52 protein-coding genes and 1 pseudogene (2 of these 53 cut by a window edge) are annotated in these 57,671 nt (G+C 27.2%); 45 read left to right on the top strand and 8 right to left on the bottom strand.

The window, feature by feature from the left end:
- A protein-coding gene (gene olsF / locus ACH5BF_RS04670; protein ID WP_423273033.1) for a bifunctional ornithine lipid synthase OlsF crosses the window boundary here: on the bottom strand, positions 1–776 show its 5' end (the start). The gene continues 937 nt to the left of window position 1, outside the view; only the first 776 of its 1,713 coding nucleotides appear in the window; it begins with the start codon at positions 774–776; the stop codon falls past the left edge of the window.
- A 140-nt stretch (positions 777–916) separates the two neighbouring features.
- Here olsF and ACH5BF_RS04665 point away from each other — a divergent pair, with 140 nt between their 5' ends.
- The 13 genes from ACH5BF_RS04665 to mfd all read left to right on the top strand — a co-directional run bounded on the left by ACH5BF_RS04665 (position 917) and on the right by mfd (position 21,634).
- Positions 917–2,665: an Aq_1262 family (lipo)protein gene (locus ACH5BF_RS04665; protein WP_423273031.1), complete on the top strand. Its 1,749-nt coding sequence runs from the start codon at positions 917–919 to the stop codon at positions 2,663–2,665.
- On the top strand, positions 2,662–3,393 hold the full coding sequence (locus tag ACH5BF_RS04660) for a nickel/cobalt transporter (RefSeq protein WP_423273029.1): 732 nt from the start codon (positions 2,662–2,664) through the stop codon (positions 3,391–3,393). The genes ACH5BF_RS04665 and ACH5BF_RS04660 overlap by 4 nt, the downstream gene beginning before the upstream one ends.
- Entirely contained in the window at positions 3,390–3,878 is a 489-nt protein-coding gene (locus tag ACH5BF_RS04655; protein ID WP_423273028.1) for a DUF1007 family protein, read from the top strand. Before ACH5BF_RS04660 ends, ACH5BF_RS04655 begins: the two co-directional genes overlap by 4 nt.
- On the top strand, positions 3,871–4,185 hold the full coding sequence (locus ACH5BF_RS04650; protein ID WP_423273027.1) for a hypothetical protein: 315 nt from the start codon (positions 3,871–3,873) through the stop codon (positions 4,183–4,185). The genes ACH5BF_RS04655 and ACH5BF_RS04650 overlap by 8 nt, the downstream gene beginning before the upstream one ends.
- Before the next feature lie 186 nt (positions 4,186–4,371).
- Entirely contained in the window at positions 4,372–8,112 is a 3,741-nt protein-coding gene (locus ACH5BF_RS04645; RefSeq protein ID WP_423273026.1) for a choice-of-anchor I family protein, read from the top strand.
- A 66-nt stretch (positions 8,113–8,178) separates the two neighbouring features.
- On the top strand, positions 8,179–8,883 hold the full coding sequence (locus ACH5BF_RS04640) for a DUF445 domain-containing protein (RefSeq protein WP_423273025.1): 705 nt from the start codon (positions 8,179–8,181) through the stop codon (positions 8,881–8,883).
- Between the two features lie 208 nt (positions 8,884–9,091).
- Positions 9,092–10,882 carry a TolC family outer membrane protein gene (locus ACH5BF_RS04635; RefSeq protein ID WP_423273024.1) on the top strand — a complete coding sequence of 597 codons (1,791 nt, stop codon included), beginning with the start codon at positions 9,092–9,094 and terminating at the stop codon, positions 10,880–10,882.
- Between the two features lie 36 nt (positions 10,883–10,918).
- The gene (locus ACH5BF_RS04630; RefSeq protein WP_423273023.1) at positions 10,919–13,084 is read left to right on the top strand and encodes a type I secretion system permease/ATPase; all 2,166 of its coding nucleotides are present in this window, start codon (positions 10,919–10,921) and stop codon (positions 13,082–13,084) included.
- A complete protein-coding gene (locus ACH5BF_RS04625; RefSeq protein ID WP_423273021.1) occupies positions 13,077–14,405 on the top strand; it encodes an HlyD family type I secretion periplasmic adaptor subunit in 1,329 nt (442 codons plus the stop codon). The genes ACH5BF_RS04630 and ACH5BF_RS04625 overlap by 8 nt, the downstream gene beginning before the upstream one ends.
- Before the next feature lies 1 nt (position 14,406).
- A complete protein-coding gene (locus ACH5BF_RS04620) occupies positions 14,407–15,009 on the top strand; it encodes a response regulator transcription factor (RefSeq protein ID WP_423273020.1) in 603 nt (200 codons plus the stop codon).
- A gap of 82 nt (positions 15,010–15,091) precedes the next feature.
- Complete coding sequence (locus ACH5BF_RS04615; protein WP_423273019.1) at positions 15,092–18,202, top strand: immunoglobulin-like domain-containing protein; 3,111 nt, start codon at positions 15,092–15,094, stop codon at positions 18,200–18,202.
- Between the two features lie 130 nt (positions 18,203–18,332).
- The gene (locus ACH5BF_RS04610; RefSeq protein ID WP_423273017.1) at positions 18,333–18,647 is read left to right on the top strand and encodes a hypothetical protein; all 315 of its coding nucleotides are present in this window, start codon (positions 18,333–18,335) and stop codon (positions 18,645–18,647) included.
- Positions 18,647–21,634: a transcription-repair coupling factor gene (mfd, locus tag ACH5BF_RS04605; protein WP_423273016.1), complete on the top strand. Its 2,988-nt coding sequence runs from the start codon at positions 18,647–18,649 to the stop codon at positions 21,632–21,634. The genes ACH5BF_RS04610 and mfd overlap by 1 nt, the downstream gene beginning before the upstream one ends.
- A gap of 30 nt (positions 21,635–21,664) precedes the next feature.
- On the opposite strand, the gene ACH5BF_RS04600 is transcribed toward mfd, so the two are convergent.
- Entirely contained in the window at positions 21,665–21,997 is a 333-nt protein-coding gene (locus ACH5BF_RS04600; RefSeq protein WP_423273015.1) for a hypothetical protein, read from the bottom strand.
- 298 nt (positions 21,998–22,295) lie between these two features.
- Positions 22,296–23,303: an endonuclease/exonuclease/phosphatase family protein gene (locus ACH5BF_RS04595; RefSeq protein ID WP_423273013.1), complete on the bottom strand. Its 1,008-nt coding sequence runs from the start codon at positions 23,301–23,303 to the stop codon at positions 22,296–22,298.
- Between the two features lie 48 nt (positions 23,304–23,351).
- Between ACH5BF_RS04595 and ACH5BF_RS04590 the strand changes: the two genes are divergently transcribed.
- The gene (locus ACH5BF_RS04590; RefSeq protein WP_423273012.1) at positions 23,352–24,590 is read left to right on the top strand and encodes a BaiN/RdsA family NAD(P)/FAD-dependent oxidoreductase; all 1,239 of its coding nucleotides are present in this window, start codon (positions 23,352–23,354) and stop codon (positions 24,588–24,590) included.
- 13 nt (positions 24,591–24,603) lie between these two features.
- On the opposite strand, the gene ACH5BF_RS04585 is transcribed toward ACH5BF_RS04590, so the two are convergent.
- Complete coding sequence (locus tag ACH5BF_RS04585) at positions 24,604–26,715, bottom strand: cache domain-containing protein (RefSeq protein WP_423273011.1); 2,112 nt, start codon at positions 26,713–26,715, stop codon at positions 24,604–24,606.
- A 147-nt stretch (positions 26,716–26,862) separates the two neighbouring features.
- Between ACH5BF_RS04585 and ACH5BF_RS04580 the strand changes: the two genes are divergently transcribed.
- The 22 genes and pseudogenes from ACH5BF_RS04580 to ACH5BF_RS04480 all read left to right on the top strand — a co-directional run bounded on the left by ACH5BF_RS04580 (position 26,863) and on the right by ACH5BF_RS04480 (position 46,927).
- Positions 26,863–27,360, top strand: a complete 498-nt coding sequence (locus ACH5BF_RS04580; RefSeq protein WP_423273009.1) for a copper chaperone PCu(A)C — start codon at positions 26,863–26,865, stop codon at positions 27,358–27,360.
- A 3-nt stretch (positions 27,361–27,363) separates the two neighbouring features.
- Entirely contained in the window at positions 27,364–27,831 is a 468-nt protein-coding gene (locus ACH5BF_RS04575; RefSeq protein WP_423273008.1) for a hypothetical protein, read from the top strand.
- Positions 27,832–27,834: 3 nt separating this feature from the next.
- A complete protein-coding gene (locus ACH5BF_RS04570; RefSeq protein WP_423273006.1) occupies positions 27,835–28,404 on the top strand; it encodes an SCO family protein in 570 nt (189 codons plus the stop codon).
- Between the two features lie 97 nt (positions 28,405–28,501).
- Entirely contained in the window at positions 28,502–28,975 is a 474-nt protein-coding gene (locus ACH5BF_RS04565) for a Spy/CpxP family protein refolding chaperone (RefSeq protein WP_423273004.1), read from the top strand.
- Positions 28,947–29,624, top strand: coding sequence for a response regulator transcription factor (locus ACH5BF_RS04560; protein ID WP_423273003.1), 678 nt, complete (start codon positions 28,947–28,949; stop codon positions 29,622–29,624). The genes ACH5BF_RS04565 and ACH5BF_RS04560 overlap by 29 nt, the downstream gene beginning before the upstream one ends.
- Positions 29,621–30,874 (top strand): ArsS family sensor histidine kinase, encoded by a 1,254-nt coding sequence (locus ACH5BF_RS04555; protein WP_423273002.1) that lies wholly within the window; start codon positions 29,621–29,623, stop codon positions 30,872–30,874. The genes ACH5BF_RS04560 and ACH5BF_RS04555 overlap by 4 nt, the downstream gene beginning before the upstream one ends.
- 29 nt (positions 30,875–30,903) lie before the next feature.
- Positions 30,904–32,010 carry an aminoacetone oxidase family FAD-binding enzyme gene (locus ACH5BF_RS04550; protein ID WP_423273001.1) on the top strand — a complete coding sequence of 369 codons (1,107 nt, stop codon included), beginning with the start codon at positions 30,904–30,906 and terminating at the stop codon, positions 32,008–32,010.
- Positions 32,011–32,081: 71 nt separating this feature from the next.
- Positions 32,082–33,071, top strand: a pseudogene (locus ACH5BF_RS04545) (methyl-accepting chemotaxis protein); the annotation flags it as partial.
- Positions 33,072–33,077: 6 nt separating this feature from the next.
- The gene (locus ACH5BF_RS14230; RefSeq protein WP_490372048.1) at positions 33,078–33,479 is read left to right on the top strand and encodes a CZB domain-containing protein; all 402 of its coding nucleotides are present in this window, start codon (positions 33,078–33,080) and stop codon (positions 33,477–33,479) included.
- Between the two features lie 11 nt (positions 33,480–33,490).
- Positions 33,491–33,865, top strand: coding sequence for a response regulator (locus ACH5BF_RS04540; RefSeq protein ID WP_423272999.1), 375 nt, complete (start codon positions 33,491–33,493; stop codon positions 33,863–33,865).
- 1 nt (position 33,866) lies between these two features.
- Complete coding sequence (locus ACH5BF_RS04535; RefSeq protein ID WP_423272997.1) at positions 33,867–35,975, top strand: PAS domain S-box protein; 2,109 nt, start codon at positions 33,867–33,869, stop codon at positions 35,973–35,975.
- Between the two features lie 4 nt (positions 35,976–35,979).
- On the top strand, positions 35,980–38,541 hold the full coding sequence (locus ACH5BF_RS04530; RefSeq protein WP_423272996.1) for a PAS domain S-box protein: 2,562 nt from the start codon (positions 35,980–35,982) through the stop codon (positions 38,539–38,541).
- 1 nt (position 38,542) lies between these two features.
- Entirely contained in the window at positions 38,543–39,979 is a 1,437-nt protein-coding gene (locus ACH5BF_RS04525; RefSeq protein WP_423272994.1) for a YdgA family protein, read from the top strand.
- Between the two features lie 48 nt (positions 39,980–40,027).
- Complete coding sequence (locus ACH5BF_RS04520; protein ID WP_423272993.1) at positions 40,028–40,852, top strand: TIGR00282 family metallophosphoesterase; 825 nt, start codon at positions 40,028–40,030, stop codon at positions 40,850–40,852.
- Positions 40,845–41,486, top strand: a complete 642-nt coding sequence (locus ACH5BF_RS04515) for a 3-methyladenine DNA glycosylase (protein WP_423272991.1) — start codon at positions 40,845–40,847, stop codon at positions 41,484–41,486. The genes ACH5BF_RS04520 and ACH5BF_RS04515 overlap by 8 nt, the downstream gene beginning before the upstream one ends.
- A gap of 3 nt (positions 41,487–41,489) precedes the next feature.
- Entirely contained in the window at positions 41,490–42,281 is a 792-nt protein-coding gene (locus ACH5BF_RS04510; RefSeq protein WP_423272990.1) for a nucleotide-binding protein, read from the top strand.
- A gap of 5 nt (positions 42,282–42,286) precedes the next feature.
- Positions 42,287–42,547, top strand: coding sequence for a hypothetical protein (locus ACH5BF_RS04505; protein WP_423272989.1), 261 nt, complete (start codon positions 42,287–42,289; stop codon positions 42,545–42,547).
- A gap of 23 nt (positions 42,548–42,570) precedes the next feature.
- Entirely contained in the window at positions 42,571–43,281 is a 711-nt protein-coding gene (ubiE, locus tag ACH5BF_RS04500; protein WP_423272987.1) for a bifunctional demethylmenaquinone methyltransferase/2-methoxy-6-polyprenyl-1,4-benzoquinol methylase UbiE, read from the top strand.
- A gap of 26 nt (positions 43,282–43,307) precedes the next feature.
- A complete protein-coding gene (gene xseA / locus ACH5BF_RS04495) occupies positions 43,308–44,561 on the top strand; it encodes an exodeoxyribonuclease VII large subunit (protein ID WP_423272985.1) in 1,254 nt (417 codons plus the stop codon).
- Positions 44,562–44,682: 121 nt separating this feature from the next.
- Complete coding sequence (locus ACH5BF_RS04490) at positions 44,683–45,174, top strand: chemotaxis protein CheW (protein ID WP_423272983.1); 492 nt, start codon at positions 44,683–44,685, stop codon at positions 45,172–45,174.
- 1 nt (position 45,175) lies between these two features.
- Positions 45,176–45,571, top strand: coding sequence for a response regulator (locus ACH5BF_RS04485; RefSeq protein WP_423272982.1), 396 nt, complete (start codon positions 45,176–45,178; stop codon positions 45,569–45,571).
- Positions 45,572–45,577: 6 nt separating this feature from the next.
- The gene (locus ACH5BF_RS04480) at positions 45,578–46,927 is read left to right on the top strand and encodes a response regulator (protein WP_423272981.1); all 1,350 of its coding nucleotides are present in this window, start codon (positions 45,578–45,580) and stop codon (positions 46,925–46,927) included.
- 10 nt (positions 46,928–46,937) lie between these two features.
- On the opposite strand, the gene ACH5BF_RS04475 is transcribed toward ACH5BF_RS04480, so the two are convergent.
- On the bottom strand, positions 46,938–47,459 hold the full coding sequence (locus tag ACH5BF_RS04475) for a peptidylprolyl isomerase (RefSeq protein ID WP_423272980.1): 522 nt from the start codon (positions 47,457–47,459) through the stop codon (positions 46,938–46,940).
- A gap of 149 nt (positions 47,460–47,608) precedes the next feature.
- On the opposite strand from ACH5BF_RS04475, the gene ACH5BF_RS04470 reads away from it, so the two are divergent.
- The 6 genes from ACH5BF_RS04470 to groL all read left to right on the top strand — a co-directional run bounded on the left by ACH5BF_RS04470 (position 47,609) and on the right by groL (position 51,585).
- Positions 47,609–47,971: a (2Fe-2S) ferredoxin domain-containing protein gene (locus ACH5BF_RS04470; RefSeq protein WP_423272978.1), complete on the top strand. Its 363-nt coding sequence runs from the start codon at positions 47,609–47,611 to the stop codon at positions 47,969–47,971.
- An 18-nt stretch (positions 47,972–47,989) separates the two neighbouring features.
- Positions 47,990–48,373: an aspartate 1-decarboxylase gene (panD, locus tag ACH5BF_RS04465; protein WP_423272977.1), complete on the top strand. Its 384-nt coding sequence runs from the start codon at positions 47,990–47,992 to the stop codon at positions 48,371–48,373.
- The gene (locus ACH5BF_RS04460) at positions 48,366–48,686 is read left to right on the top strand and encodes a YbaB/EbfC family nucleoid-associated protein (protein WP_423272975.1); all 321 of its coding nucleotides are present in this window, start codon (positions 48,366–48,368) and stop codon (positions 48,684–48,686) included. Before panD ends, ACH5BF_RS04460 begins: the two co-directional genes overlap by 8 nt.
- Positions 48,687–48,688: 2 nt before the next feature.
- Positions 48,689–49,549 carry a polyprenyl synthetase family protein gene (locus ACH5BF_RS04455; protein WP_423272973.1) on the top strand — a complete coding sequence of 287 codons (861 nt, stop codon included), beginning with the start codon at positions 48,689–48,691 and terminating at the stop codon, positions 49,547–49,549.
- A gap of 142 nt (positions 49,550–49,691) precedes the next feature.
- On the top strand, positions 49,692–49,949 hold the full coding sequence (gene groES / locus ACH5BF_RS04450) for a co-chaperone GroES (RefSeq protein ID WP_423272972.1): 258 nt from the start codon (positions 49,692–49,694) through the stop codon (positions 49,947–49,949).
- Position 49,950: 1 nt separating this feature from the next.
- Positions 49,951–51,585, top strand: coding sequence for a chaperonin GroEL (gene groL / locus ACH5BF_RS04445; RefSeq protein WP_423272970.1), 1,635 nt, complete (start codon positions 49,951–49,953; stop codon positions 51,583–51,585).
- 117 nt (positions 51,586–51,702) lie between these two features.
- Here groL and ACH5BF_RS04440 read toward each other — a convergent pair whose 3' ends face one another.
- Together ACH5BF_RS04440 and ACH5BF_RS04435 are read right to left on the bottom strand one after the other, a co-directional pair.
- On the bottom strand, positions 51,703–53,208 hold the full coding sequence (locus tag ACH5BF_RS04440) for a PAS domain-containing sensor histidine kinase (RefSeq protein ID WP_423272968.1): 1,506 nt from the start codon (positions 53,206–53,208) through the stop codon (positions 51,703–51,705).
- Between the two features lie 2 nt (positions 53,209–53,210).
- Positions 53,211–53,825, bottom strand: coding sequence for a chemotaxis protein CheC (locus ACH5BF_RS04435; protein WP_423272967.1), 615 nt, complete (start codon positions 53,823–53,825; stop codon positions 53,211–53,213).
- A gap of 256 nt (positions 53,826–54,081) precedes the next feature.
- Between ACH5BF_RS04435 and ACH5BF_RS04430 the strand changes: the two genes are divergently transcribed.
- Complete coding sequence (locus ACH5BF_RS04430; RefSeq protein ID WP_423272966.1) at positions 54,082–54,855, top strand: inositol monophosphatase family protein; 774 nt, start codon at positions 54,082–54,084, stop codon at positions 54,853–54,855.
- On the opposite strand, the gene ACH5BF_RS04425 is transcribed toward ACH5BF_RS04430, so the two are convergent.
- Complete coding sequence (locus ACH5BF_RS04425; RefSeq protein WP_423272965.1) at positions 54,836–55,447, bottom strand: YkgJ family cysteine cluster protein; 612 nt, start codon at positions 55,445–55,447, stop codon at positions 54,836–54,838. The genes ACH5BF_RS04430 and ACH5BF_RS04425 overlap by 20 nt on opposite strands.
- Positions 55,448–55,576: 129 nt before the next feature.
- Here ACH5BF_RS04425 and glmS point away from each other — a divergent pair, with 129 nt between their 5' ends.
- Positions 55,577–57,376, top strand: coding sequence for a glutamine--fructose-6-phosphate transaminase (isomerizing) (gene glmS, locus ACH5BF_RS04420; RefSeq protein ID WP_423272964.1), 1,800 nt, complete (start codon positions 55,577–55,579; stop codon positions 57,374–57,376).
- Positions 57,377–57,588: 212 nt separating this feature from the next.
- A protein-coding gene (gene metK / locus ACH5BF_RS04415; RefSeq protein ID WP_423272963.1) for a methionine adenosyltransferase crosses the window boundary here: on the top strand, positions 57,589–57,671 show its beginning. The gene runs 1,126 nt beyond the window's last position; the window shows 83 of its 1,209 coding nt (coding positions 1–83); it begins with the start codon at positions 57,589–57,591; its stop codon lies off the right edge, out of view.

The following is a 57,671-nucleotide window of genomic DNA, read 5'->3' as shown; positions in this document are numbered from 1 at the left end:
CTATAAAGATTTAATAAATACTTTTTATTAATACCCTTTGGCATAATATTTTCATTTGGAATGATTTCACCAATTTTGATATTAATTCTTTTTGATTTCTTTTTAAACATTTCATTTGATAAAAGAAGTGTTGAGAATGTCTTATTTAAAATAGATACAGTATAGAATGTTTTTGAGTTTTTAGCATCTAAAAATATTGGTAATATTGGCGCACTTGTATTTTGTGCAAAATTTAAAAAGCCTTTACTCCATAATGGATCTTTAATTCCTTTAGATGTTGCTCTACTAACTTCACCTGCTGGAAAGATTATTATTGCTTCTTCATTATCTAAAGCTTCATATATTTTCTTTATGTCGTTTTTTGATTGTCTAATTTTATAGTTATCTATTGGAATTAAAAGTGAATTTAAAGCATCAAAGCCAACTAAAAAATCATTTGCAACAATCTTAACATCTTTTCTTACTTGAGATATAAGTCTTAGTAAACAAAGTGCATCTAATCCACCTAATGGATGGTTTGCAATGATAACTACTTTTCCAGAACTTGGAATGTTTTGTAAGTCATTACTTGAAACAGTATAATCAAAGTCAAAATAGTCTAAAACTGCATCCACAAACTCAAACCCTTTTAAGTGTTCATTTTGAATTAAAAACTGGTTGATTGAGTCTTCATGCACTATTTTTCTAGCTATTTTAAATAAAGATTTTTTTAAAAAGTTTTGTTTTTTATTAATATTTGGAAACTTTTTTTCTATCTCTTTTTGTACATCTATCATATATTCTCCTTAATTGTAATTGTAGTTTTCTTTGATTACAAAAAGGTAACAGTAACCTCTTTTAGTGACCATAAGAAAAAATGTTACTAAATTGTAATTTTAAATTTTTATAATCTACAAATTTTCGATTAGGACAAATGATGAACAAAAAATATACTCTTTTTACAGCCTTGTTTTTGATGGGAAATATTGCATATTCACAAGATTTAAAAACTAAAAATTTATATAATAAAAGTGCATATATCTCAAGTCAATGTTATACAAAAACTGTAAATGATTTAAATGAAAATATCTTACATAACCCATGTTTTAGCTGTCATACAAAAAACAAAGAACCAAACTTTACTTTGGCAGATGAGGATTTACAAGAGGCTTATGATTTTCCACAAGAGGCATTAAAAAATCCTTGGTTAAATCTTTTTAAAGATAGAACAAAACAGATAGAAACTATTTTAGATGATGAGATTTTAGCTTATGTAAAAGAAGATAATTATAAAAATGAAGATGGAAAAATCATTTTAGAAAATAAGTTAAAAAATCTATCTAATAATTGGGATTTTAATGAAAATGGTAAATGGGATGGTTATATTCCTGATGTATCTTTTAATTTTGATGAAGAAGGTTTTGATAAAGATATAAATGGGGTTTATACAGGTTGGAGAGCTTTTGCTTATTATCCTTTTTTAGGTACTTTTTGGCCTACAAATGGAAGTTTTGATGATGTTTTTATTAGACTTCCTAAAAGTTTTTATATAAATGAAAAAGGTTTATTTGATAAGGAACTTTATTTAGTTAATCTAGCAATAGTTGAGTCTTTGATAAAACAAAAAACAGTAAAAATTAAAAAAGTAGATGAACGAAAATATGGTTTTGATTTAAATCAAAATAAAAAACTAGATTTTGCAAATGAAGTAGTTTTTCATTGGAAAACTCCAAAATTTGATGTTAAAACAAATAGATTAAAAGGCTTTTCTATGTCATATGTAGGAGAAGCAAAAAAACTTTTAGAAGAAGGAAAACTTAAAATAGCACCTGGTTTATATCCTATTGGAACAGAGTTTGCTCATACAGTTAGGTATCTTGATATAAAAGATGGTGAAGTAAAAATGGCTTCTAGAATGAAAGAGTTTAGATATGCAAAAAAACATCATTGGAATAACTATACTCAGCTTTTAAATGCAGGTTATGCTGAAATAAAAGAGAAACATGATTTTCCTGATAGACTTGATACATATTTAGGAAATATGGAAATAGGACTTAGCAATAAAAGAGGCTGGCTTTACCAAGGTTTTATAGAAGATAAAAAAGGTGATTTACGACCTCAAACTTATGAAGAAACACTTTATTGTATGGGCTGTCATAGTAATATTGGGGTTACTGCTGATTCAACTTTTGTGTTTCAAAGAAAATTTGAAGGTGAAGATATGTCTTATGGTTGGTATCACTGGAGTAAAAAAGATTTAAAAGGTGTAAAAGATAGAATTTTAGAAGATGGTCAAACAGAGTATGTAAGATATTTAAAACTTAATAATGCAGGGGATGAATTTAGAGCAAATGATGAGATTATGGAAAAGTTTTTTGTTCAAAATTGGCAAGAAGATAAAAAGAATATTGAAAAAGATTTAATCTCAAAACTTGAAGAACCAAACCTTATTTTAAAACAAGAATGGAAATTAAAAAAAGATGAGATTGAAAAGCTAAAAGAAGATATTACTCATTTAATAATTCCAAGCAAAAAAAGAGCACTACAGTTAAATAAGGCATATAAGATTATTGTTGATGAACAAAGTTATATATATGGAAGAGATACTAATATCAAGCCAGCTACAAATGTTCATAAAGTCATAAAAAAAGGTCAAATGACACATTTACAAAAGGTTGAAAGATGATTGAGTATTACGGGAATTTTTTAAGTTATATAGTTTCAAAACAGCAGGAGTTAAACTTACTTATATCAGACTATTTTGATAGATTAGAAAGTGGAGAGAGTATGGTGTTTTTCTCTATACTATTTGTATCTTTTGTTTATGGTTTAGTTCATGCTTTAGGTCCTGGTCATGGAAAAATGGTAATAGCGAGTTATTTTTTAGCAAAAGAAGCAAAAATAAAAGAGGCTTTTAAAGCAGGTTTTTTAACATCAGTTATTCATACTATATCAGCACTTTTAATAACAGGTGTTTTATATCTGTTCTTTCAAAGAGCAGTAACAAAATATTTCCAAGAAATAAATGCAAATATGTATAAAGTATCAGCTGTGTTTATTATTTTAATTGCTTTATATTTACTTTATGAGGCACTTAAAGATAGAAATGAAGAAGAAAAATTACAAAGATTAAAAAGTAAGAATCTTTTAGCTGTCAGTTTATCTATAGGAATTGTTCCTTGTCCTGGTGTTATGACAATTGTTCTTTTCTCTATGATTTTGGGATATATAAATTTAGGGGTATTAAGTGCTGTAACGATGAGTATTGGTATGGGAATTACTATATCTTTAGCAGCAATATTAGCAACACAAGTTAAAAATGAAAGATTTAGAAATTATAGAAGTTATATGAATATTTTAACTTATGGAGCAATTATTTTATTAATAGCTTTAGGAGTGGCTTTATTAGTATGAAAAAGATTTTATTAACAACAGCATTTTTCACATCTATTAGTTTATATGCTCACCCACATTTTTTTATAGATTCAAATATTTCATTTGAAGATGGGAAAATAAAAAATGAGTGGTTATTTGATAGATTGAATTCAAGGGTTTTATTATTTGATTTTGATAGAAATTCAAATAAAAAGTTTGATGAAGATGAAAAAAAAGAGTTTATAAAAACTCATTTTAAAAGTTTGGAAGCTAATAACTATAATATATTTCTTGCTAGTGATGAAGAGTATAAAATAAAACCTTCAAATATAGATGTAAAGTTTGAAGCAAAAAGAGTATCTTTGAGTTTTGATATAGATGTTAAGTTAAGTGAAGAGTTTACTATGTGTACAATGGATGAGAAGATTTATATGGCATATAAACTAAATGAAATAAACTCACATAATAAACTAGGTGTTCAAAAAAGTGAATATGATTTTTGTTTAGGGGCTTCAAATGAATAGAATTTTAATAATTTTAGCTTTTTATGTTAGTTATAGTATTGCTCATCCAGTAAGTTACACAATAGATTTAAATGTATTTTACGATAAAAATACTCAAAAAGTAAAAGTTATTTGTAAAAGTAACAGTAAGAATAAATGTGGTTTATATAGTTATCATTTAGTTAATAAAAATGATGAAAATATAGTAACAAAGAGGTACCCTTTTCTAAAGAAATCATCTTTAGTAAAAGTCGATGAAAAGCCAACTAAAATGATTTTCTTTTTAAGAAAAGTGCCTGAACATAGTTATATCAAAATATTTGAATAAGAAATATAACATATATATTAAAAACTCAACAATAAAACTAAATTATCTTCATATGAATAATTTTTTACAGTTTAAATAGTGGTTATTAACCATTATTTAATTGTAACTTTTTTGTAATTCTCCTTTATTAGAATTTTCGCACAAATGACAAGGATGTCTTAAAAACTATTTTGATAAAGGAAATCTATGAAAAAGAATTATATGGGAATGAGTTTAGTCGCTTCTGCAATTTTAGCTTCAATTACTTTTGTTGGATGTGGAAGTTCATCTTCTTCTCAAACATCAACTGGAACATTAAATTTAAATCCAAATTTAGCGAATATTGATTATACATGTGGAGAAACAAGTGGAACAACAAACTCTAATGGTGAGTACACTTATGTTTCTGGACAAACATGTACATTTATGATTGGAGGAAAAGAGTTAAAAGCAACTCCTAGTTCAAAACTTACTATTGCTGGGATTGCTGAGCAAAATGAGGGAGTTTCAAGTGAAGCTTTATCTGCTTATATTATTGCAAAAATGAGTAAAAAAACTGGAAAAGATTATGATGTAAATAATCTTCCAGAGACTTTTGACTTACCTGAGGATATTGAAGGAAGTTCTTCAAATGCTTTAGACTTTTCTTCTATTGATAAATTATCAGAAAAACTTGATGATGCAGATATAAAAGAGAAAATCAAAAAGATTAAAATTGATGTAAGTAAAAAGTTTGCAAATAAAGTTGATGTAAAGTTTAAAGAGATTGAAACACCTACAACTGATGTTACAAAAACAACTAGACAAGCATCTTCTGAAGTTGTGATAAATGGTAAAACTCAAAATATTTCATATAAAACTATTTTAGCTACAGGTGATAGCAATAATGGTGAGGTATTTGGTTTATCAAAAGATTATATGGATGAAGCAATTACTTTTAGTGGTGGAACTGTAGATGATGGTTCACCATATATTTGTAATGGTACAAACAGTGGAGTTGGTTCAGGGCTTGATTATAGTTCATTTTTAAATAAAGATGGAAAACTTTATATGGTATCTCAATTTGAATGTCAAGTTGGTTCTATGTATATGGTTGAGTTAGAGCAAAATAAAGAGACTGGTGAGTTAAGTGCAAAAGATAATAGTATGAAGTTTATCTCTCAAAAAGATGAATTTGGTGGATTTGTTCATTGTGCAGGACAAAAGACACCATGGGAATCTCACTTAGGTTCAGAAGAGTATGAGCCAGATGCAAAATCTGTTGAACAAGGGGCAGATTCAGTTACTGGATTAACTGGAAATAAATATTATGATGAGGTTGCAAAATTCTGGAAAGGTGATGCAAAAAAAATGTCACCATACTACTATGGTTGGACTCCTGAGGTAAAAATCACTGATGAGGGTGAAGCTGATTATACAAAACACTATGCAATGGGAAGAATGTCTCATGAGTTAGCTTATGTTATGCCTGATAATAAAACAGTATATTTATCAGATGATGGAACAAATGTTGGATTATTTATGTTTGTTGCTGACAAAGCAAAAGATTTAAGTGCTGGTACATTATATGCAGCTAAATGGAATCAAACTTCACAAGCAGGAGTTGGAGCAGGTGAAGCTGATATTACATGGGTTAACTTAGGACATGCAACAAATAGTGAAATTAGAGCTTATTTAGATAAAGATTCAAATATTGCTACAAATGATGCTATTAAATTCTCTGATATATTTGATGTAGTTGCAGGAGATAAAGATGCAGGTACTTGTCCTACAGATTATAAAGCTGTAAATACTAGTGCTGGTTTTGAGTGTTTAAATCTTAAAGATGGTATGCAAAAAGCTGCTTCAAGACTAGAGTCAAGAAGATATGCAGCTTATATGGGTGCTACAACAGAGTTTAGAAAAGAAGAGGGTATTACTTTTGATAAAAACTCTGGAAAACTTTATGTTGCTATGAGTTCAGTTGAAAGAGGAATGGAAGATAATAGTAGTAATGACCTTGGTGGAAATAATGATATTAAAGTTGAAAAAAATAAATGTGGAGCTATTTATTCACTTGATGTAAATACAGAAGCTGCAAAAGATACTGCTGATAATACAATTGATTCTGAATATGTAGTAAAAAATATGAATGCTATTTTAACAGGAACTCAAACTACTTACGATAGTGGTTCTATTTATGCAAATAATACTTGTGATGTAAATGGTATTTCTAATCCTGATAATGTTACATTTTTAGAAAATTCTGATATTTTAATGATTGGTGAAGATACAGGAAGTCATGAAAACAATGTAGTTTGGGCATATAATGTTAAAACTAAAGAGTTAACAAGAACCTTTACAACTCCACTTGATGCTGAAACAACTTCACCATTTTGGTATAACAATTTAGCAAATGGATATGGATATTTATCAGTTGTAACACAACACCCAATGGATGACCAAGTAGGTGCAACACTTGCTCAAAAACAATCTACAATTGGTTATGTAGGACCATTTAAAAATTTAGATGAGTTAAAAGAGACACCAAAGTTAAACTCTTTTGAAAAGTTAGCTGTATTAAAAACTTCAATAGAAGGTGGAAGTGAGATTGTAGCTTTTGATAGTACGACAAATAGAATGTTTACTACAAATGGTGCAAACAATGCTTTAGATATTAATACTGTTTCTTATAATGAAGATAAAAAAACGATGAGCTTAACATCATTTAAATCAGTTGATTTATCAACTTATGGTGCAGGTGTAAACTCTGTTGCAGTTACAAATGGAAAAGTTGCTGTTGCAGTTGAAAAAGTAGATTCACAAGATACATCAAAACAAGTAAAAGGTTCTGTTGTAGTATTTGATACAGCAGGAGAGCATATTGAAACTATTGAAGTTGGATATTTACCTGATATGGTTACATTTAACGAAGATGGCTCAAAAATAATTGTAGCAAATGAGGGTGAGCCAAATAGTGATTACTCTTATGACCCAAAAGGTTCAGTTGGAATTATTGATGTTGCTAATGATTATACATATACAGATTTAACTTTTGATGGTATTGAAATTCCAAGTGATGTTGTATTAAAAGATGGTGTTGATGCTTCTTTAGATTTAGAGCCTGAGTATATTACTGTTTCAGGAAATAAAGCTTATGTAACACTTCAAGAAAATAATGCTTTAGCTATTGTTGATATTGCTTCTAAAAAGATTGATTCAGTTGTTGCATTAGGATTTAAAGATCATTCTAAAGAAGAAAATGCAATTGATATTGAAGAAGAAGGTATTACAATGCTTAAAACTTACAAAGGTTTATATGGTATGTATCAACCAGATTCAATTGCTTCTTACAAAATAGGTTCAAAAACATATTTAGTAACAGCAAATGAGGGTGATGGAAGAGAGTATGGTGAGTATACAAATGAGACTAAAATAAATAAATTATCATTAGACTCTTCAATTGCTGATGTATATGCAAATGAAAATGACTTAAAAGTTAATAATGAATTAGGTAAAAATAGTTCAGGAAATTATGAAAAACTATATACTTTTGGTGCTAGATCATTCTCTATTTGGGATGAAAATGGTGCTTTAGTATTTGATAGTAAAAATGAATTATCAAAATTAACTGCTAAGTTTATGCCTAGTTTATTTAACCAAGATGATGGAGAAAAAGATGGAAGAAGTGGAAATAAAGGTGTTGAACCAGAAGCTTTAACTGTTGGAGAAGTAAACGATAGAACTTATGCATTTATTGGTTTAGAAAGACAAAATGCAATTGTAATTTATGATATTACAGATGCACAAAATGCAAAGTTTGTTAAATTTATAAAATCAAATAAAAATGAAAATATTTCACCAGAAGGTATGAAATTTGTAGAGCCTAAAAACAGTCCTACTGGAAGTGCTTTACTTATGGTTGCATACGAGGTAAGTGGTTCAACTGCTATTTATGAAATTAAATAAAACTCTTTAAAAACTTTTCTTACAAAACTTATGTTAAAATCCCCTTTTTGAAGGGGGATTTTACAAATGAATAAATCTGATATTACAAATTTAGCTGCGTTATTACTTATGGCTTATGGTTATTCAAATGGCTATGATACTATTTTTGTTGTAGGACTTTTTGCCTTAAGTGGTTCTATTACAAATACACTTGCAATTCATATGTTGTTTGAAAAAGTTCCATATCTTTATGGTTCTGGTGTTATTGAAAATAAATTTTCACAATTTAAAAAATCAATTCATGATTTATTAATGAATCAATTTTTTACAAAAGAACATCTAAAAAGATTTTTTGAAGATGAGGTAAATAGTGCAAAAAACACTGTTGATTTTGAAAAAATCTTAAACAAAACTGATTTTACACCTGCATATGATTCACTAAAAAGTGCTGTAATGGAATCATCTTTTGGTGGAATGTTAGGAATGTTTGGCGGAGAGCAAGCTTTAGAGCCATTAAAAGAGCCTTTTACTAAAAAGCTTAGAAGTTCAATTGTTGATATTTCAAAAAGTGATTCTTTTCAAGCTGTTTTAAATGAAGCACTAAAATCAGATGATTTAACTGATGATATTTACGATAAACTAAGTTCAATCGTAAATAAAAGACTAGATGAATTAACACCTAAAATGGTAAAAGAAATGATTCAAAAAATAATTAGAGAACATTTAGGATGGCTAGTTGTGTGGGGTGCCGTTTTTGGTGGACTAATTGGTTTTGTTTCAACTTTTTTATAATTTTAAAATATAAAACTATAGAGCTTTTTTTCTCTATAGTTTTCTTCTTCTTTTTCTATCATAAAAATTATATTAAATCCTTATTAAATAATTATTTTTTACATTTTAAAATACTTAAGATTTATTAATCTAAGTTTTTTTTAAGGTCTACTTTAAAAATGCTAAGATATACTTGTTATATGAACAAAATAAGTCCAAGGAGCATATCATGAAAGCTATAGTGACTTCTGCTTTAATACTCACAGCAGTTTCAACAATTAATTTAAATGCTTTAACACTTAAAGAAGCATTAGATGATACTTTACATACTAATCCTGTTATTTTAGAACGCTTAAAAAATTATGATAAAACAGCATATGATTTAAAGATTGCAAAGTCTGAATATGCCCCTGTCATTGATTTTGTAAGTAGGTTTGGTTATGAAAAGACTTATGAAAAACACACGAGTGCAGGTTTTCAAGAACGTGGTTTAAATATTTATAGAAACTCTCTTACTTTAACTCAAAACCTTTTTAATGGTTTAGGTACGAAATACCGAGTTAATTATGAAAAAGCTAGAGTTATGGCTGCTGCATATAATTATGTAGAAAAAACAAATGATGTTGCTTTTAATCTAGTTAGAGAGTATATAAATGTAATAAAATTTAATAAACTACTTGCTTTAGAGAAAGAGAATATTTCATTAACGCAAAATATTTTAAAGAAAACACAAGATTTAAGTGATTCTGGAGCTGGTTTATTATCTGATGTAAAAAAGGTTGATTCAAGTTTACAATTAGCAGAGTTTAATTATTTAACTCAAAAAAATAATTTAATGGATGCAAAATATAACCTTGGTAAAATATTAGGTACAAAAGTAAATTCAGAGACTTTAGAAGATCCTGTTTTTGATTATAAATTACCGACTTCTTTAGAAGATGCTTCAAAATATGCTATTAAGCATAATCCTTCGATGTTAGTTACTAATCATAATATTAATACTGCAAAATTTGCTTTTAAAAAAGCAAAATATAAATTTATGCCAACATTAGACTTTGAGTTTGCATATAACTTAGATAAAAATACTGGAGGAGAGGTTGGTCATTCAAGAGATTATTCAGCACTTCTAGTATTTAAACAAAATTTATATAGAGGGCACTCTGATGTAAATAGTGTAAGAAAAAGTAGAATTAATATTATGCAAGAGTATGAAATTCAAAGAGAGATAAAAAGACAGATAATAGAAGGGCTTCAATTATCATGGTCAGCTTATACAATGATTGAAAAACAATTAGCATTTTTAAATTCATATTTAGAACAAAGTAAAGCTACATTAGATTTATACAAAGAAGAGTTTGAAGATGGTACTAGAACTTTAATAGATTTATTAACTGCTCAAGATGAATATATCTCAGCAAGAAATAAATTGATAAATGCGAAATATGATTGGTTATTCTCAAAATATAGAATATTAGATTCAATGGGAGAAATGGTTAACTCTTTATTTGAAGATACAAAAGAAGTTTACAAACCATTATTTGCAAATTATAATCCAATTAGTCAACACAATGCACCAATAAGTAAAGATAGAGATAAAGATGGAATTATAGATGAAATTGATTTATGTGATAGCTCAACTTTAGATTTTGAAATTGATATGTATGGTTGTGATACTAAAAATAAAATTGAAAAAAATAATGGAAATACTTCAAGTATAGATGATTCTTTTGAAAAAGATTTTATTGGCAAAGAGAATGGATTTACATTAAGTTTAGCAACATTTTCATCACAAGAAGAAGTTGATAAATTTATAGCAAGTAGCAAATTGGCAGATGATTATATGGTAATACCATATAAAACAAAAAAGAATAAACAACTATATAAAATCGTTTCTGGTATGTATGATAGTAAAAAAAACGCAAGGTATGCATTAGCTAAATTACCAAATATTGTAAAAGAAAATAGACCATATATGGAAAATTTAAAAGATGTAAAAGAGTTTTATTTCACACATAATTAACACTACTTTAAATAGAAAGTATTTAAAGGGGTAAACATGAAAAATTATAATAACATAGAAGGTTTATATACTTTAGTAGATTGTCTAGTTACATATACTAAATTTTATCATAAACCTTTTACTAGAGAAGCTCTTACTTATGGTTTACCTATTGAGAAAGGCTTAAAAGAAGCTAATCTATTTTCAATAAGTAGTTCAAAAGGATTATTCTCTCGAGCTGCACAAAATGCTGGATTAAAAACTAAGTTTGTAAAAAGAGATTTAAAAGATTTTTCAAAACTGCAGTTACCTGTTATTCTTCTTTTATCAGATAATAATGCATGTTTACTTGACTCTTTTTCTGATGATAAAAAGAAATTGAAAATTATCTCTGAATTAGATGGTGATATAGTTGAACAGTGGTATGATTTTGATTCTATTAATAATGAGTATTTAGGTTTTGCTGTTTTAATAAAAAAAGGCTTTAATTATAAAGATATTGATTTAAGAAATAATCTTAGATTTGAAGATAAACATTGGTTTTGGAGTACTTTAAATCTATCAAGAGGCATCTATTTTGATGTTATTTTTGCTTCATTTCTTGTAAATATATTTGTTTTAGCTACACCTTTATTTACTATGAGTGTTTATGATAGAGTTATTCCAAATAATGCAGTTGAGACACTTTGGTTTTTTGCTATTGGTGTTTTTATTGTTTACTCTTTAGATATTTTACTAAAAATATTAAGAAGTTATTTTCTTGAAATTGCAGCAAGAAAAAGTGATATTATCATGTCTTCATTGATATTTGAGAAAGTATTAGGTCTTAAACTTGAAGATATTCCTAAACCAATAGGTGCTTTTGCAAATAGTCTAAAAAACTTTGATGTAATAAGATCTTTTTTTACAAATGCTACATTAGTCTCTTTTATTGATTTACCTTTTACAATTATATTCTTAACTGTAATTTACTATATTGGTGGTTCTATTGTTATTATTCCTTTATCAGTAATTGCTGTAATTTTACTTACTGCTTTAATTTTAAAAAGTCCTATTCAAGAAAAAATTAAAAAGATTAATGAAATAGTTTCTAAAAAAAATGCCATATTAATTGAAGTTTTAAATAATATGGAAACTCTAAAAAGTTTAGGAAACTCAAACAATGTTCAATGGGACTGGGAAGAGAGTAATGGAAAAATAGCTCAAGAGGGACTAAGATCAAGAATGTATGCAACATTTATTCCTCAATTTACTTCTTTGCTAATTCAGTTAAATACGGTTGCTGTGATTATTTATGGAGTGTATTTAATTGAAGATTTTTCACTTACAATGGGTGGATTAATTGCTGTGGTTATTTTAAGTTCTAGAAGTGTTGCACCAATGGGGCAAGCAGCAGGTTTAATAACTAATTATGAAGATGCAGCAAATGCCTATAATATTTTAAATGAACTTATGCAAAAAGAAGTTGAAAGACCTAAAAATAAAAGTTTCGTTTCTCATAAAGGTTTTGAAGGAAAGATAGAGTTCCGAAATGTATCTTTTTCTTATCCAAATTGTGATGTTGAAATTTTAAAAAATGTATCTTTTGTTATAAATCCAGGGGAACATGTGGCAATATTAGGAAAAATTGGTTCAGGGAAAAGTACGATTTTAAAACTTTTACTAAAGCTATATACTCCTACTGAAGGAACAATTTTAATTGATGATATTGATTTAGCTCAAATTGATCCTGCTGATTTAAGAAGAAGCTTTGGGTATGTTTCTCAAAATGTATCCTTATTTCACGGAACACTAAAAGATAATATAACTTTTAGGGCTTCATATGTAAATGATGAAGAAATGATAAAAGCTGCAAATATATCTACAGTTGATAAGTTTGCAAATATTCACCCAAGAGGTTATGAAATGGAAATTGGGGAGAATGGTGAAGGTTTATCTGGTGGACAAATTCAAGCTGTAGGTATCGCAAGAGTTTTTTTATTTGATTATCCTGTAATGCTTTTTGATGAACCAACAAGTTCTATGGATAGACAAACAGAAATAAATGTTTTAAAAAATCTATCTTTATCTTTGCAGAATAAAACTATGGTCTTAGTAACACAAAAAATGTCTTTATTAGATTTAGTAGAAAAAGTTATAGTTATCAATAATAAAGGTGTATATATTAATGGAAAAAAAGAAGATGTAATAAAACTATTATCTGAAGGAGGAAGTTATGAGTAAATATAACTATTCCCAAGATGATTATAAATTTATGAATAGTTTAAGTGCAGCAGTACTTGAACAAACACCAAAAAGATTAAGACTTTTTCTTTGGTTCCTTATCCTTTCTGTTTCGGCTTTAATTGGCTGGGCATACTATGCACAGATTGATGAGATAGTAAGAGGAGAAGGGAAAGTAGTACCTCGTAGTGAGAATAAAATTGTTCAAAATTTAGAAGGTGGTATTATTAAAGAAATCCTTGTAAAAGAGGGTGATATAGTAAAAAAAGGAGAGATCTTACTTAAGTTAAGTAATGAAAAGTCTAAAGCTGATTATGAAGCTACCAAACTTAAATCTTTGGAATTAACGGCAAAAATTATTAGATTAGAAGCTGAGGTTAATGAGAAAGATTTTGATATAGATGATTTTAGTAAAAATGATGTAATTCACTATTTAAAAAATGAGAAGAAGCTTTTTGATATAAATCGTAACAATTTAGAACTTCAAACAAAAGTTTTAGAAGAACAGTTAAAGCAAAAAATTAATGACTTATCCTCTGCAAAATCTAGTTTAAGTTATTTAAGAAATGAGTATAGATTAATTTCAGAAGAAATAAGAATCGCTGAACCCTTAGTTCAAAGAAAATTAAGATCTAAGGCAGATTTTTTAAAGCTAAGAAGAGAAGCTAATAATATTCGAAAAGAGTTAGAAAATATTAAGCATTTAATTCCAAAAACAAATTTCATTATTAGTGAGTTTGAGACAAAAATAAATGAAATAAAAGATACTTTTAAAAAAGAATCACAAGAAGAACTTAATAAAACAATTGCAGAGTTAGAAAGAGTTAATGCAACTATAAATAATCTAAAAGATAAAGTTGTAAGAACAAATGTATATTCACCAACAAATGGAATTGTACAACAAATATTTTTCAAAACAATTGGTGGAGTTACAAAACCAGGAGAGTATTTAGTTGAGATTGTACCAACAGGAGAAACACTTTTAATTGAAACAAAAATCAAACCTGCTGATATTGCATTTATATATTTTCAACAAAAAGCAAAAGTTAAATTTACAGCTTATGACTACTCTATTTTTGGTGGTTTAGATGGAAATGTTATAAAAATAAGTGCAGATACAGAAGTTGATGAAAATAAAGAGAGTTTTTATACTGTTCATATTCAAACTACAAAAAACCATTTATCAAAAGATGGAAAAGAGTTAGCAATAATTCCTGGAATGGTTGTTAATGTAGATATATTAACTGGTAAAAAAACAGTCTTAGATTATATTCTAAAACCAATTTTAAAAGCAAAACAATACACATTTACGGAAAGATAATATGAAAGTAGTAGTATATTCAAAAGATATAAACCTTATAGATAGATATGAGTTTTTACTAATGAATTATAATTATGAAATATTTAGTAATTATGATGATTTGTTTATTGAGTCAAAAAAGAGAAGTGTGGTAATCCTTGCAAATATAGAAGAGTGTGGGGATAATATTGAGTCATTTATTACTCCATTGGTTAATCAATATTGTTATTTAATGATTCTTGATTCTATTCCTACATATGAAAAAGGTAAAAGATTGATTTCCCTTGGTGTAAGGGGATATGGTAATCTTTATATGGATGATATTCACTTAAAAGAGGCGATTAATACTATTGAAGATGGTAATATTTGGCTTTATCCTGAGTTTATTAATGAAACTATACATAGAATGAGATATGAAAATAAAGAAGAGAGTATAGATGAAAAATTAAGTATTTTAACACAAAGGGAAAAAGAAGTTGCTCTTCTTGTAATAAAAAAATATACCTATCAAGAAATCTCAGATGAATTAAAAATCTCTTTGAGAACAGTAAAAGCTCACACTAAAAATATATATGAAAAATTTAATGTTTTAAATAGATTATCATTTATTCTTTTATTTAACTAATTTCACAATTTGCACCAAAGTACAATAGATTTTTAGCTTATGCTTTTATTATACTAATAATAAATAGTATAAGGAGTTTATCATGGCACAAGAAATTGGTAAAGTAAGTGAAGTAAGTGGCTCTTTTTTTATTAAGAACCCTGAGGGAAATATTAGCATTTTAAAAAATGGTGATATTATAAGTGATGGTGATATTGTACTTGGTAGTGGTTCTAATAGTGGCGCTGATAAAATAAGAGTGTTATTAGCAGATAACTCAAAAACTATTACTATTTCTGGAAATGAAGAACAACTTTTTGATGAAACAATGTTAAGTTCAGAATTAAGTAGTGAAACTGTTTTTCAAGACAGAGAATTAAATGAATTATTATCAGACTCTATCAATAATAAGAGTGAAGAACTTACTGAAGATAATCAGCTTAACAACTTACTAGCTGAATCTTTAAATAATAATGATACTCCTAATAATCAAAATGATGTAGCTACATTAACATTAGATGATATTGAAAACTTAGATGCAGCAGCTGCAGGTGCAGAAACACCTACAGATACAGAACTTTTAACAGCAAGATTAGAAGATAGAACAGGTGCAGAAGTTGATGTAAATACAGATTTAAGAGAAGCAACATTAAATACAACTCCTGATGATACTTTAGTTGAAGGTGTTGATACAATAACTGCTCCTGACGCAGTTTTAACTTTATTTGATGTTAATACTTCAGAAGGAAGTCAAGGTAGTGTAGTTTCTGCAAGTTTAGATCAAACTCCTCTTTCATCATTAGAAATAACATTATCAAATGGTGCAGTTTTAACATTTGGGACAACTTATGTTCCTGGAACAATAGTGAACTCTACACCTTTTTCAATTCAAGATGATGATGCCTATATTGATGCTGAGTCGTATAATATTGTCGGAACTTCATTTGTTGGAGGAGGTTTTAATAGCCTTATTAGTAATGAAGCTACAGTTAATATTTCGGATACAATTAATACAACAACAGTAGAAGTAACAACAAGTGATGTAACAGAGAATGATGCAAGTGTAACATTTAACTTCCAAACATCAAATGCACCAGATAGTGGAGTTCCATCAAGCTTAACAGTACAAATAGCAGGAGAGGTAGGAACAAGAACAGTAACATTAGATGCAAGTGGAGCAGGAAGTTTAACAATCGCAACACAAGATATGGATCCATATGTAGATCCAGATTCAATAACAGCAACAGTAACATCAATTAATGGAGGGAACTTCGAAGATACATCAGTAACAGGAGCAACAGCAACAGCACAAATAGCAGATGTAGATGATACAACAGTATTAACAATAAATGAAACCCTAAATAATGACAGTACATATACATATACAGCAGTTGTTACTAATACACCAGATACATCAACTCCTTTAGTTGTTACTTTAGAAGATGGAACAACTATTACAATTACCAATCCAGATACAAGTAGTAGTGTAACCTTATTAACACAAGTAAATAGCGTTACAAGTGTTACTGGAGGTAATTATGAAGATTTAGATGTTATTTACGGTTTTGGTCAAAATGCAATTATGGCTATAGATACTACAAATAATGAGATAAATGATATTGATTTAAATATAAGTAAGTTTGATTCTGATGATATCAATACTCAGTTAGGCGTTTCATCAATAAATTTAACACCAGAAGTTGATGCAGATGGTTTTGCTATTAATATCAATGGAGAAAAATTAACATCAACAGATAATTTAGGTCAACCTAGTGAAACAGTGTATTATATTAAATATGAAACATTAGGTTCGGGAGAAGTAAATGCTATAAGAGCAGATTCTTCAGGTAACATAGTTTCTCCACAAGAAGTGGTATTTACTATTACTCCAAATGTATCTAGTGAGTCATACTCTATTGCATTAGGAGATTATACTTTAGATGGTGCAGGACATACTTTAATAAACATCTTTGATCAAAGTGGTTCCCTAGGTGGAGGTAATGCTCATAGTTTATTATTTAATATTGACCAACTATATGTATTAGCAACAACGACAGACTCAAGTGGTAGTGCTGGTACAATAAAAGGAAGTGGTGCATTTGATCCTTATACTGTAAATTACTCATCTGGTAATGGTATGGGTGTAAATGGAGGTAATTCTCTTGGTGCTGATGAAGTTTTATATTTAAACTTTACAGATAGTACTTTAAGTACACAAATGCAAGATGATTTACTTGTTGATACTGATCAATATGATAATACAATATTAAACTCTATTGACAATAGAGTTTATGCACAAAATAATGCTAAATATTTAAGTGAGACAAAATTTACATTTTCAAAATGGGGATCAGGTGATCAAGCAGAATGGAAAGCATTTAATGGTGATGTATTAGTTTCACAAGGTATTCAACCTTATGTGAGTAGTAATGATATTCTAACAATTACTTCAGAGGTTACAAATATCTCTACTACAAATGCAAATTGGTCTATAGTAAATGGTGTTCTTACTAATACAGGAGCAACAAATGATACAGAAACTATTTCATACTCTATTGATGGAGGAGCTACTATAATCACTGCTTCCATTTCACTAAATGCAGGAGATAGTTTTGATTTTAATTCATATAATGAAATACAATTTACTGCCAATGCAGGAGATTTTGCAATTGATACAATGAGTGCGACAGGTACAGAAAAAATTGCTCCTGAAAACCAAGTAATTAATGTTGAAGTTGAAACATCAGATGGAACAGCAACAGCAACTGGTAATATGCAAATTACTTTTGATGGAGATAAAGCCTTAGTTGGTACAGATGAAGATGAAGTATTTGATTATTCTTCAGCTACTTCAATAGATGGAGGTGCTGGTAGTGATGAATTAGTATTAAGTTTAAATGATGGAAATATTGATTTCTCAGCTTTAAATAATCCAGAAATTAAAAATATTGAATCTATAAATCTAGATGAAGGAAATCACTCTTTAACAAAACTATCTTTAGATGATGTTATTCAAATGACAGACTCTACTGATAAAACACTAGTTATCAAAGGAGATTTAAGTGATTCTGTTGAGTTAAAAGATACAACAGGAACATGGGCAACTTCATCAACACAAATTATTGATAATGTAACTTATGATGTATACACAAATACAGATGATAGTACATACAAAGTTTTAATTCAAACAGATATTGTAGATACAATAGTTTAACATCTAACTTCGGTTAGATGTTATCTTTTTTGCACATATTTTTTAAATCCCAAATTAAACCTTATTTAAATACAATACGTTTTTATTATACAAAATGAGATAATTTATAGAAGTTTAAAAGGAATATTTTATGGCAGATGAAAAACAGATTGATGTTTTAGTTTTACTTGATGTTGGTGGACTTCAAGATGAAGAAAAACTAGAAAAATTTTTAAAAAGAAAAAGTTTTAAAGCAGTTGAAGGAGAAAAACATGTTTATACTTCTTTTTCTACAACTACATTAGTTACTACAAAAGCATTTATTTTAGAGATATTTAAAGAAGGACTTCAAAAAGCAGGTTTTGAGGATGCTAACTTAGTATTTTTATTAAATGAAACACCCTATCCACCTTACTTTTATGATAAAGAAACAGGCTTTTTTGAAGAGATAAAAGAAGAAAAATAGTGAAAAGTATTTACGAATTTTTAAAAAACTTAAAAGATGAAAAAAGATTAAAAGAGTGTGAGCTTTTAATTGTAAATGATGATAAACAAGCTCAAATAGCAAATGATATTGTCTCTTATTTAGGTTTTACTCCTTTTGTTTTATCTGATTTTAGAGCTAATTTTGGAGATGATTTATTATCTTTTAGTGAAGAATTACAAGATATTACTAAAGCTTTAAATGGTTTTTATAACTATAAAAAACAAAATAAAATTTTAATCTCACCTATTAGAACTATCTCTTATCCTATGCCAAAAGCAAAGTGTTTTGATAACTATGAAATAGCTTTTGCTGATACTATAAATCTTGAAGAACTAAAATCAAAACTTTACAATTGGGGTTACTATTTTGTTGATATTGTAACTTCAGAAGCAGAAGTTTCTATAAGAGGTGATATTTTAGATATTTGCCCTTTAGGAAGTGAGTTTGGATATAGAGTATCTTTCTTTGATGATGAAGTTGAAAGTATTAGAAAGTTTGATATTGAAGATCAAAAATCATTTAAAGAAGAGATTGAAAGCTTTACAATTACACCTGCATTTTTAGCCTTAGATGAAGAGACTTTTGAAGGTATTAGTGAACAAGTTCAAAGTGTTGAATCTGATGCTTTTGTAAAAGATATTCACTCTCTTGGATTTTGGTATTTAAATGATTTAGGTGAGTATCTACCTCAAAACATGAATAGTTTTATTACACAAGAAGCCTTAGAAGAGTTAGATGAAGTTTATGTATTTGAAGATAAGAGACTAAATAAAGATAAGTTTTTATCAACTCCTCAAGTTTATAAAGCAAAAACATACCAAGAAATAGCTCCTGCAAATGTAAAAGAGTTTATCTCTTTTCATGAAGGTAAAAAAGTTAATATTATTTCATCTACAGAAGCTAAAATTAAAGCATATGATTTAGAACTTAGTGATACAAATATCAACTATATAATTGAACCATATATCTTAAATGTTATTGGTGATGATGAAATCATCATATCTTTAAATAAAGAGATAAAAACAAGAAGAAAGAAAAGAGTAAAACTAGTACTTGATGAACTTCAAGAAAATGATTTTGTAGTTCACGAAAAACATGGTATTGGACAATACAAAGGAATAGAGCCTGTTACAGTTATGGGAGCTAAAAGAGACTTTGTTATTGTTATGTATGCAGGTGATGATAAGCTTTTAATTCCTGTTGAAAATATAGATTTGATTGATAGATATGTTGCTGATGGAAACTCTTATGCAACAGTTGATAAGCTTGGAAAAGGAAGTTTTGCTAAGCTTAAAGATAAAGTAAAAGATAAATTATTTGCAATTGCAAATGATATTATTAAAATGGCAGCTGCAAGAGAGCTTATAAATGGTGTGAAGATAAATACTGATAAACAAGTTTTACTTGATTTCCAAAAAAATGCAGGGTTTGATTATACAAAAGATCAAGCAAAAGCTGTTAGAGATATTTTTGCTGATTTAAGTAGTGGTCGAGTAATGGATAGACTTTTATCAGGTGATGTTGGATTTGGTAAAACAGAAGTTGCAATGAATGCACTTTTAGCAGTTGTTTTAGATGGTAAACAAGCTTTATTTGTTTGTCCTACAACACTACTTGCTACACAACATTTCCATGGAATGCAAAAAAGGTTCGAGCAGTATGGTTTCCCTATGGCTAAGCTTGATGGTAAAACTTCAACAAAAGAGAAAAATCATATCAAAAAAGGGCTTGAGACAGGTGAGATTAAACTAGTTGTGGGAACTCACTCATTACTTGGAGTTAAAACAAATGATTTAGCTTTAGTTGTTATTGACGAAGAGCATAAATTTGGAGTAAAACAAAAAGAGAAACTAAAAGCATTAAGAGATGATGTACATATTTTCTCAATGAGTGCTACACCAATTCCAAGAACATTAAACCTTGCCTTATCAAAACTAAAAGGTATGAGTGCCTTGCTTACTCCTCCAAGTGAGAGATTAGGGGTTAGAACTTATGTTAAAGAGTATAGTGATAAACTTATCAAAGAGATAATCTTAAGAGAGAAAAGAAGAGGTGGACAGTTTTTCTATGTTCATAATAATATTGCTTCAATTGAAGCTAAAAAAAGTGATATTGAAGAGATTATTCCAAATATTAAAGTTGAAGTTATTCACTCTAAGATAAAACCTGCTCAAGCTGAAAAGATTATTGATGCCTTTGAAAATAAAGAGTTTGATATTTTACTAGCTACATCTATTGTAGAATCTGGACTTCATTTACCAAATGCAAACTCTATTATTATTGATGGGGCTGATAGATTTGGTATTGCTGATTTACATCAGTTAAGAGGAAGAGTTGGTAGAAGTGACAAAGAAGGTTTCTGTTATTATGTTGTTGAAGATAAAAAACAAATCACAAATGATGCAGTAAAAAGACTTGTTGCTTTAGAATCTAACTCATATTTAGGAAGTGGTACAGCTCTTGCTCACCAAGACTTAGAAATCAGAGGTGGTGGAAATATCATAGGTGAAGCTCAAAGTGGTCATATTAAGCAAATAGGTTATGGTTTGTATCTTAAGATGCTTGAAGAAGCTTTAGCTAGTTTAAGTGGTGAAACAAAAGAAGAGAATAAAACTGTTGATATTAAACTTGCTATTTCAGCATATTTATCTGATGAATATATTACAGAAGATAGAGTAAGATTAGAGCTTTATAGAAGACTTTCTAAATGTCATGATAAAGAAGCTGTTTATGCTATTGAAGAAGAGATGGAAGATAGATTTGGTAAGCCAGATATTCCAACAAAACAGTTCTTAGAGCTTATTATGATTAAAATATTAAGTTTATCTAAGAAAATAAAAACTATTTCATCTTATGAAATGAATATAACATTTGTAAAAGATGATGATTCAAAAGAGACTATAAAATCACCATCAAAAGATGATGATGATATTATAGCAACTACGTTAAAGTATTTAAGAAAGTAAGAAATACAGAGTTGAACTCTGTATTTTTTATTAGTAATTAAAAGCTTTAATTCTTGGACAAGTATTGCAATTTAGACTTGTCTCACTATTTGTACATGAAACACATGGATGATCTGCTGAATCTCCTAAATCTCTTTGTTTTGTACAATTTATATTTTGTAAAGCCATAAATGATACATTTAAGGCAGGGTCAAAGGCTAATCTGTCTATTATCCTACTTGGAACATTTCTGTTTTTAGCTAAAGCTCTTCTAACATTTGTAGATACATCAAACTTTAACTCATCCATTAGTTCAATATCAGTAGTATTCAAAGCTAATTGAATTTTTTCTACGTGATTTCTTACTATATTATTAGCACTCATATTAGCTCCTTTATATTATATAACATAAATTATAACATTTAAAAGGTACTATAATGGTAATAATTTGCTGAAATTTTGGAATTTGTTATGTTGAGTGTTATATTTATTTATGATTTAAAGAAAAATAGATTAAAAAAAAGAGAAAAGTAAGCACAAAACTTTTCTCTTTTTGAATAAGGAGGAGTTTAAAGGAAGCAATACTACTGCTTACTCTGTGAATAAATTAATGGGTTTAATTTATTTCTGAATGTATTATAATAAGAATTCATGTATAAAAAGTGTATTTTTTACAAAATTGTCAATTTTTTTTGAAATTTAATTGACAAACTACTTGTGCATGGTCACTTTTAAGAATAGAACCATCGTGATTTTCTTCAATATGTTCATTAAAAATCTCATAATTATCTATATTTGCAACACTTTTTGTATTTTTTTTGCTAAGTGCATTACTAATAAATATAAAATCTAAAACATTTCCTTTACCTACAAAGTAACTTGTAGCTTCTCTTTTTATCTCTTTTTGTTCAGGATGGGGATTATAGATTTTTCTTTCATGTTCATAATAAGCATCTTTTAAAATAAATGTCTCTTTTCTAGTTTCATCATGATATTTATTATTTGATAGGGCATCTATAGTTAAAGAGTGAAGCCTATCATTTAAATCACATACTAATATATAAGGTTTATCTTTTTGTTTTTTCATATCAAAAAATAGTGAAGAAGCCTCGCAAAGTCTTTGTTTTAGTGATTTACTAAAGTTTTCTTTTAAAGCTTTTTGAACTTGTTTGTTTTTTTCTTCAAGTGTATGTTTTTCATTAAAAATATATTCAAACTCATTTTCTCTGTTTGATTTTAGATGACAAACATAGATTGTGAAAGTTTGGTCATTTGGAAGTGTAACATCAGCTTTTATAGGAGTTCTAGCAAATTTAAAGGGTCCTTTAAAATGATGTTTTTTCAAACTTGGAGTATGGGTTTTAACATTTTTTATATTTGATATTGGGTGTTTTGAAGCAAGTGCAACGGTCGTACTAACATAAACAAGTTCATTTTTTTCATGAACTCTTGGTGTATCAACTGTTACAAAGTATTCAAAGCCTAGTTCTTTACATAAATCTTTTAGGGCATTTTGAGAGAATACTTCTTGAAAACCAATAACATCACAATCCATTGAAGTTATTTGTTTTTTTATCCAAGTTGTTTTCTCTATCCATTGTTCTTGTGTGAATTTGTCTTTTTTTACATACCAGCTGTAAGGTGGTTCTACAAATTGAAATAAATTAAATGTTCCGACTCTTATTTTCATAAATGAAGTATATCAAAGTTTTTAACAATCTTTGGTTATGATTACGCCATGAAAAAAGAATATGATGTAATAGTAATTGGTTCTGGTGGAGCTGGAATGATTGCAGCAATAACTGCAAAAAAATTAGGATTTGATGTTTTACTTTTAGAAAAACTAAGTTCCCTTGGTGCAAAACTAAAAGCAACAGGTGGAGGAAAGTGTAATCTTACTAATACTTTAAGTAAAGAGGATTTTATGAGCTCTTTTGGAAGAAACGGTAAGTTTATGATGACTGCTATTAATATGTTGGATAAAAATGACCTAAGAGAGTTTTTCTCAAGTATAGGTGTTCAAACAGATACAAAAGATGGTTTTAGAATTTTTCCTGTTACTCATAACTCTTCTACAATTATAAATGCTTTACAAAAAGAGTTAGAAAGACTTGAAGTAGAAGTCTTATGTGATTGTAAAGTTGATAGACTTTTATGTGACAATACAAAAATCACAGGAGTTCAAACACAAAAAGGAAACTTTGAATCACCTAATGTAATAGTAGCAACAGGTGGACTAGGATTTCCAATGCTTGGAGCAAATGGTGATGGTTATGAGTTTGCAAAAGAGTTAGGACACAAAGTAACAGACCTTTATCCTGCTATGCTTCCTGTATATGTAAAAGAGACTTGGGTAGCAAACTGTACAGCTGATACAATTGCAAAAGCAATTGTGAGAATTGATTTGAAAAAAGCTAAAAAACTAAAAGCTGTTGGAGACTTGATTTTTACATCGAAGGGCTTAAGAGGTCCAGTTATCTTAGATTTTTCTAGGGAGATTACTCCTTTACTTGAAAAGTATAATGAAGTTCCACTTTTAATAAATATGGTAAAAGGTAAAAGTGAAGATGAGATTTTTCAACACTTGAAAAAGCAAGGTACTTTAAAGCCTGATGCAAATGTAGTTGAGCTTTTAAGTACTCTTTTACCAGCTTCTGTATCAAAAGAGTTATGTTTACAAGTAAAAGCAAAACTTGATAAAAAGTTTAAAGACCAAGATGGACAAACTAGAAATGATTTAGTAAATATAGTTGCAAATACACCATTTACAGTTACAGACTCAGTAGGCTTTAAAAAAGCTATGATTACAAGAGGTGGAGTAAGCTTAAAAGAGATAAATCCAAACACAATGCAAAGTAAAATAGTTGATGGATTATATTTTTGTGGTGAAGTTATGGATTTAGATGGACCATGTGGTGGTTATAATCTTCAATGGTCTTTTTCAAGTGGATTTTTAGCTGGACATTTAAAAAAGTAGTAAAAGAGTTTTGTTACTCTTTTACAATTACTTGATTTCTTCCTTTTTCTTTTGCCTCATATAAAGCTTCATCTGCCAATTTATAAAGTTCATTATAATCACTCATATTTGCTACATTTTTAGTCACTAATCCAATAGATGCTGTAATATATTTACTAACTTGGCTTTTTTCATGTGGAATATTTAAGTTCTCAATTGTTTTTAAAATTATATTCGCAAAGTTTTTAGCACTAGTTGTATCATTACTTATAAATAAAATACCAAACTCTTCCCCACCTAATCTAAAGGCATAATCACTTGCTCTTTTTAGTGAGTTTTTCAGGCTTGCTGCTACTTTTTTTAGTGCTTCATCTCCTGCTTGATGACCATAATTATCATTGTATTTTTTGAAATAATCAATATCTAACATGATAAAATTAAGAAGGCTTTCTTCTCTTTTTGCTCTAAAGAACTCTTTTTCGATAGTTTCATTAAAAAATCTTCTATTTCTTAGTTTTGTTAGTTCATCAGTAATTGATAAGTATTCAACTTTTTTCTTATCTGTTATATCATGTCTAATTGCAGTATAACCTATGATTTTTTCTTTTTTATAAATAGGTTGAATTACAGTATCAACCCAATAATTCTGTCCATTTTTTGCAAGATTTAGAATTTCACCTCTCCAAATCTCACCTTTTTCTAGTTTTTCCCACATCTGTTTATAAAATATTTTTGGTATATCAGGATGTCTTACTATATTATGAGATTGTCCTATAAGCTCATCTTTTGAATAACCAGAAATCTCACAAAAAGCATCACTTACATTTGTAATATTTCCTTTTACATCAGTTGAAGAAGTAATTACATGTTTATTAATAATCTCTAAATATGATTGTTGTTTGATTATTGCTTTATTTCTTGATTTTAAAGTTTTATTTAAACTATTTGCTAAATCTTCAAACTCTTCATATGTTAAAAGTTGAGTATCAATTTTCTTATTTTTTTTAGAAGCTTTTTTAAATGAATCAATTAGATTATCAATATTGTTTCTAAGTTTTAACGATACTTGCTCTGAAATTAAATAAACAATTGCTAATAGTAAAATTAACACTAAAATTAAACTTACACTCTGTTTTATGATATTGTTTATAACTTCTTTTTTTCTTGATTGAATATGCTTTTGTACTTCATCTATATATAAACCACTTCCTATTATCCAACCCCATTTATCATATCCTTTTACAAAAGATATTTTTTCAAACTCTTTTTGAGAGTTTAATTTCTTGAAATCATAAGAGAAGAAATTTCCACCATTTTTTATTTTTTCCATTTGTAGGTTAAATAATTGTGTATTTGGATAATCTCTTGGTTCTTTTAATTTCTCCCCATTGAAAACTAAGGCTTTTTTATCAATCCTATTTACAAATATATATCCATGTAACCCATATCTAATATTAGCAATATCTTCTAATATAGTCTGTTTTATTTCATTTGTAATATCATCTATATATTCACCTGTACCAATATGCCAATTAAAGGGTTTAAACATCTTTATATAACTTATTTTAGGGTATTGAACATTATCATTTAAATCAGGTTTTACAAAATAAGTTTTTAAAAAGCCTTCATCTTTTTCAAGTGCAATTTTTGCTTGTTCTTGTATAAATAGTTTTCCCGTTTTATCTTTTAAATTCCAAATATTACTATTTACATGTAATTTTGATTTAGTATTAAATAATACTGCTCGTCCATCATTTCTATTTATAAAAAAGTAGGCTCTTTTATTTGAAAAAGATATATTTTTTAAAGCAGTTACGATTAAATATTTTATTTCTTCATCACTTTTTACATCTTTATTGTCATTATAAATAGAAGTTGCTATTGTATGAGCTAAATGAACTCTTTTTTTTACAAGAGCTTTTATTTGGTTATTTATTTCTTTTTCTTTTTTTTCTATTTGGGCATGTACTTTAAGTACTTCAGTTTTAACTTCTTGTTTTTTTAAATCAATAAAGTCTCTTTGAACATGCTCAATTTCGTCTTGGAAGCTTTTGTATTGAAAAAATATAGAAATAATAAAAGTAAAAAATATAGATATGAAAGCAATTGTAAAATTAGTTCTAGATGTAGTATTAATTAACTGCATATATTTTCCACATAATTATTTTATTTCTAGTATAGTATAAAAAATATTAATATACATAAGTTTTACATCTAAAATATAGACTAAAAATGGCTATTTAATATTAAATTAACACATCTGTGATATATTTTTATAAAAAAAGGAACCATAATGAAATTAAAATTACTAACACTACTGTTTTTAAGTGTATCGACAATGTTTGCTTCATCTTTAAGTGTAAAAAATGCTTATGTTAGAGCAACTCCACCAAATCTACCAAATAGTGCCGCTTTTATGGAGATTACAAATAGTTCAAATGAGAAAATCTCATTAGTAAGTGCTACATCAAATGCTTCAAATGTTGTTGAATTACATACTCATGATATGAAAGATGGAGTTATGAAAATGTATCAAGTTCCTAAGATTGATATAGAAGCTAACTCTACTACAGTTTTAAAACCTGGTGGTTTTCATGTAATGTTAATTGATTTAAAAACAAAACCTTTAAAAGAAGAAATGGAAGTTGAAGTTGTTTTAAACTTTTCAAATGGACAAGTAGTAAAAGTTTTTGCACCTGTAAAAAAAGTTATGGCAGGAATGATGATGAAAAATCATGGTATGCCTAATAAACAAAAAATGTCTTGTGGCGCAGGTAAGTGCGGACAATAATCTATGAATAAAACTTTAATAGTTCAAATAGTTGGAATTACTGTAATTGTAGCAGGCTATTTTTTAATAGATTTTAATAAAGTTTATGACTATTTTAAAGGTGAAGTAGAATATACCGTTCAAAATAGTAACTGTAATTTACATGAATCTGAATGTAAAATAGTTTTAGATAATGGTAAAGAGTTTACTTTAGAAGTTTTTCCTAAAGATATTCCTCTTATGCAAAATCTAAGATTTAAACTTAAAAGTAATGATGAGAATTTAGAAAATATTTCATTAAATATATATGCTACAAATATGTTTATGGGGTATTTTGACTTAAAGTTTAAGAACTTAGGAAATGGACTTTATGAAGCAACTGGAACTCTTCCAACTTGTCCTGTTGGAAATATGAAATGGAATGCTGATATAAGTTTAGAAAAAATGAATGAAAGAGTTGGGGCAAGATTTCAGTTCCAAACTACAAGGTAGAAAATGAAAAAGTTATCATATTTAATTTCTACAATAATTGCTGTTGGAATTATTGTTTTAATAGAACCATATATAAATGAAGCAAAAGAGAATAGCAAATACTCTTTTGAGGTTCAAACAAAAGATGGAGATATTACGAAAGAGAGTTTTGAAGGAAAAGTTCTAGCTATATATTTTGGTTATACTTTTTGTCCTGATGTTTGTCCTACTTCATTAAGTTCTCTAGCTCATGCTTTAAATAGTTTTGATAAAGAAGTTATTGAAAAAAATTTTGAAGGTCTTTTTATTTCTGTTGATCCTAACAGAGATAAACTTGAAGACTTAGCTTCTTATGCTAAGTATTTTCACCCAACTTTTAAAGGAGCTACTTCAAATAAAGAAAATATAGATGATATTGTTAAAAGATATGGAACATACTATAAGAAAATAGAGTTAGAAAACTCTTCTATGGGATACTCTGTTGCTCATACTTCATATATTTACTTTTTTGATAAAAAAGGAAACTTTGTAAAAAAAGTTGACCACTTCTCTAATCCTGAACAATTAAAAAAAGTATTAAAGTCTTTACTTTAATACTTCTTATTCTCATTAAACTTACATTAAACTACAATTTAAATAGCATTAAAAGCTTCATGTCATAATTTTATTAACGAAAAAAGAAGGATAAAAAATGACAACTAAAACAAAAATCTTATCAGCACTAGTTTTAAGTGCTTCATTAGCAACAGGTGCATTTGCATACGGAAACAAAGGTGAGTGTGATATTAATAAGTCTCATAAAATGATGAACAAACAACATATGGGACATAAAAAAGGTCATGATTCAATTTTCTCAACTCTTAAAAAATTAAATCTTAGTGATTCTCAAAAAGCAGAGATTAAAAAAATTATGAGTGAATCAAAAAATAAAGAATCAATATCAGAAGCTTTTACTAAATCTTCATTTAATAAAGATAAATATATTGAGATTATGAGTGAAAAAAGAGAGAATATGATAAAATCAAAAGCTTTAAAAATTGAAAAAATCTATTCTATTCTAGATGAAAAACAAAAAGAGCAGTTTAAAACACTACTTGATTTAAAAGCAGAAAGAATGCATCAAAAAGGTATGAATTTTGATAAAAATAGCAATGGTAGAGGATGATTTAGAATTAGCAGATGTTCTAACTCAATACCTAAAAAAATTTAATATAGAAGTTACAAACTATGAAGAGCCTTTTATGGCTCTTTCATCGTTAAAAATAAATAAATTTGATTTAGTAATACTTGATTTAACTCTTCCTGGAATGGATGGCTTAGATGTTTGTAAACAGATTGTAAAAGATTTTGATTTACCTATTATTATATCAAGTGCTAGAAGTGATATTACAGATAAAGTTACAGCTTTACAATTAGGAGCTGATGACTACTTACCTAAACCTTATGACCCAAGAGAACTTGAGGTTAGAATAAAAACAATTTTAAGAAGATTTAATCATTCAAAAGAAACAGAAGTTAAACCTAAAAAGCTTTTTGTTCTAGATGAAGAAAAAAAACAAATAAGTAAAAATGATAATTATGTTAAACTTACAGCAGCAGAGTATGAAGTTTTATCTTTAATGATTAGACGAGAAAACTTTGTTATTTCAAGGGAAGAGATTTTTGAAAATTCTGATTTATTAAATCAAGATTATGAAAGTTCAGGCTCACTTGCTGTTATTATAAACAGAATAAGACAAAAGATTGAAGATAATCCAAAAGAGCCAAAATATCTTCAAACTATTAGAGGAATGGGGTATAAATTTACACAATGAATAGATCATCAATATTTTTTACAATAACAGTTAGTTTTATTATTTCAATTATATTAGTAATCGTGAGTTTTTTCTTACTTATGACTCATAACTATAAAACTCAAGAAAAAGAGTTGCTAGATAGATATATTCCTATAGTTAAAAGAGTTATGGATAGACATCATAAAGGTGGTTTAGACATAAATTTTGTAAGAGGTTTAAATGAATATAATTACGAACTTTTTACTGATAAAGGTAAAATCAATGCTATTACATATAATCCTAAAACAAAAGTTTTAGTTCAAAAAGAATCAAAAAGAAGAGACTCAATCTTTAGAGTTTTAAAACTAAATGATTTTAACTATATTTATATGAAAAAAAGAGGTGAAACTATTTTAGTAAAAGACAATACAGCAAGTTCACACGATTCTAATATTTATATTATCTTAGTATTTGCAGTTGTTATTATTACTATTATTTTGATGTATTTAATTACTCTTAGAAAACTAATGCCTTTAAAAATTTTAAAAGACAAAGTAAAGACTTTGGGTGATGAAAACTTTGATTTTGAGTGTTGTAACTTAGATGGAAAAGATGAAGTTTCATTATTAGCAGTTGAGTTTAAAAATGCAGCAAAAAAACTTAAAGATGTAAAAGAAGCAAGAAATGTATTTATTAGAAATATAATGCATGAATTAAAAACGCCTATTACAAAGGGAAAATTTCTAGTAGAACTTGAAAAAAATGCTCAAAATGATGAAAAATTAAAAGAAGTATTTATTAGATTGGAAGGTTTAATAAATGAATTTGCTTCAATTGAAGAGTTGATTTCTTCAACTAAAAATGTAGAGAAAAAAATATATTTTATTGATGATGTAGTTGATAATGCAAAAGATATTTTAATGGTTGAAGATGATTGTGTGGTAAAAAAATATGAAAATAAAAAAATAGAAGTAAATTTTAAACTATTTTCAATTGCAGTTAAAAACCTAATTGATAATGCTTTAAAGTACTCAAGTAATTCAAAAGTATTTATCAAAAGTGATGGAGATAATTTAATTTTTGAAAATGAGGGTAAAGCTTTAGAGTTTGATTTAGAGAAGTATTTTGAACCTTTCTTTAGTTCAGAGGTAAATAATAAAGACTCTTTTGGATTAGGGCTTTATATAATTTTTAATATTTTAAAAGCTAATAACTACACTTTAGATTATGAATATGAAAATGGTATAAATAGATTTATATGTAAAAAGGATGAAGTATCTACGATATAGCAATTATAGGGGCTGGGGCAAGTGGATTGATGTTTGCCTCAAATTTAAATAAAAAAGTTTTTAAAAATGTTTGTATGATAGAAGCAAATGCAAAAATTGGAGCTAAAATAAAAGTTTCTGGTGGAGCAAAATGTAATATTACAAATGAGTATGTAAGTGAAAAAAACTATTTAGGTGATAGAGAACTTGTAAAAAGTCTGTTAAAAGATTTTTCAAAAGATGAAACATTAGAATTTTTAAATAAAAATGGTGTTTATCCTAAACTTAATCCCAAAATTGTAAAGGGTACTTATTTTTGTAACTCTTCTTCTGATGTTATTGAGATGTTTACAAAGTTAACATCTCATATTAAAAAGTATTTAAATACTAAAGTTTTGGATGTTACTTTTGAAAATGATATTTTTAAAATAAAAACTGACAATAAAATTATTGAAGCAAAAAAAGTTGTAGTTTCAAGTGGAGGTTTATCTTATGCCTCATTGGGGGCTAGTTCTATTGCTTTTGATATAGCAAAGAAGTTTGGACATACTATTGAAAAACTTGAACCTGCACTTGTTGGTTTTACTGTACAAAAAGATCAATTTTGGTTTAAAAACTTATCAGGAATTTCAACTTATGTGAATAGTTATATTGAAGGGAAAAGATTTGAAGGTTCATTTTTATTTGCTCATAAAGGCTGTTCAGGTCCTGTAATTTTAACAACATCACTATATTGGAAAAAAGGAAAACTAGCTATTGACTTCTTACCTAAAAGTGATATGTCTAAATTATTAAAAGGTAATAAAAAAATCTCTTCTGCACTTCCTTTTGCAAAAAGATTTACTCTTGAGTTTTTGAATTCAATTGGCTTAAAAGATAAAGCTGTAAATGAATTAACACAAGAAGAAAAACAGAAATTAGAAGTTTTAAAATATTATGAATTTTCACCAGCTGGGAACTTTGGATATACAAAAGCTGAAGTTACAAAAGGTGGAATAAATACAGATGAAATAAATCATAATAACTTTGAAAGTTTAAAACAGAAAAATCTATATTTTATTGGTGAGTGTTTAGATATTACCGGTGAATTGGGTGGTTTTAACTTCCAAGTCTCTTTTAGTGAAGCAATAAGGTGTGCTAGAAACATAAGAAATTAATAGGTTTTTATATTTCATTTATTAAAAATAAGATATTATTCAAACTTATAAGTACTTATTAAGGTTGATTAATGCTTTTTGGAAACAAAAAATTAGAGAATGAAATAATATCTCTTAAAAGTGAAATAGAAGAATTAAAGTCACAACTTGCTCAAAAAGACAATCAAATTGAGCAGTTGCATACACAAATAAATAATAATCCTTATGAAGAGGATTTAAATAAATGTAAGAATGAGTTAGAGCTTTTTAAAGAGACTGCTAAACTTTCTCAAGAAGAAGGATTAGTTGTATTTAGCCCTAATGATGAAGTACATTTTGTAAATAATATTGCAAAAGCAAATATAAGTGATTATTCTATAGTTTTAGATGCAGTAAAAACAAATAGTCAAACTTTAATTATGGATGATTGTGAAGCAAACATTTTAATCAAAGAGTTTGATGGATATAAAATCGCATCATTAAGAAAAACATCTATTCATGATAATAAAGAGGGTGGTTTATTAGAAAGACATAATAAAAATATGACTAACTCTTTAACATCAACTCAAAGTACATATATGTCTTTATTAGAAGACCTACAAGGAATGATGAAAGAGTCTAAAGATACTGCAAATGGTTCTACTAAAGGCTTAAATCTAACTACTGAAATTGTTGAAGATACAAGATATTTACGAGAAGAGATTCAAAAAGAGAATGACATAGTAAATTCATTGGTTTCTAAAAGTAAAGATATATCAGAAGTAATTACAATAATTCAAGAAATTGCATTTCAAACAAACATTTTATCACTAAATGCAGCTGTAGAAGCAGCCACAGCAGGGGAAGCAGGAAAAGGTTTTGCCGTTGTTGCTCAAGAAGTTAGAAATCTAGCATCAAGAAGTGCGGATGCTGCAACACAAATTAAAAATGTTGTTGATTCAATACAAGCTGATACAGCAAAAATAAAAAATAGTTCAGAAGTTGTAGGAAAAGGTGTTGTTGAAACAAAAGAGAGAGTTGACACACTAAGTGAACTTATGAATTCATTCCAAAGAAATGCAAATAGATCTGTTTATGAAGTTGAAAACATTTCTAATAAAATCTTTATCAATCTTGCAAAATTAGACCATGTAATTTATAAAAATAATTTATATCAATTAATCTTTGGCGGGGAACATAGCTTTAAAGCAGTTGACCACCATAACTGTAGATTAGGTAAATGGTATGATACTGGTTTAGGAAAAGATGAATTTAGTTTTGTTCCCTCTTATAGACACTTAGAAAAATACCATGCAACAGTTCATGATGAAGCTAACTTATTAGCAGATGAGTGTTCAGGTCATTCAGTATCTTGTTCTAAACAATTAATTGAAGACAAAATTGAATTAGTTGAAAATGCAAGTGAAAATGTATTTATTTACCTTGATAAAATTTTAGAAGAAAAAAGTCACTCGATTATGAAAGATGCTGCTAAAAAGCTTTTTGATTAAAAGGATATATAATGAACGAAAAATATAGAGTATTAATAGTAGATGATGAAAGAGAAATTCTTTCTATGTTAAGTAGATTTTTAAATAGAAGTGGAAAATTTGATGTTTCAACGCAAGTAAATCCTGTATTAGCAGTTGATTCTTTAAAACATAGTTCATATGATATTATTTTATTAGATATTATGATGCCTCAAATGAATGGTTTAGATGCTTTAGAGAAGATAATGGAATTAAATAATGATCAAAAAGTAATCATGATGACAGCTTATTCTACTTTAGATAAGGTTTTAAAATCTCATAAACATGGTGCAACACATTATGTGATGAAACCTTTTGATTCTTTAGGTGTTTTAGAAAAAAAGATTTTAGAAGTTTTAAAGTCATAAAATGTCAAATAAAAGCCTCCTTGTTAGGTTATTTATATCATTTATTTTAATCTCAACGATTACAATAGTTATTATAGATAATAAAAAAGAAGAGAGTTTAAATCATACTCTTCTTCTTGAAAAACAAAAACTCAGAAACTCTTATGAAAATGCTTTTGAACGAATTAAAGATAAAGCAGACTTAATTTTAAATAATAATTTATATGATGAAAAACTATACACATATTTTGTAGAGAATAAAAAAAAGGAATTGTACTCTTATTTAAAAGATGACTTTTTTTATTTAAAATCAAAAGGTTTAAAGCAGTTGAGTTTTTATAATAAAAAAAATGAACTGATTTTAAAAATGAATGATTCTTTATCTAGCAAAACAAATATTACTTATGAGTTAAAAAAAGATATTACATTTTTCAATCTTTTAAAAGAAGATGCAACTATTGGTTTTAGTAAATCAATTTATGATAAAAACTTACTATTTAAAGGTACAGTTTTTTTAGAGTTTTCTGTTAATAGCTTGATAACTGATATTATGCAAGATATTGACTATAATGTTTTTCTTTTATTTCCTAAAATAAATATAGATTCTAAAATCTATGAAGAATTTATATTAAATAATGAATATTTTATCAAGAATGATAATTTTACAAATAAAAGATATGATACTTCAATTTTAGAAAAGATTGTAGAATCATCGAATTACAATCTAAAAATAGAGATGAAAAACTCTAGTGATTTAAGTTTTTTATATAAAAATGATAACTTTTCAAATCCTGTTTTTTTAATGCCTTTAGATAAGACATTTTTTCATAAAAATATTTATTTATTTGCTTATATGGATAAAAAAGAGTCTTTATATATGAAAATCAAGACAAATTATAATCTATTTATATTTTTTGTTATAGTTTTATACTCTATTCTTCTATTTGTTATTTATAAATATTTAAATACAAAAAGTAAAAATAATAGTCTAAAAAAAGAGCATGAAGACCTTTTAAAAGCTATTGATTCTTATGTTGTAATGGTTGAAACTGATACTAAAGGAGTTATAACTTTTGCAACGCAGGCATTTTGTAATATTTGTGGATATAGTAAGGATGAATTACTTAATAGAAATATAAATATTCTGAGGCATCCAGATGTTTCCCCTAAGTTTTTTGAGGTTTTATGGCAAAAGTTAAAACAAGACCATAAATGGGAAGGTGAAATAAAAAATCTTAATAAGTTTGCTAATTCATATTGGGTAAAAGGAACAATAATTGCAAAGTATGACGCAAACAATAGAGTTTGTGGATATACTTCAATAAGAGTTAATACTACAGATTCAAAGCAGTTAAAAAAGATTAATAGTTTACTAAAAGAGGATTTATCAAATAAGTTAAATGAAATTAAAATGAAAGATAAAAACTTATTGGATAGTACTAAAGTTGCTTTAATGAGTAAAGTTTTAGATGCTGTAGCTCATCAATGGAAAAACCCAATTTCTAATATCTCTATAGATTTAGCTAGTTTAAAAGCAAAGTTAAGTGCAAATAAAATCAATAAAAATGAACTATTTGAAATAAACGAAAATATAGAAAAAGAATTAAAATCTTTAGCTATTAGTTTAAATGAGTTTAAATCCTTTTTTACAAAGACACAAAGTAATGATAAATATGATATTAATCAAGTAATAAAAGAAGCTATAACTTCTTTAAAAGAAGAAATAAATAGTTTAAATGTATCTGTTGTACTAAACTCAAAAGAGAATATATTGTGTTTTGGAGTTCATAATGAGTTTAAACATATATTTGTAAATCTTATAAAAAACTCTTTAAAAGAAATAAAAACAATTAGCGTTAAAAACCCAGTAATTGAGATTTCAATCATTGAAGATAAAAGTGATATTGTAATTAAGTATTGTGATAATTTAAATATTAAAAATAGAGTTATTGAAGAAGTTTTTTCTCAAGATGACAGTAACACAAATATCGAAGAAGAGGATATAAGTATTTATATTACAAAACTTTTAATTCAAAAAGCAGGAGCAAAAGTTTGGTTTGAGAATAATAGTGAAGAAAATATTTTATATATGAAATTAGTTTCTGAAGATAGAAGAAAGAGTAAAAGGTAAAATCATGAGAGTAAACTTTTATATAAGACTTTTTTTAACTTTTATTCTTTTTGCTTCATTTTTACTAATTTTTTCTTTATTCTCATTTGAGAAATTTTATAAGAATGATATAAAAGATAAAAATATTGAAAAAGTAGTAAATATTTTAACTGAAAATCAAAAATTTATGGATGGGTATTTAGAAAAAAGTTCATCTTTACTTTTTAATATAAAATTTAGCAAAGCATTAGAACAGTATGTTTCAAACAAAAATACAAGATATCTAGAAAGTTTACTTTCTAATATAAAAATTACTAATCCTGAATTGCTAAATTTTAGAATTATTGATTTTGAAGGAAATGAGAAACTAAAATACTTATTTGATGAGTATTCACTAGTAAAAAAACAGAACAATTTAAACAATATAAAAAGAAGTGAATTATATAAGCAAATTACTTCTTTAAATCCAACAGATGTATATTATTCGAAAATCAATTTGTTAAAAGAGAATAATGAAATACAATTTCCTTTAGTTTGGCTTCAAAGCCATGTTTTAAAAGTTGATGATTTTTTTATAGTATTTGATATAAATATAAAAAAACTTTTTGAGAGAATAGAAAAAAATGGTTTATCAATATCTTATATAGTAGATGAGGCAGGTAATTTCTTAATACATGAAGATAGTAAATTTAATGGTTCAAAATATTTTATTCCAAACTATACTTTAAAAGATTTATATTCAAATTTATGGGAAAGAGTTTTAAATGAAAAAGAGATTATAGGTGATAAGTTCATTTCAAAAAGAGTCTATTTTTCTAAAGATGAATATCTAATTTTTATTATAAATATCGAAGAGATATTTACTGAAAATACTTTAGAAATATTTAAAAAGTATTTTGAATCAATTATAATTATTGGTCTTTTAATTTCAGTTATTCTAACTATTATTTTAACAGAACCAATTTCTAAACTAAATAGAAAGATTTTGGAAAAAAATGAAGATTTAAGTTTAAGTGTACAAAAGAGCTATTTAGAATTAAGTGATAGTTTGAATACAATTGATAGACATATCATGTCTATTCGATTAGATACAAATGGTCTTATAACTGATGTAAGTAGTGCCTTTTGTGAAATCTCTGGTTTTTCAAAAAGTGAATTAATAGGTCATCCCCATAGGATTCTAATTCATTCAGATATGAATTCTCAATCTTATGAAAATGTTTGGAAATATATTAAGAAAGGAAATGCTCATAGCTTTGAAGTTAAGTGTTTGAAAAAAGATGGAACATACTTCTGGTCAGAATCATTTATTGAACCAATTTATGATATCAAAAATAGTTTAATTGGTTTTACTGTAATTAGAAATAATATTACAGATAAAAAAACAATACAAAAGTTATATGAAGATTTAAATGTTCGAGTTAACCAATATAACACAATGTTTGAAAATGTAAATAGTGGAATAGCTTTAGTTGATTTAAATGGTAGTTTTCTGAAGCTTAATAAATCTTTTTCAGAACTTTTGATTTATACAAATGAAGAACTTCTTTCCATGAGCTTTTTTGATGTCATAAAAAAAGAATCAAAAGAGTTTTTACAAAAACTTTTTACAGAAGTACTTCAAATTGGTTCAATTAGAAGTATTGAAAAAATATTTATAGATAAAAACGGTGAAGAAGTTCATTTAGAGTTATCATTAAGTTTATTGGCTGATAGAAAGCACTTTGTTTTAGTAATAAACTCTTTAGAAGATAAAAGAAAATTACAACAATTAAATCAAACTTTAGAGACTAAAATCAAAGATGAAGTAGAAAAAAGTAGACAGAAAGATAAAATACATCAACAAGAGCAAATTAGAAATGCTAAATTAAGTTCTATTGGTGCTCTTGCTGCTGGGATTACTCATGAAATTAATACTCCTTTGACTTATATTAAAGGTAACTTTGAGATGATGGGGTATGATATTGAAGATTTACCTAATAGTGAAATAAAAACTAGAATGCTTGAAGATAGTATAAAAATAAATGAAGGTATTAATAGAATTGCTAATATTGTTGAATCAATGAGGGAAATTTCACAAAGTTCAAATGAGAAAAAAGAGAGTGTAAATATCTATTCAACACTAATTACAGCTTTAACAATGGCATATAATAGATCAAAACAAGTATGTCCTATTTTGCTTAATGATGAAGAGTTTAGTTTAAATAATATTGATAAAAATAAGTATGTTTATCAAAGTAAAATTCAAAAGCAAAGAATTGAACAAGTATGGATAATTATTTTGAATAATGCCTTAGATGAACTAGTAAAAATTGACAATTATGAGAACAGATTATTAAAAATAAATCTATATGAAGAAAATAATTATATAATTGTAAGGTTTATTGATAATGCCGGTGGAATTAAAGAAGATATCATAGATAATATCTTTCAACCTTTTATTTCCTCAAAAGAGCATAGTGGAATGGGTGTTGGTTTAAATATAGCAAAAAAGATTATTGAACAGCAAGAGGGTGAAATTGTAGCTTTTAACAAAGATGAGGGTGCAATTTTTGAAATAAAATTAAAAAAAGAATTAGGTGAATAGAATGAAAAAGTTTATATTTATTGCTGTTGCAGTTGTATTGCTAGCATTAGCTCCATTAGGAGTTAAAAATATAATAGATGAAGAAGTTTCAAAACAGAGTTTATTATTAGAAAAGAAAGGGCTTAAAGTTGAAGTATTAAGCTCAAATGGATATTTAAAAACAAAAAGAGATTTTGAGCTTACAATTGAAGATGAAAAAAAATTCAAAGAGTTTTTGAGAGATAGTTTTGTTGAAAAATATCCTACATATGAAGCTTTATTCGATTCTATTGTAGAAGAAGATACAAAAGAGTTTGATGAATTTTTAAGAGGTCTTGTATTTAAAGGGGATATTAGTAATTCAAATATTAACTATAATAGTGATATAGATGTATATGTTTATTTACATAAATTCTCAGATGAGATAATGAGTGAATTAAATAGAAATAAAGATAAAAATCAAGAAGTATTATCTCTATTAAATAAAAAAGCTTTAGCCTTTGATATAAATCTTACAAATAAAGCTAAATTAAAAAGAATTGCTTTAAAAGATATAGATGAAAGAGTTGTTTCAAAAAATAGTTTAGGGCATACATCTGATACTACTTTTAAAGTATTATCATACTTCTTTGAAAATAAATCAACACAAGAGCTTTTAAAAGGAAAACTTAATCTTGATAAGTTTTTAATTCAGACATCAAAAGAAAATGAAAATTCAATAATGGATTTAACTTCTTTAGTTTATAACTTTACATATTTAAATGAATATATTAATAGTTCAGATTTAAAATTAAAAGAGTTTTCTTTTTTAGTTGATGGAGTAAATGTAGATATTAATAATTTAGATTTAAAATCAAAAGGTCTTGTAAAAAGTGGTATTTATAGAACACAATTAGATTTAAAAACAGATGATTTTAGATTTTTAACTCCAGCAGATAAATTTACTATAGAGTCAATTTTACTAAATATAGATTTTAATAATATTGATTATGAAAGACTTAGAAATTTAAATAGTTCATATATCAATCTTGAATTAATATCTTTAGATAAGACTTTAACAAAAAATGAAAGATCTCAAAAACTATCATATGCAGTTGAAACTCTAATAAATGACATTGATGAGGTTTTAAATTATGGAGCCACATTAAAAGCTAACTTGGATTTAAAAGCATTAGATTCAAGAATCTCTTTTGAAACTATTGATTTAGATATTGATTTAACTTTACAAAAAAATAATCTAACTTTTCAAACACTAAATAAAAAAGAGTTGTTATCAAATATAGATGGAACAATAAATATTGTATTACCAAAAAAAGATTTTATAGTTTTATTAAAAGAGATAAATTCAAATATCGGTATGCTTTTAAGTGTTTATGCAAAAGAAGAAAAAAATCAAGTATTATTTAATATTGACATAAAAAATGGTGAAATTTTTGTAAATGATAAAAAGCTAAACTAAAACTTTTACTTGATACAATTTGCCAATTTAAAATCTACAAGGAAAATTTTGAGATTAGCATTTATAGGTGATATAGTAGGAAGACCTGGAAGAAAAATAATTAAAGAGAATTTAGCAAAAATAAGAGAAGAATATAATATTGATTTTGTTATTGCAAATGCAGAGAATGCAAGCCATGGTTTTGGACTTACTATTAAAAATTGTGATGAATTATTAAAAGCTGGAATTGATATTATTACAGGAGGTAATCACTCTTTTGATAAGAAAAAAGAGATGATAGTTTTATTAGAAACAAAACCTGTATTAAGACCAGATAACTACCCATTAGGTGTACCTGGAAAGGGAGTTGAAGTTTGTGAAGTTCAAACAGAAGAAGGTTTAGAGAAAATAGCTGTTGTAAATTTAATGGGACAGTTTGCAATGCCAACAGTTGAAAATCCATTTAACTGGGCAAAAAAAGTAGTAGAAAATCTTCATGAACAAGGTGTAAAAAATATTTTTATAGATTTTCATGGAGAAGCTACAAGTGAAAAAAGAGTTATGCTTATGATGTTTAAAAATCAGGTAAGTGCAATTTGTGGAACACACACTCATGTTGGAACAGATGATTTACAGATTTTTGAAAATACGGCTTATTTAACTGATATTGGACTTACAGGATGTAGAGATAATGTAATTGGAATGGATTCTTATGTTCCTATTCAAAAAGCAACTACAGGGCTTGGAGGACATTTTGAAATACCAAATTCATGTAAATCAATTTTACAAATGATGGTAGTTGATATAAAAGATGGGAAAGCTGTTGATTCATTTAAAATCAAAAAGCTATGTGATAAGAATGACCATATTATTACAAAGGCTATGATTGATTGAGATTAATAGCTCTTATGATTTATTAGTTTATTTAAAAAATCAAGACTTAATTCCTCATAATTTAGAGTATTGGTGGCCTAATGATAATGATTTTGAAATCTTAATAGGCTCAATACTTACTCAAAACACTAAATGGCAGAATGTAGAAAAATCACTAGAAAATTTAAGAGAATTAGATCTTTTAAGTTTAGAGAAACTAAGTGAGGTTGAATTACCTATTTTAATTCATGCCATAACTCCAAGTGGGTTCAAAAATCAAAAATCAAAAAGATTAATACAATTAAGTAGAAATATTCTTGAAGAGTTTGGCTCATTTGAGAATTTTAAAGAAAACGTATCTAGACAATGGCTTCTTTCTCAAAAAGGAATAGGTCAAGAAACTGCTGATGCAATATTATGTTATTCTTGTCATCAAGAATATATGGTTGTTGATTCATACACCAATAGATTATTAAAAAGATTTGGTTATGAGTTTGAGTCATATTCCGATATACAGACATGGATAGTATATGGAATTAATGAAAATTACGATAAAATAGCCAAACTTTATGGCTATGAGATTAGTTTAAACAAACTTTATGCACGGTTTCATGGCAAAATTGTCGAGTTTATGAAACGCAATCCAAAGGGTTAATTGATGATTATAATTCCACAAACAAAAGGTGGTGTAGGTAAGTCTACAGTTGCTATGCAAGTTATTGCTCCATATTTATATAAAAAACATGGAAAGAAAGTAACATATATTGAAGTTGATGATGAAAACAATGATAGTAGGTCTTTTACAAGAACAGAAATTGTAAATAAAAGAATGCTAGGAACTAATAGAATCACTGAGTTAGATGAGTTGATTTTAATGGATGATAACCATGAGGTTATTGTTGATGTTGGAGGAAATAAAACTTCAACTTTAGTTCTTGATGAGATTAAAAAAGTAGGTTCATTTGGAAATGTAAAATGGATTATTCCCCTAGGTGATGGGGAATTAGATGGTAAAAATGCCATTGCTACTATGAAAAAAATCAGAAAGATTGAAAGAAATCCAGAAGAGAATATTATCTTTGGATTAAATAGAGCTATTTCTATGGAAGAAGATTATTACCAAGAACAGTTTATTAACTTCTTTGGTCATAAATATTTAGACTCAAATTCAGTTATTTGTGATTTTGTAAAAGATCCTAAATATTTCCCTGTACAAAATGATAAAGTTATTACAATGAGTAGATATTTAGGTTCAACTGTATGGGAAATGGCTTATAACAATACAGACTTTGGTGCAAAAGCAATTCAGGCTAAAGAGATGGGTGATATTGAAAGTGCAAGAAAATATCTTTTCTTTAGAAGAATTCAAACTGAAGCAAAAGATTATGTAATTAATGTATTAAATAGAATCTTCTGTGATTTAGACAAGTGGATTGAAATTAAGAAATGAGTGATATGAGTTTTAAACAAGCAAAAGAGCTTGTTGAACGAATGGAGTTTTCAGAACTTTCTTTAAGAAAGGCAACTAAAAATTTAGAAAAAACATCAAAAGCTTTTGAGCAATCAAATCATTTTTTTGATGAAACCCTAAAAAAACAAGAAGAAGTACTTCATATGATTCCAAAAGCAGATAAGAAGATATCTCTTTTATATCTTGCTTTGGCTGTGAATGTTGGTTTTATTTTAGGTCTTTTAGTTGGTAAATTTATTTTTTAAAATATGAATAGGATTTGGTAAATATGGGTAAACAAGAAAAAATTGTATCAATGTTTAACGACATTGCAGGAACTTATGATGTAGCTAATAGAGTTTTATCAATGGGAATTGATAAATCTTGGAGAAACAAAGCTTGTAATAAGACATTTGAACTTTATAATGAAAATGAAATAGAAAAGATTGTTGATGTTGCTTGTGGTACAGGTGATATGATAATGTTCTGGAAGCAAATTGCAAAAGAGAACAATATCTCTTTAAAAAACATTATAGGGATTGATCCAAGTGTAGGAATGATGGAAGTTGGTAAGAAAAAACTTCCTGATGTAGAGTTCATTGAAGCTTTTGCTACAGATATGCCTTTAGAAAATGATAGTGTAGATATTATTTCTATTTCTTATGGAATTAGAAATGTTGTTGAAAGACAAGAAGCTTTTAATGAGTTTGCAAGAGCTTTAAAAAAAGGTGGATTAGTAGTAATTTCAGAGTTTACTAAAAATGAAAAGAAAAATCCTCTTGATTACTTAACAGATTTCTATATGAATAAAATCTTACCAACTTTAGGTGGATTAATCTCAAAAAATAAAGAAGCTTATACTTATTTACCAAACTCAATTGATGAATTTTTAACTAAAGATAATTTATGTAAAGAGTTAAAACAAGCAGGTTTAGAACCAGTACATGTTAAATCTTTTTCTATGAATATTTCAACACTTATTATTGCAAGAAAACTGTAGTTTTCTTGCAATCTCAAGGATTATAATTGAATAACCCTATTAGTGTAAGCTCTTTAAATGCTCAAATAAAATCACTACTTGAAACAACTTTTATAAAAGTTTATGTTGAAGGTGAAATATCAAATCTAACTTATCATAATTCTGGACATATTTATTTTTCTGTAAAAGATAGTAGTTCTTCTATCTCTTGTGTTATGTTTAGAGGTAATGCAAAATATTTAAAATTTCAGCTTGAAGTAGGTCAAAAAGTTGTAATTACAGGAAATATTACTGTTTATGCTCCAAGGGGAAATTATCAATTATTATGTAGTAAGATTGAACCTTCTGGTCAAGGTGCTCTTGCGTTAGCTTTTGAACAGTTAAAAAATAAGTTAGAACAAAAAGGATATTTTAATCCTGAAATAAAAAAGCAATTGCCTAAATATCCTAAAAAAATAGCTTTGGTTACATCTGCAACGGGTGCTGCTATTGAAGACATGAAAAAAGTTGCAACTCACAGATGGCCTTTAGTAGAGTTCATTTTAGTTCCAGCACTAGTTCAAGGTGAAGGTTCAGCTTATGATATTTCTCAAAGTATAAAATATGCAGACACTTTAAACTGTGATATTCTGATCGTAGGACGAGGTGGTGGAAGTATAGAAGACTTATGGGCTTTTAATGAGGAAATAGTTGCAAATGCAATTTATGAAGCAAAAACACCAATTATTTCAGCCGTAGGACATGAAATAGATTACTTGATTTCTGACTTTGTAGCAGATGTAAGAGCTGCCACTCCATCAAATGCTATTGAAATAGCTTTACCTGATATAAATGAACATAGGATTTATTTAGATAGTTTAGCAAATGAATTTATAAATAAGACTCAACGAATCGTTGAGTTTAAACAGCAAAATCTTATAAATTTAAAGAAACTATTTGAGCAAAACTCTTTAGATTCAAAGTTTAGTTTTATTGAATCACAAATAAAACTTTTAAAGTCTTCATTTCAAGCAGATATTTCACAAAAAATTGTTGTTGCAAATAATGAATTAAACTTTTTAAAAACTAGTTTTTCAAATAGTATTGAGCAGACTCATTCAAAGATGCAAAGTCAAGTGACACTATTAAAAAATAGCTATGAACAAAACCATCCTGATAAAAAAGATAAAAAAGGTTTTGTGCAAATTACTAAAAATAATAAAGTGGTTTCACTAGAAGAGTTAAATAAATCTGATAAAATATCTCTTCAAACACCCAAGTATATTGCAACTTGTACAATTGATGATTTGCAAAAACAATAAATTTTTAAGTTTAGAATAGATAAAATAAGCATAACTTCTAGTATAACATGTAATCTTTGTATTTATTGCAATAGATATAATTTATAATTAACTAGTAATATAGCTTTTAAAAGGAAACCTTATGGAAACTAATGAAAAAGAAGATGTAGAAGTTATTGATTATGCTAATACAAGTGAGTTTATGACTTTCGAGCTTGGTGCAATGAAATATGCAATTGAATTACCTAAAATTAGAGAGATTTTAACTTACCCTGAAAACATTACTGTTTTACCTAATACTTCTGCTTGGGTAAAAGGTCTTATAAACTTAAGAGGTGAAGTTGTTCCTATTTTAGATGTAAGAATTAAATTTAATACAAATGAAAATCCAGTTTATGATGAAAATACATCTGTTATTGCTGTAATTACTGAAGATAGCAGAATGATTGGTATTGTTGTTGATTTAGTTGATGATGTTCAAAGATTAGATACTAGTGCTTTAGCTCCTGTTTCTGAAATGGGTTCAGCAATTCCTGCTAAATACTTAAAAGGTTATGTAAGACTTGACAATAACGAAATGCTTGTAATTATGGATATTGAAAAAGTTGTTGCAAAAGAAGAGTTAAAAGACTAATATGACAGAAATGATCGAAAAATTAAGAGAGCTTCGAGTTCTTTTTGTTGAAGATGAAGCTGATTTATTAGAAATTATAACAGATGCTTTAGCTAGTTTAAATGTAGAGTTTTATACTGCTACAAATGGAGTAGAAGCATTAGAAATATTAGAAAAAAATCCAGATATTAATATTATTGCAACAGATATTAATATGCCAAGAATGGATGGAATAGAATTAATTAAAACACTAAAAAAGCAAGAAAATTTTAATACTCCAATTGTAGTAATGTCAGCACATACTGAATCAGAGTATATAACTGAAGCTGAAAGCTTAGGTGTTAAAAAGTATTTATCAAAACCTTTTGATTTTATGAATTTTATAAAAGTTATTTCTGATATGGAATTAAACAATTAAAAATTAATGGATAAAAAACTTTTAAAAAAATTAAGATTACTTTATGTTGAAGATGATACGGTTGTAAGAAATGAATTGTATGAACTTCTATCTGAGTTTTTTGATAAGGTATTTATAGCTAAAGATGGACAAGAAGGTCTTGATACTTACCATGAAAATAAAGATGAAATAGACGTAATTTTAACAGACATAAATATGCCACACTTAAATGGCATAGATATGTTAAAAAAAATTAGAAAAGACTCAAAAAAAATCCCAGTATTTATTACTACTGCCCATTCTGATAATGAACTACTTGCAAAAGCTATAAAACTTAAAGTTTATGAATATATAATCAAACCAGTTGATGTAAGATATTTATTAAATGAAATGAATGAATTAGCTAATGTATTGTATCAAGATAGTTTACTTAGAAAACAAAATAAAGAGCTTGAAGAGTATAGAAGAGTTATTGATGCAAGTAGTATTGTAGTTAAATGTGATGAGCATATGAAAATTTCATATGTAAATGAGCTTTTTTGTCAAATCACATCTTATAATGAAACTGAACTATTAGGTCAAGATTTTAAATCTATAAAACATCCTGATATGGCTGATGAGATTTATACGAAAATGTATAGTCAAGTATTAAATAAAAATCCTTGGCAAGGTGTTCTTAAAAATCTTACAAAAGAACATAAAACATTTACTACTGATTGTTATATTATTCCTATGTTAAATGATATTGGAGAGATAACAGGTGCTATTTCAATTCAAAGAGATATTACTGCTGAACTAAATAAAAAAAGGAACATACAACTATCTTTAATGAAAGATAAGAGTGAAATTTTTATTAGAAGTAAAGAGGGTAGTATTGAACAAAATATGATTATCAACAACTTAAAAAAAGAGTTAGCTAATCTAAAAGCAGATTTTGATAGGGCTCAAAGAGATATTGAAAAATATGTTTACTCTCTTGAAAAATATAGTATTCAAAATAAGCATTTAAAAACTGAACTAGCTAGTTATAAGAAAAAGGCTAGTGAACACTCTAATATAATAAAACTTACTAATGAAAATGCTCAATTAGACTATAAAGTAAAGAAATTAAATGAAAAAATAGAAGAATTAACTTCTAAGTATGAAAAGCAAATACATCAAATGAAATTAAACCATCAATTAGAAGTGGATGATTTAGAAGATAGATTAAATGATATATCTGAAAAGTATGAAGCTATTGAAACAGATGATGTTTTAGTTCAAAGATTAGAATACTGGAAAGAAAAAGCTAAAGCTGAAATCTCTAGAATAGAAAATTTAGAAAAACAAATTGTTGCTTATGGTGATAAAGAGTTTATGAGTAGAGTATTCAAATAGAAGTAAACTTCTATTTGATTGTAATTGATTCTATTTTTTGATCAACTAAAGGTTTGTTCCCTCTTTGTGTTGGAACACTTTCAATACTTTTTACAATATCAAAACCTTTAATAACATAACCAAAAATTGTATGTCTACCGTTTAACCAGTAAGTTGGAACTGTAGTTACGAAAAATTGACTTCCATTAGTATTTCTTCCTGCATTTGCCATTGCTAAAATACCAGGTTTATCAAATAAGGCTTTAGGTGAGAATTCATCTTCAAAAGGTTTTCCCCAAATTGATTCTCCTCTTCTACCAGTTCCTGTTGGATCACCACCTTGAATCATAAAGTTTTTAATAACTCTATGAAAAATTAAACCATTGTAGTAACCATTTTTAGCATGAGTAACGAAATTTTCAACTGCTTTTGGTGCAAGATCTGGTCTTAATTCAATTTCAAAAGACCCTTTAGTTGTCTTAAAAACAGCAATTGGATTAGCTGCTTCTAAAAGTAACACGAATGAACAAAGAATAAATAGAATTCTTTTCATATTCAACCCTTATAATTTTATTTTGTAGGAAATTAGTATATTATGTTAGGTTTAAAAAAAAATTAAAATTTAATTTTTATTAAAATTTAAAAAAAAAGTGTTAAAATTCGCTGATTTATTGTAAAATGCGAAATAAAAAAGGAAAAATAATGTCTATGCCATCAATCCCACAACCGACATTTTATATATTTAAGTGTGAACAAGCATCTCCTCCTGGAATGCCAAAACCTTCATGTGTAAATGAAAATACAAGAGATTTATTCAATCATACTGCTCAAAGTATGATGCAAAAAGGATTGATGGGGCCTGTACAGGTTGTAAGAACATCATGTTTAGGAAGATGTCAAATGGGACCTGTTATGTTAGTAGAGCCAGGACATCATATGTACTGTCAGTTATCTAAGGAAAAAATAGATAGAATAATTGAAGAACATATACTAGGTGGAAGCCCTGTTGAAGAGTACTTGATGCCCGAACAGTACTGGGGTAAACCAGTTAATTTAGGAAGTTAAAAAAGAGGAATTAAATATATGACATTTGATATGCTATATAGTAAAATTCATAGAGCAACTGTTACAGATGCTAATTTAAACTATGTTGGATCAATTACAATTGATGAGGAGTTAATGCAAGCTTCTCATTTAAGAGTTGGTCAAAAAGTTGATATTGTTAATATCAATAATGGTGAAAGATTTCAAACTTACGTTATTAAAGGTAAGGCTGGAAGCAGAGATATGTGTCTAAATGGTGCAGCTGCTAGAAAAGTAGAAATTGGTGATAAAATTATTGTAATTGCTTATGCATCTTACAATGAAGATGAATTAGAAGATTATAAACCAACTGTTGTAATTGTTGATGAAAAAAATAATATTGATATGATTACAAATGAACTTGTAGGATCTGATCATGTTTGATGGTATTGATTTAAAAAATCTTGATTTAAATGCAATGATGAAGCAAGTTCAAGATATGGCAGATAATGCAAAAGAAGAGAATGCTTCTAGAGTTTTTACATCAAAAGCTGGTGGAGGAATGGTTGAAATCTCAATTAATGGAAATTCAGAGGTAATTGATTTACAAATTGATGATTCATTACTTGAAGATAAAGACTCATTACAAATTCTATTAATCTCTGCTATGAATGATGTAATTAAACAATCTGACGAAAATAAAAAAATGATGGCTATGAATATGATGGGTGGTATGAATCCATTTGGCCAAAAGTAAATATGAAAGAACTTTTAGACAAATTTGAAGATTACTTATTAAGTAATCTTCCGAAATCAAATACATTTCATCCTCATTTTGAAAATGCTTTAGGGGATATGCTTCAAGCAGGTGGTAAAAGATTTAGACCAATGCTTTTACTTTCAGTTGTAAAATCAAATAAATCACTTTTATTAGATAATAGTATGCCAGTAGCTTTAGGTCTTGAAATGCTACATACTTATTCACTTGTACATGATGATTTACCATCAATGGATGATGCTGATTTAAGAAGAGGTTTTCAAACACTTCATAAAAAATATAATGAGGTTACAGCTATTTTAGTTGGTGATGCTTTAAACACAGAAGCTTTTAAACAGATTTCAAATGCTGCTTTACATAATGATGTAAAAATTGAGTTAATTAAAACGCTTAGTTGTGATGGTGGAATAAATGGTATGATTATTGGACAAGCAATTGATTGTCAATTTGAAAACCAAAAGCTAGAACTAGAACAATTAGAGTTTTTACATATTCATAAAACAGCTAAATTAATTGCTGCATCTTTAAAAATGGGTGCAATTATTAGTGAATACGATTTAGAAATTCAAGAAAAGCTTTATAACTTTGGTATTGATTTAGGTTTACTTTTCCAAATTCAAGATGATATTATAGATGAAACTTGTAGTGAAGAAGAGGCTGGGAAAACAACTCAAAATGACCAAGCTAAAAATTCTTTCGTAAATTTACTTGGACTTGATGGTGCAAGAAAAGCAGCAGATAAATTAGCAATTAAGTGTGAAAAAACACTTGAAACTTTAGATAATAACTTAAAAAGCTCTCTAGAAGAACTACTTTTAAAGTACATAAATAGGCATAAATAAGGGTTTTTAAAAAACTCTTAGTCAATTTAACTCAAAGTACTTGACAATTAATCAAAAATTTTATAAAATTTTAGCACTTAAAAAATAAGAGTGCTAAAAGTACAAATATTAATTATAATAAAACTTAATAAAAGGAAATACTATGAATTTTAAACCACTAGGTAAAAGAGTTTTAGTACAAAGAACGCAAGTAGAAGAAAAAACTGCAAGTGGAATTATCCTTGTAGATTCTGCAAAAGAAAAACCAAACACAGCTACAGTTAAAGCAATTGGTTCAGAAGTAACTGAATTAAAAGAGGGTGATACTGTTGTATTTGAACAGTTCAGAGGAACTGAATTCACTTTAGATGGTGAAGATTATTTAGTATTAGATATTGAAAATATTATAGGAGTTATGTAAGATGGCAAAAGAGATTTCATTTAGTGATAATGCAAGAAATAAATTATATACAGGTGTTGAAAAATTAGCAGATGCTGTTAAAGTTACAATGGGACCAAGAGGAAGAAATGTATTATTACAAAAATCTTTCGGTGCTCCAAATATTACAAAAGATGGTGTATCAGTTGCAAGAGAGATTGAACTTTCTGATACATTAGAAAACATGGGTGCTCAATTAGTAAAAGAAGTTGCTTCAAAAACTGCTGATGAGGCTGGTGATGGTACAACTACTGCTACAGTTTTAGCTCACTCAATTTTCAAAGAGGGATTAAGAAATGTTACAGCTGGTGCAAATCCTATTTCTCTAAAAAGAGGTATGGATAAAGCTGCTGAAGCTATTTTAGCAAACTTAAAAGCATCATCTAAAGTTGTTGCTAATAAAACTGAAATCGAGCAAGTTGCTACTATTTCTGCTAACTCTGACAAAGCTATTGGTTCTATGATTGCTGAAGCTATGGATAAAGTTGGAAAAGATGGTGTTATCACTGTTGAAGAAGCTAAGGGTATTTCTGATGAATTAGACGTAGTTGAAGGTATGCAGTTTGATAGAGGATATTTATCTCCTTACTTTGTAACAAATACTGAAAAAATGACAACTGAAATGGAAAATCCATTTATTCTTTTATATGACAAAAAAATCTCTAACTTAAAAGAGATGTTACCAATCTTAGAATCAGTTAACCAAGCTGGTAGACCTTTATTAATTATTGCTGAAGATGTTGATGGTGAAGCATTAGCTACATTAGTTGTAAATAGATTAAGAGGTTCTTTAAATATTGCTGCTGTTAAAGCTCCAGGATTTGGTGATAGAAGAAAAGCAATGTTAGAAGACATCGCTGTATTAACAAATGGTACTGTAATTTCTGAAGAAATGGGAATGAAACTTGAAACTGCTGAATTCTCTTGCTTAGGAACTGCTGCTAGAGTTGTAATTGATAAAGATAACACTACTATCGTTGATGGTACTGGTTCTGCTGATATGGTAGCTAATAGAGTTAACCAAATCAAGGCTGAGATTGAAAATACAACTTCTGAGTACGATAAAGAAAAATTACAAGAAAGATTAGCAAAACTTTCTGGTGGTGTTGCAGTTATTAAAGTAGGTGCTGCTACTGAAACAGAAATGAAAGAGAAAAAAGACAGAGTGGATGATGCATTATCTGCAACTAGAGCTGCTGTTGAAGAAGGTATCGTAATTGGTGGTGGAGCTGCATTAATTAGAGCTGCTGCTAAAGTATCTTTAGAGTTAGATGGTGATGAAGCTATTGGAGCTGATATTGTTTTAAGAGCAATTAAAGCACCAATGAAACAAATTGCTTCAAATGCTGGTTTTGATGCAGGTGTTGTTGTAAATGAAGTAGAAAAAGCTGATAACGAAAACTTTGGATTTAATGCTGCAACTGGTGAGTATGTAGATATGTTCGAAGCTGGTATTGTAGACCCTGCTAAAGTTGAAAGAGTTGCAATGCAAAATGCTGTATCTGTTGCATCATTATTATTAACAACAGAAGCAACTGTTACTGACGTAAAAGAAGACAAACCAGCTGCTCCAGCAATGCCTGATATGGGTGGAATGGGTATGCCTGGTATGATGTAAAACATAACTAAAAAAGCTTTTAGGCTTTTTTAGTGTTTTCATCTTAAATATTTAGTTTAGAAAAATTAAGTATTAAAATAAAAAAGGGGAAGTAAGTTTTACTTCCCCTTTTTTTTATTAGATTTTATGTAAAGGCAATTCAATTATAAAGCAAGCACCTTTATAATCTTTTCCTTTATAATTGAAATTAAGATTATTAACCACAATTGAACCATCCATACTATCTTTGATAATTCTGTGTGTCATAAATAGCCCAAGACCTGTTCCTTGAGACTTATGTTTAGTTGTAAAATATGGCTCAAAAACTCTATCTATGATATCATTATCTAAACCATTTGCATTATCATATATTCTTAAGTATCCATAGTTATTTACTTTTTCAAGTTCAATAAAAATAAATCTTTCATTTATATTTCTTTCTTCTAAGGCATCTTTTGCATTAGTAATTATATTTACTATTGCTTGTGTCAATTCATTTGGATAACCCTTCATGATTATATCTTCATCTTTTTTATTAATGATAATTTCAATATGTGAAGTTTTTATAATCCCTTCAAGTAAAGTTAAATCTTTTTTTATAATCTCATTTAAATCAAAAACAGTTTTTTGTTTATCATCTTTTATAAAGTTTTTAAAGTCATCAATTGTTTGAGATAAATGAGCAGTTGTTCTCATGATCTGATCTAATGAATCATTTAATGTTTCTTCATCTAGTTTATTTAGTTCTTGATATAGTTTAAGACCACTAGCTGTTGTAGAGATTAGACTTAGAGGTTGTCTCCATTGATGGGCAATATTAGCTATCATTTGTCCCATATCAGCTAATTTAGCTTGTCTAGTAATAAGTCTATCTTTCTCTTTTAAATTACTTATATCTACAATTGTTGAGATTCTTTTCTTTTGATTATCAAGTATTATTGCTTGACCACTTACAATCGCAGGAAAATAAGTATCATCTGTTTTTCTGATATAAACTTCATAAGTTCTGATATCATCAGAAGCTAAATTTCTTTTTACTAAGTCTTTACTATTTTCACAAACAAAATCTAAAAGGTTTTTATTTTTTAAATCTTCAATATCAATTTTTAGAAGTTCTTTTCCATGTTTATTTACAATTTCACAGTTTCCATTTTCATCTGAAATAATTAAGCCTTCTGTTAAGGCATCAATCATTCTTTGGAACTCTTCATTTTTTTCTTCTAACTCTTTTTTAGATTTTTTTAGCTTATAGTTTGTTTCTCTTAATAAAGTAGTATCGTATACATAAACTACAACTAACTCTTTTTCTAAATCAAAAGGAGAAATAGTAATACTTTGTTGCATATTGTAAAATACAGAATCAGCAATTTTATTTAATTTTATATCAAATAAATAGTTTATTTGCTCACTATTATAAAATGTAGAAGAGTTTAACCTTAGTGTTGTTTTTATTTTTCTTGATAATATTTTTTCATTTATATTTTCATAAAAATCTAAAAGATTTTTGTCTTTAATATCTTCTGATTTAATTTTTGTTTGAATCTCCATCCATCTATTCCAAAACTTTACATTTAAGTCTTTGTCAAGGATTAGAATACCGCTGTTGATAGTTTCACATATTAAATTAAATTGATTTTCAAACATGATTAATACTCATCTAAAATTTTATTTATTGTTCTTTTTATATGTAAAATAGATTCATCTGTAGCAAGCATTAATAAATGTCCAAAAATATTTTGCTCTGCAAAATTTAATTCAGTTGATATTATTATCACTTGCTGATATTGCTCAATTAAATTGTCTTCAAGTTGTGAAGCATTATTTATTAAAGTAATACTTGGAGGAGAGAAAGAAGCATAAGAGTCCATCTCTTCTATTAATGAGCTAATAGTTGTAGAAGATAATATATTTGTAATTTCAAGGATAATATCACTTATTTCTTCATCTGTTAAATTCTCATCATCAATTAAATCAAATTCTCCTGAAAGATTCAGTGCAGATTCTCTATCAATAATAAATAAGTTTTCACCTTGGAAATCACCATTTATTAGTTGTGATGATACAAAGTGTTCTTTGTTATTTAACTGCTTATTTAAGTATGGTTTTAATTCACAAACATTTATAATATTTATATTTGGAATTGCTAAAGTAGCAAAAGCATCGATTATATCTGCAATTGCACTACTAGCTGAACCATATGCAATATTCATTAATTCTTGTAAACAGTCTCTTTCATCTTCATTTAAACTAATATTATTCATTCTTTTATCTTCTTATTTTTATATAATTTATTTGTTATTATGTCTAAGTGATACTTTTTAAAGGGCATTTTAAATAGTCAAAACTTTTCTAAATAACTTATTTTATATTGGCTTTAACTTATTATACAAAAAGTTTATGAAAAAAAACTATTAATTAAAAAAAAGCCAATTTTAATTATAACATTTTTATATAAAAGCTTATTATTGAAACTTAATGAATATTTGATAGAATTAAAAAAAAATTTAAAGAGTAGTAATGATTGAAAAATTAGTAGAAATAATAAAAGATGCATCGGTGATTTTAAAAGAAGGATACTATAAAAACAAAGATGTAAATTTTAAAGGTAAGAAAGATTTAGTTACAAAATATGATGTAGCTGTTGAGAATTTTTTAAAAGAAAAGTTTTCTTTAGAGTTTAAAGATTTTAATATCATTGCTGAAGAGTCTGATAATAATAATATTGAATTTAACAATTCTATTATAATTGATCCTATTGATGGAACAACAAATTTTGTGAATCAAGTGCCACATACTTGTATTTCTGTTGGAGTTTATAAAAATAAAAAGCCATATATTGGAGTAGTATATAATCCAATATTAGATGAATTATATACAGCTGAAGTTTCAAAAGGTGCTTTTTTAAATGGTCAAAAAATAGAAGTATCAAATGAAAGTAGTTTTCAAAAAGCTCTTTTATCAACAGGTTTTCCTTATACAAGCGGAACTTGTGAAAATGATTTAAATGATGTTATTAAAAAGATTAAAGATATTTTACCTAAATGTCAAGATATTAGAAGGTTAGGTTCTGCTGCAATTGATTTATGTTATGTTGCAAGAGGAACTTATGAAGGATATTATGAAATGAACTTAAAAGCTTGGGACGTAAGTGCAGGTCTTATTATTTTACAAGAAGCAGGTGGTAAGGTTTCTAATATAAATGGTAATGAATATACACTATTTGAAGATAAGTATATAGTTGCTTCAAATAGCCATATTCATGAAGAGTTAATTAAGAATTTAAATCTTTAAAATAAGTATTTTGAAGATGTACCAATGATTTTTGGTGCATCTTCATATATTTATTATCAGTCTCTTTTGTATATTTAAAAAATTCTATTCCTTTTATTGTAATACAGTACTCTAAATTATCTTTTTTATTAAACTTATCAAATTCATTAAAGGTATCTATATATTTATCTTGATAGTTATCAAGAATAGAAACAAAAAAGTTTTTATTTGCTTTTGAATCTTCAACTATTAATGAATTCTTTTTATCCTTACTTACAGCAGGACATAAAGTATCTATATAAATTTTATTGTCAATATTTGCACTTAAAGGATAAGTTCTACAAATTGAAGATCTTTTTTCATAAATTGAACATCTAAAGTCTTTTAGATGAGGACAAAAGTCTTTACCATTTGTTAAGATTATTACAGGTTTTAAATATCCTAATTCACCAAATATAAATAGTATTGGATAGTTTTCATATATTTCTTCAAAATCTGATAATATGATTTGAGAAAAAACTGTTCCTTTTCTTCCATCACAGCAATTTGCTTCACAAGATTCACAAGAAGAAAAAGTAAAATAGTTATTTGTTGTATCAATAAATTGTTTCATATTTTTATTCTATCAAAAAAAAATTACGAAATTCTAAATTATTTAATAAGTTATACTGTTATCAAAGGCCTTTTTTAGTAATACTTAAATATAATCACACGATATATTTTCACTTAACAAAGGTAATACATGTGCGGAATTGTTGGTTACATAGGTAAACAAAACACAAAAGAGATTTTATTAGATGGTTTAAAAGAACTAGAATACAGAGGGTATGATTCAGCAGGAATTGCACTTTTAAAACAAGATAAAATTGATGTTTTTAAGGCATTGGGTAAATTAAACAATTTAAGAGAAAAAGTTAAATCAGCAAATGATAGTTATGAAATAGGAATTGGTCATACAAGATGGGCAACTCATGGAAAACCAACAGAATTAAACGCACATCCACATTTAGGTGAATACTCTTATGTAGTTCATAATGGAATAATTGAAAACTACAAAGAATTAAAAGAAGAGTTAATTGAAAAAGGACATAAGTTTGTATCTCAAACAGATACAGAAGTAATTGTACACTTATTTGAAAACTACAATAACCAGTTAGATGATACAACAAAAGCTTTTCAAAGTACAATTGAAAGATTAGAAGGAGCTTTTTCAATTCTTTTAATCACAAAAGCTGACCCTTCAAAAATATTCTTCTTTAAACATGGAAGTCCTTTAATTATTGCTAAAGGAAATGAGGATAAAGAAGTATTATTTGCTTCTTCAGATGCACCATTAATTGGTTTAGCAAATGATGTAGTTTATTTAGAAGATGGTGTTGGCGGAATTGCAACAGCAGATAATATTGAATTCTTTAGTGATGACTATTCATGGTCAACACTTCCAACTTCTAAACAATTTGCTCAAAAAGATGGATTTAGATTCTTTATGGAAAAAGAGATTTATGAGCAAAGTGATGTTGTAAGTGATTGTATGCTAGGTCGTGTAAAAGATGAAGAAATTTTCTTTGATGAAATAGATGCTTCAATTATTGAAGGAATTAAAGAGATTAAAATCTGTGCTTGTGGTACTTCTTATCATGCAGGTATGACTTCAGCTTATTTATTTGAAAGACTTTCAAAAGTTAAATGTAATGTAGAAATAGCAAGTGAGTTTAGATATAAAGAACCATTATTAACTGATGATACTTTATTTATTGTAATCTCGCAAAGTGGGGAAACAGCAGATACTTTAGAAGCATTAAAGATGGCTAAAAATGCTGGTCTTAAATCACTTGTTGTATGTAATGTTGATAATTCATCAATGACAAGAGTTGCAGATTATAAAATACTTACAAGAGCAGGAATTGAAAAAGGTGTAGCTTCAACTAAAGCTTTCTCAACTCAAACTGTAGTTTTATGGATGTTAGCTTTATATTTCGCAAAACAAAAGAATGTGATAGAAAATGATGTTTTACAAAATGAGATTCATGCATTAAGAGAAGTTCCAAAATCATTAATTGTAAATGATAAAATTCATGAAAAAACTAAAAGATTGTCTAAAAGATATTTACATGGTCACGGATTCTTTTTTATTGGTAGAGATGTATTCTTCCCATTAGCATTAGAAGGAGCACTAAAGCTTAAAGAGATTTCTTATTTACATGCAGAAGGTTATCCAGCAGGTGAAATGAAACATGGTCCTATTGCTTTAGCGGACCCTGAACTATTTACAATTGCATTAATGCCTCAAAATTTATTGTATGACAAAATTAAATCTAATGTTGAAGAGTTAAGTGCAAGAGATAGTACTATTTGTGCTGTATCACCACTTGATTTTGAACTTGCAGATGATTTTATAAAAACTGAAAAAACTGATCATTATATGCTAGAATTTTTTGAAATGCTAGTAGCTTTACAACTTCTTTCTATGGAAATATCTATTAGACTAGGTAATGATGTAGACATGCCTAGAAACCTTGCAAAAAGTGTAACAGTAGAATAAAAAATTCTACTTTACACATATAAAAGAATATTTTAGATAAAATTTACTACTTTTTTACAATTTAATTAATGTAATTAAGAAAATTCAAACTTTTATTTTTATTTTTATAAATTTTTTAACTTTAAACGCAGTTGGAAAACAAAAATGGAAAACAAAAGAATGGAAAACAATGAGACTTTAGTCTTTGGAAAACAAAAGGATGGAAAACAAAAATGGAAAACAAGACACAATATTTATTTACAAGTGAAGTTGTAAGCCCTGGACACCCTGATAAGTGTGCAGATATTATTGCCGA

Origin of the sequence: Arcobacter pernae (genome assembly GCF_049472135.1) — a bacterium.
In the GTDB taxonomy this organism is placed as follows: Bacteria; Campylobacterota; Campylobacteria; order Campylobacterales; family Arcobacteraceae; genus Arcobacter_B.
The sequence above is the reverse complement of the archived record's forward strand: the minus strand, read 5'-3'. Positions and strand labels throughout refer to the sequence as shown.

What these genes read in the sequence shown, in the direction of transcription:
- ACH5BF_RS04665 (WP_423273031.1), top strand. Translation starts at nt 917, where the DNA reads ATGAACAAAAAATATACTCTTTTTACAGCCTTGTTTTTGATGGGAAAT.
- ACH5BF_RS04660 (WP_423273029.1), top strand. Translation starts at nt 2,662, where the DNA reads ATGATTGAGTATTACGGGAATTTTTTAAGTTATATAGTTTCAAAACAG.
- ACH5BF_RS04655 (WP_423273028.1), top strand. Translation starts at nt 3,390, where the DNA reads ATGAAAAAGATTTTATTAACAACAGCATTTTTCACATCTATTAGTTTA.
- ACH5BF_RS04650 (WP_423273027.1), top strand. Translation starts at nt 3,871, where the DNA reads ATGAATAGAATTTTAATAATTTTAGCTTTTTATGTTAGTTATAGTATT.
- ACH5BF_RS04645 (WP_423273026.1), top strand. Translation starts at nt 4,372, where the DNA reads ATGAAAAAGAATTATATGGGAATGAGTTTAGTCGCTTCTGCAATTTTA.
- ACH5BF_RS04640 (WP_423273025.1), top strand. Translation starts at nt 8,179, where the DNA reads ATGAATAAATCTGATATTACAAATTTAGCTGCGTTATTACTTATGGCT.
- ACH5BF_RS04635 (WP_423273024.1), top strand. Translation starts at nt 9,092, where the DNA reads ATGAAAGCTATAGTGACTTCTGCTTTAATACTCACAGCAGTTTCAACA.
- ACH5BF_RS04630 (WP_423273023.1), top strand. Translation starts at nt 10,919, where the DNA reads ATGAAAAATTATAATAACATAGAAGGTTTATATACTTTAGTAGATTGT.
- ACH5BF_RS04625 (WP_423273021.1), top strand. Translation starts at nt 13,077, where the DNA reads ATGAGTAAATATAACTATTCCCAAGATGATTATAAATTTATGAATAGT.
- ACH5BF_RS04620 (WP_423273020.1), top strand. Translation starts at nt 14,407, where the DNA reads ATGAAAGTAGTAGTATATTCAAAAGATATAAACCTTATAGATAGATAT.
- ACH5BF_RS04615 (WP_423273019.1), top strand. Translation starts at nt 15,092, where the DNA reads ATGGCACAAGAAATTGGTAAAGTAAGTGAAGTAAGTGGCTCTTTTTTT.
- ACH5BF_RS04610 (WP_423273017.1), top strand. Translation starts at nt 18,333, where the DNA reads ATGGCAGATGAAAAACAGATTGATGTTTTAGTTTTACTTGATGTTGGT.
- ACH5BF_RS04600 (WP_423273015.1), bottom strand. Translation starts at nt 21,997, where the DNA reads ATGAGTGCTAATAATATAGTAAGAAATCACGTAGAAAAAATTCAATTA.
- ACH5BF_RS04595 (WP_423273013.1), bottom strand. Translation starts at nt 23,303, where the DNA reads ATGAAAATAAGAGTCGGAACATTTAATTTATTTCAATTTGTAGAACCA.
- ACH5BF_RS04590 (WP_423273012.1), top strand. Translation starts at nt 23,352, where the DNA reads ATGAAAAAAGAATATGATGTAATAGTAATTGGTTCTGGTGGAGCTGGA.
- ACH5BF_RS04585 (WP_423273011.1), bottom strand. Translation starts at nt 26,715, where the DNA reads ATGCAGTTAATTAATACTACATCTAGAACTAATTTTACAATTGCTTTC.
- ACH5BF_RS04580 (WP_423273009.1), top strand. Translation starts at nt 26,863, where the DNA reads ATGAAATTAAAATTACTAACACTACTGTTTTTAAGTGTATCGACAATG.
- ACH5BF_RS04575 (WP_423273008.1), top strand. Translation starts at nt 27,364, where the DNA reads ATGAATAAAACTTTAATAGTTCAAATAGTTGGAATTACTGTAATTGTA.
- ACH5BF_RS04570 (WP_423273006.1), top strand. Translation starts at nt 27,835, where the DNA reads ATGAAAAAGTTATCATATTTAATTTCTACAATAATTGCTGTTGGAATT.
- ACH5BF_RS04565 (WP_423273004.1), top strand. Translation starts at nt 28,502, where the DNA reads ATGACAACTAAAACAAAAATCTTATCAGCACTAGTTTTAAGTGCTTCA.
- ACH5BF_RS04555 (WP_423273002.1), top strand. Translation starts at nt 29,621, where the DNA reads ATGAATAGATCATCAATATTTTTTACAATAACAGTTAGTTTTATTATT.
- ACH5BF_RS04550 (WP_423273001.1), top strand. Translation starts at nt 30,904, where the DNA reads ATGTTTGCCTCAAATTTAAATAAAAAAGTTTTTAAAAATGTTTGTATG.
- ACH5BF_RS04540 (WP_423272999.1), top strand. Translation starts at nt 33,491, where the DNA reads ATGAACGAAAAATATAGAGTATTAATAGTAGATGATGAAAGAGAAATT.
- ACH5BF_RS04535 (WP_423272997.1), top strand. Translation starts at nt 33,867, where the DNA reads ATGTCAAATAAAAGCCTCCTTGTTAGGTTATTTATATCATTTATTTTA.
- ACH5BF_RS04530 (WP_423272996.1), top strand. Translation starts at nt 35,980, where the DNA reads ATGAGAGTAAACTTTTATATAAGACTTTTTTTAACTTTTATTCTTTTT.
- ACH5BF_RS04525 (WP_423272994.1), top strand. Translation starts at nt 38,543, where the DNA reads ATGAAAAAGTTTATATTTATTGCTGTTGCAGTTGTATTGCTAGCATTA.
- ACH5BF_RS04510 (WP_423272990.1), top strand. Translation starts at nt 41,490, where the DNA reads ATGATTATAATTCCACAAACAAAAGGTGGTGTAGGTAAGTCTACAGTT.
- ACH5BF_RS04505 (WP_423272989.1), top strand. Translation starts at nt 42,287, where the DNA reads ATGAGTTTTAAACAAGCAAAAGAGCTTGTTGAACGAATGGAGTTTTCA.
- ubiE (WP_423272987.1), top strand. Translation starts at nt 42,571, where the DNA reads ATGGGTAAACAAGAAAAAATTGTATCAATGTTTAACGACATTGCAGGA.
- ACH5BF_RS04490 (WP_423272983.1), top strand. Translation starts at nt 44,683, where the DNA reads ATGGAAACTAATGAAAAAGAAGATGTAGAAGTTATTGATTATGCTAAT.
- ACH5BF_RS04485 (WP_423272982.1), top strand. Translation starts at nt 45,176, where the DNA reads ATGACAGAAATGATCGAAAAATTAAGAGAGCTTCGAGTTCTTTTTGTT.
- ACH5BF_RS04480 (WP_423272981.1), top strand. Translation starts at nt 45,578, where the DNA reads ATGGATAAAAAACTTTTAAAAAAATTAAGATTACTTTATGTTGAAGAT.
- ACH5BF_RS04475 (WP_423272980.1), bottom strand. Translation starts at nt 47,459, where the DNA reads ATGAAAAGAATTCTATTTATTCTTTGTTCATTCGTGTTACTTTTAGAA.
- ACH5BF_RS04470 (WP_423272978.1), top strand. Translation starts at nt 47,609, where the DNA reads ATGTCTATGCCATCAATCCCACAACCGACATTTTATATATTTAAGTGT.
- panD (WP_423272977.1), top strand. Translation starts at nt 47,990, where the DNA reads ATGACATTTGATATGCTATATAGTAAAATTCATAGAGCAACTGTTACA.
- ACH5BF_RS04460 (WP_423272975.1), top strand. Translation starts at nt 48,366, where the DNA reads ATGTTTGATGGTATTGATTTAAAAAATCTTGATTTAAATGCAATGATG.
- ACH5BF_RS04455 (WP_423272973.1), top strand. Translation starts at nt 48,689, where the DNA reads ATGAAAGAACTTTTAGACAAATTTGAAGATTACTTATTAAGTAATCTT.
- groES (WP_423272972.1), top strand. Translation starts at nt 49,692, where the DNA reads ATGAATTTTAAACCACTAGGTAAAAGAGTTTTAGTACAAAGAACGCAA.
- groL (WP_423272970.1), top strand. Translation starts at nt 49,951, where the DNA reads ATGGCAAAAGAGATTTCATTTAGTGATAATGCAAGAAATAAATTATAT.
- ACH5BF_RS04440 (WP_423272968.1), bottom strand. Translation starts at nt 53,208, where the DNA reads ATGTTTGAAAATCAATTTAATTTAATATGTGAAACTATCAACAGCGGT.
- ACH5BF_RS04435 (WP_423272967.1), bottom strand. Translation starts at nt 53,825, where the DNA reads ATGAATAATATTAGTTTAAATGAAGATGAAAGAGACTGTTTACAAGAA.
- ACH5BF_RS04430 (WP_423272966.1), top strand. Translation starts at nt 54,082, where the DNA reads ATGATTGAAAAATTAGTAGAAATAATAAAAGATGCATCGGTGATTTTA.
- ACH5BF_RS04425 (WP_423272965.1), bottom strand. Translation starts at nt 55,447, where the DNA reads ATGAAACAATTTATTGATACAACAAATAACTATTTTACTTTTTCTTCT.
- glmS (WP_423272964.1), top strand. Translation starts at nt 55,577, where the DNA reads ATGTGCGGAATTGTTGGTTACATAGGTAAACAAAACACAAAAGAGATT.